Annotated in this window: 57 protein-coding genes (2 of these 57 only partly in view); 33 read left to right on the plus strand and 24 right to left on the minus strand. The window is 33.1% G+C overall.

The window, feature by feature from the left end:
• Positions 1–323, minus strand: partial view of a hypothetical protein gene (locus tag K5I29_RS06940; RefSeq protein WP_264431924.1) — the 5' portion only. 127 nt of this gene lie to the left of the window's left edge; only the first 323 of its 450 coding nucleotides appear in the window; it begins with the start codon at positions 321–323; its stop codon lies off the left edge, out of view.
• A 138-nt stretch (positions 324–461) separates the two neighbouring features.
• Between K5I29_RS06940 and udk the strand changes: the two genes are divergently transcribed.
• The 12 genes from udk to K5I29_RS07000 all read left to right on the plus strand — a co-directional run bounded on the left by udk (position 462) and on the right by K5I29_RS07000 (position 13697).
• Complete coding sequence (gene udk, locus K5I29_RS06945; RefSeq protein ID WP_264431926.1) at positions 462–1067, plus strand: uridine kinase; 606 nt, start codon at positions 462–464, stop codon at positions 1065–1067.
• Positions 1068–1069: 2 nt separating this feature from the next.
• Complete coding sequence (locus tag K5I29_RS06950; RefSeq protein WP_264431927.1) at positions 1070–1396, plus strand: FtsB family cell division protein; 327 nt, start codon at positions 1070–1072, stop codon at positions 1394–1396.
• A gap of 30 nt (positions 1397–1426) precedes the next feature.
• A complete protein-coding gene (locus K5I29_RS06955; RefSeq protein WP_264431928.1) occupies positions 1427–2800 on the plus strand; it encodes a methylmalonyl-CoA mutase subunit beta in 1374 nt (457 codons plus the stop codon).
• Between the two features lie 19 nt (positions 2801–2819).
• Entirely contained in the window at positions 2820–4940 is a 2121-nt protein-coding gene (gene scpA, locus K5I29_RS06960) for a methylmalonyl-CoA mutase (protein ID WP_264431929.1), read from the plus strand.
• Positions 4941–4994: 54 nt separating this feature from the next.
• Positions 4995–5483, plus strand: a complete 489-nt coding sequence (locus K5I29_RS06965; RefSeq protein WP_264431931.1) for a hypothetical protein — start codon at positions 4995–4997, stop codon at positions 5481–5483.
• A gap of 37 nt (positions 5484–5520) precedes the next feature.
• Complete coding sequence (locus K5I29_RS06970) at positions 5521–5955, plus strand: PepSY-like domain-containing protein (protein WP_264431933.1); 435 nt, start codon at positions 5521–5523, stop codon at positions 5953–5955.
• Between the two features lie 164 nt (positions 5956–6119).
• Positions 6120–6656, plus strand: coding sequence for a response regulator transcription factor (locus K5I29_RS06975; RefSeq protein ID WP_264431935.1), 537 nt, complete (start codon positions 6120–6122; stop codon positions 6654–6656).
• A complete protein-coding gene (locus K5I29_RS06980) occupies positions 6653–6796 on the plus strand; it encodes a winged helix-turn-helix domain-containing protein (RefSeq protein WP_264431936.1) in 144 nt (47 codons plus the stop codon). The genes K5I29_RS06975 and K5I29_RS06980 overlap by 4 nt, the downstream gene beginning before the upstream one ends.
• A gap of 4 nt (positions 6797–6800) precedes the next feature.
• On the plus strand, positions 6801–8159 hold the full coding sequence (locus K5I29_RS06985; protein ID WP_264431938.1) for a sensor histidine kinase: 1359 nt from the start codon (positions 6801–6803) through the stop codon (positions 8157–8159).
• Between the two features lie 66 nt (positions 8160–8225).
• Positions 8226–9494: a TolC family protein gene (locus K5I29_RS06990; protein WP_264431940.1), complete on the plus strand. Its 1269-nt coding sequence runs from the start codon at positions 8226–8228 to the stop codon at positions 9492–9494.
• Between the two features lie 3 nt (positions 9495–9497).
• Positions 9498–10595 (plus strand): efflux RND transporter periplasmic adaptor subunit, encoded by a 1098-nt coding sequence (locus K5I29_RS06995; protein WP_264431942.1) that lies wholly within the window; start codon positions 9498–9500, stop codon positions 10593–10595.
• Positions 10596–10598: 3 nt separating this feature from the next.
• On the plus strand, positions 10599–13697 hold the full coding sequence (locus K5I29_RS07000; protein ID WP_264431946.1) for an efflux RND transporter permease subunit: 3099 nt from the start codon (positions 10599–10601) through the stop codon (positions 13695–13697).
• A 55-nt stretch (positions 13698–13752) separates the two neighbouring features.
• On the opposite strand, the gene K5I29_RS07005 is transcribed toward K5I29_RS07000, so the two are convergent.
• The 5 genes from K5I29_RS07005 to aspA form a co-directional block, all read right to left on the minus strand.
• Positions 13753–14940, minus strand: coding sequence for an ABC transporter permease (locus tag K5I29_RS07005; protein WP_264431947.1), 1188 nt, complete (start codon positions 14938–14940; stop codon positions 13753–13755).
• A complete protein-coding gene (locus K5I29_RS07010; protein WP_264431948.1) occupies positions 14933–16099 on the minus strand; it encodes an ABC transporter permease in 1167 nt (388 codons plus the stop codon). Before K5I29_RS07010 ends, K5I29_RS07005 begins: the two co-directional genes overlap by 8 nt.
• Positions 16100–16119: 20 nt before the next feature.
• Positions 16120–17106 carry an HlyD family secretion protein gene (locus tag K5I29_RS07015; protein ID WP_264431949.1) on the minus strand — a complete coding sequence of 329 codons (987 nt, stop codon included), beginning with the start codon at positions 17104–17106 and terminating at the stop codon, positions 16120–16122.
• A 6-nt stretch (positions 17107–17112) separates the two neighbouring features.
• Positions 17113–18501, minus strand: coding sequence for a TolC family protein (locus K5I29_RS07020; RefSeq protein ID WP_264431951.1), 1389 nt, complete (start codon positions 18499–18501; stop codon positions 17113–17115).
• A 141-nt stretch (positions 18502–18642) separates the two neighbouring features.
• Positions 18643–20034, minus strand: coding sequence for an aspartate ammonia-lyase (gene aspA / locus K5I29_RS07025; RefSeq protein ID WP_264431952.1), 1392 nt, complete (start codon positions 20032–20034; stop codon positions 18643–18645).
• A gap of 121 nt (positions 20035–20155) precedes the next feature.
• On the opposite strand from aspA, the gene K5I29_RS07030 reads away from it, so the two are divergent.
• The 8 genes from K5I29_RS07030 (at position 20156) to K5I29_RS07065 (ending at position 27307) form a co-directional block, all read left to right on the plus strand.
• The gene (locus K5I29_RS07030; protein WP_264431953.1) at positions 20156–21037 is read left to right on the plus strand and encodes an SDR family oxidoreductase; all 882 of its coding nucleotides are present in this window, start codon (positions 20156–20158) and stop codon (positions 21035–21037) included.
• 177 nt (positions 21038–21214) lie between these two features.
• Entirely contained in the window at positions 21215–21982 is a 768-nt protein-coding gene (locus K5I29_RS07035; protein ID WP_264431954.1) for a ParA family protein, read from the plus strand.
• Between the two features lie 3 nt (positions 21983–21985).
• Positions 21986–22885 carry a ParB/RepB/Spo0J family partition protein gene (locus K5I29_RS07040; RefSeq protein ID WP_264431957.1) on the plus strand — a complete coding sequence of 300 codons (900 nt, stop codon included), beginning with the start codon at positions 21986–21988 and terminating at the stop codon, positions 22883–22885.
• Positions 22886–22934: 49 nt separating this feature from the next.
• Positions 22935–23456 (plus strand): DUF5683 domain-containing protein, encoded by a 522-nt coding sequence (locus K5I29_RS07045; RefSeq protein WP_264431959.1) that lies wholly within the window; start codon positions 22935–22937, stop codon positions 23454–23456.
• A gap of 4 nt (positions 23457–23460) precedes the next feature.
• Positions 23461–24171: a 4-hydroxy-tetrahydrodipicolinate reductase gene (gene dapB, locus K5I29_RS07050; RefSeq protein WP_264431960.1), complete on the plus strand. Its 711-nt coding sequence runs from the start codon at positions 23461–23463 to the stop codon at positions 24169–24171.
• 17 nt (positions 24172–24188) lie between these two features.
• The gene (gene lepB, locus K5I29_RS07055) at positions 24189–25784 is read left to right on the plus strand and encodes a signal peptidase I (protein WP_264431962.1); all 1596 of its coding nucleotides are present in this window, start codon (positions 24189–24191) and stop codon (positions 25782–25784) included.
• 34 nt (positions 25785–25818) lie between these two features.
• On the plus strand, positions 25819–26439 hold the full coding sequence (locus tag K5I29_RS07060) for a WbqC family protein (RefSeq protein ID WP_264431963.1): 621 nt from the start codon (positions 25819–25821) through the stop codon (positions 26437–26439).
• Positions 26440–26542: 103 nt separating this feature from the next.
• Positions 26543–27307 carry an SDR family NAD(P)-dependent oxidoreductase gene (locus K5I29_RS07065; RefSeq protein ID WP_264431966.1) on the plus strand — a complete coding sequence of 255 codons (765 nt, stop codon included), beginning with the start codon at positions 26543–26545 and terminating at the stop codon, positions 27305–27307.
• A 29-nt stretch (positions 27308–27336) separates the two neighbouring features.
• On the opposite strand, the gene K5I29_RS07070 is transcribed toward K5I29_RS07065, so the two are convergent.
• The 4 genes from K5I29_RS07070 to mutL form a co-directional block, all read right to left on the minus strand.
• Positions 27337–28137, minus strand: coding sequence for an endonuclease/exonuclease/phosphatase family protein (locus K5I29_RS07070; protein ID WP_264431969.1), 801 nt, complete (start codon positions 28135–28137; stop codon positions 27337–27339).
• A gap of 249 nt (positions 28138–28386) precedes the next feature.
• Positions 28387–29250 (minus strand): rhomboid family intramembrane serine protease, encoded by an 864-nt coding sequence (locus tag K5I29_RS07075; protein ID WP_264431970.1) that lies wholly within the window; start codon positions 29248–29250, stop codon positions 28387–28389.
• 1 nt (position 29251) lies between these two features.
• Positions 29252–29995, minus strand: a complete 744-nt coding sequence (locus K5I29_RS07080) for a rhomboid family intramembrane serine protease (protein WP_264431972.1) — start codon at positions 29993–29995, stop codon at positions 29252–29254.
• Positions 29992–32007, minus strand: coding sequence for a DNA mismatch repair endonuclease MutL (gene mutL / locus K5I29_RS07085; RefSeq protein ID WP_264431973.1), 2016 nt, complete (start codon positions 32005–32007; stop codon positions 29992–29994). Before mutL ends, K5I29_RS07080 begins: the two co-directional genes overlap by 4 nt.
• Positions 32008–32250: 243 nt before the next feature.
• On the opposite strand from mutL, the gene pafA reads away from it, so the two are divergent.
• Both pafA and K5I29_RS07095 read left to right on the plus strand, forming a co-directional pair.
• Positions 32251–33726: an alkaline phosphatase PafA gene (pafA, locus tag K5I29_RS07090; RefSeq protein WP_264431975.1), complete on the plus strand. Its 1476-nt coding sequence runs from the start codon at positions 32251–32253 to the stop codon at positions 33724–33726.
• Positions 33677–33886, plus strand: coding sequence for a hypothetical protein (locus K5I29_RS07095; RefSeq protein ID WP_264431976.1), 210 nt, complete (start codon positions 33677–33679; stop codon positions 33884–33886). The genes pafA and K5I29_RS07095 overlap by 50 nt, the downstream gene beginning before the upstream one ends.
• A gap of 53 nt (positions 33887–33939) precedes the next feature.
• Here K5I29_RS07095 and K5I29_RS07100 read toward each other — a convergent pair whose 3' ends face one another.
• Together K5I29_RS07100 and ruvX are read right to left on the minus strand one after the other, a co-directional pair.
• Complete coding sequence (locus K5I29_RS07100; RefSeq protein WP_264431977.1) at positions 33940–35424, minus strand: malate:quinone oxidoreductase; 1485 nt, start codon at positions 35422–35424, stop codon at positions 33940–33942.
• 64 nt (positions 35425–35488) lie between these two features.
• On the minus strand, positions 35489–35899 hold the full coding sequence (ruvX, locus tag K5I29_RS07105; RefSeq protein ID WP_264431980.1) for a Holliday junction resolvase RuvX: 411 nt from the start codon (positions 35897–35899) through the stop codon (positions 35489–35491).
• Between the two features lie 437 nt (positions 35900–36336).
• Here ruvX and K5I29_RS07110 point away from each other — a divergent pair, with 437 nt between their 5' ends.
• The 3 genes from K5I29_RS07110 to K5I29_RS07120 all read left to right on the plus strand — a co-directional run bounded on the left by K5I29_RS07110 (position 36337) and on the right by K5I29_RS07120 (position 39192).
• Positions 36337–37152, plus strand: a complete 816-nt coding sequence (locus K5I29_RS07110) for a 2,3,4,5-tetrahydropyridine-2,6-dicarboxylate N-succinyltransferase (protein ID WP_264431981.1) — start codon at positions 36337–36339, stop codon at positions 37150–37152.
• 188 nt (positions 37153–37340) lie between these two features.
• The gene (locus K5I29_RS07115; RefSeq protein WP_264431983.1) at positions 37341–38402 is read left to right on the plus strand and encodes a glycosyltransferase family 9 protein; all 1062 of its coding nucleotides are present in this window, start codon (positions 37341–37343) and stop codon (positions 38400–38402) included.
• A gap of 13 nt (positions 38403–38415) precedes the next feature.
• Positions 38416–39192 (plus strand): glycosyltransferase family 2 protein, encoded by a 777-nt coding sequence (locus K5I29_RS07120; protein ID WP_264431984.1) that lies wholly within the window; start codon positions 38416–38418, stop codon positions 39190–39192.
• Between the two features lie 16 nt (positions 39193–39208).
• Here K5I29_RS07120 and K5I29_RS07125 read toward each other — a convergent pair whose 3' ends face one another.
• On the minus strand, positions 39209–39970 hold the full coding sequence (locus K5I29_RS07125) for a lipopolysaccharide kinase InaA family protein (protein WP_264431986.1): 762 nt from the start codon (positions 39968–39970) through the stop codon (positions 39209–39211).
• Between the two features lie 20 nt (positions 39971–39990).
• On the minus strand, positions 39991–40935 hold the full coding sequence (locus tag K5I29_RS07130) for a hypothetical protein (RefSeq protein ID WP_264431987.1): 945 nt from the start codon (positions 40933–40935) through the stop codon (positions 39991–39993).
• Between the two features lie 295 nt (positions 40936–41230).
• On the opposite strand from K5I29_RS07130, the gene K5I29_RS07135 reads away from it, so the two are divergent.
• From K5I29_RS07135 to K5I29_RS07145, 3 genes are all read left to right on the plus strand, one after another.
• Entirely contained in the window at positions 41231–41800 is a 570-nt protein-coding gene (locus tag K5I29_RS07135; RefSeq protein WP_264431989.1) for an L-threonylcarbamoyladenylate synthase, read from the plus strand.
• A 26-nt stretch (positions 41801–41826) separates the two neighbouring features.
• Entirely contained in the window at positions 41827–43245 is a 1419-nt protein-coding gene (locus tag K5I29_RS07140) for a CCA tRNA nucleotidyltransferase (protein WP_264431991.1), read from the plus strand.
• 71 nt (positions 43246–43316) lie between these two features.
• On the plus strand, positions 43317–44327 hold the full coding sequence (locus tag K5I29_RS07145; protein ID WP_264431993.1) for a COX15/CtaA family protein: 1011 nt from the start codon (positions 43317–43319) through the stop codon (positions 44325–44327).
• 32 nt (positions 44328–44359) lie between these two features.
• On the opposite strand, the gene K5I29_RS07150 is transcribed toward K5I29_RS07145, so the two are convergent.
• From K5I29_RS07150 to K5I29_RS07160, 3 genes are read right to left on the minus strand one after another with little or no spacing between them, the layout of a single operon-like run.
• Complete coding sequence (locus K5I29_RS07150) at positions 44360–45109, minus strand: LytR/AlgR family response regulator transcription factor (protein WP_264431995.1); 750 nt, start codon at positions 45107–45109, stop codon at positions 44360–44362.
• On the minus strand, positions 45100–45393 hold the full coding sequence (locus K5I29_RS07155) for a 2TM domain-containing protein (protein ID WP_264431997.1): 294 nt from the start codon (positions 45391–45393) through the stop codon (positions 45100–45102). Before K5I29_RS07155 ends, K5I29_RS07150 begins: the two co-directional genes overlap by 10 nt.
• Positions 45383–46729: a sensor histidine kinase gene (locus K5I29_RS07160; RefSeq protein WP_264431999.1), complete on the minus strand. Its 1347-nt coding sequence runs from the start codon at positions 46727–46729 to the stop codon at positions 45383–45385. The genes K5I29_RS07155 and K5I29_RS07160 overlap by 11 nt, the downstream gene beginning before the upstream one ends.
• A 318-nt stretch (positions 46730–47047) precedes the next feature.
• Here K5I29_RS07160 and K5I29_RS07165 point away from each other — a divergent pair, with 318 nt between their 5' ends.
• Both K5I29_RS07165 and K5I29_RS07170 read left to right on the plus strand, forming a co-directional pair.
• Complete coding sequence (locus K5I29_RS07165) at positions 47048–47593, plus strand: plasmid pRiA4b ORF-3 family protein (protein ID WP_264432002.1); 546 nt, start codon at positions 47048–47050, stop codon at positions 47591–47593.
• Positions 47594–47640: 47 nt separating this feature from the next.
• A complete protein-coding gene (locus K5I29_RS07170; protein ID WP_264432004.1) occupies positions 47641–48711 on the plus strand; it encodes a nucleoid-associated protein in 1071 nt (356 codons plus the stop codon).
• A 32-nt stretch (positions 48712–48743) separates the two neighbouring features.
• On the opposite strand, the gene K5I29_RS07175 is transcribed toward K5I29_RS07170, so the two are convergent.
• The 3 genes from K5I29_RS07175 to K5I29_RS07185 are packed head-to-tail and all read right to left on the minus strand — an operon-like array spanning position 48744 to position 52046.
• Positions 48744–49706: a bile acid:sodium symporter family protein gene (locus K5I29_RS07175; RefSeq protein ID WP_264432006.1), complete on the minus strand. Its 963-nt coding sequence runs from the start codon at positions 49704–49706 to the stop codon at positions 48744–48746.
• Positions 49696–51114, minus strand: coding sequence for an FAD-binding oxidoreductase (locus K5I29_RS07180; RefSeq protein WP_394358553.1), 1419 nt, complete (start codon positions 51112–51114; stop codon positions 49696–49698). Before K5I29_RS07180 ends, K5I29_RS07175 begins: the two co-directional genes overlap by 11 nt.
• 14 nt (positions 51115–51128) lie before the next feature.
• Complete coding sequence (locus tag K5I29_RS07185) at positions 51129–52046, minus strand: AEC family transporter (RefSeq protein WP_264432007.1); 918 nt, start codon at positions 52044–52046, stop codon at positions 51129–51131.
• A gap of 95 nt (positions 52047–52141) precedes the next feature.
• Here K5I29_RS07185 and meaB point away from each other — a divergent pair, with 95 nt between their 5' ends.
• Positions 52142–53224 (plus strand): methylmalonyl Co-A mutase-associated GTPase MeaB, encoded by a 1083-nt coding sequence (gene meaB, locus K5I29_RS07190; protein WP_264432009.1) that lies wholly within the window; start codon positions 52142–52144, stop codon positions 53222–53224.
• Between the two features lie 28 nt (positions 53225–53252).
• On the opposite strand, the gene K5I29_RS07195 is transcribed toward meaB, so the two are convergent.
• The 3 genes from K5I29_RS07195 to K5I29_RS07205 all read right to left on the minus strand — a co-directional run bounded on the left by K5I29_RS07195 (position 53253) and on the right by K5I29_RS07205 (position 55850).
• The gene (locus K5I29_RS07195; protein ID WP_264432011.1) at positions 53253–53501 is read right to left on the minus strand and encodes a hypothetical protein; all 249 of its coding nucleotides are present in this window, start codon (positions 53499–53501) and stop codon (positions 53253–53255) included.
• A 10-nt stretch (positions 53502–53511) separates the two neighbouring features.
• Positions 53512–54897: an MATE family efflux transporter gene (locus tag K5I29_RS07200; protein WP_264432012.1), complete on the minus strand. Its 1386-nt coding sequence runs from the start codon at positions 54895–54897 to the stop codon at positions 53512–53514.
• Positions 54898–54971: 74 nt separating this feature from the next.
• Positions 54972–55850, minus strand: a complete 879-nt coding sequence (locus tag K5I29_RS07205; RefSeq protein WP_394358600.1) for a PPK2 family polyphosphate kinase — start codon at positions 55848–55850, stop codon at positions 54972–54974.
• Between the two features lie 71 nt (positions 55851–55921).
• Here K5I29_RS07205 and K5I29_RS07210 point away from each other — a divergent pair, with 71 nt between their 5' ends.
• Together K5I29_RS07210 and K5I29_RS07215 are read left to right on the plus strand one after the other, a co-directional pair.
• On the plus strand, positions 55922–56755 hold the full coding sequence (locus K5I29_RS07210) for a DUF6929 family protein (protein WP_264432017.1): 834 nt from the start codon (positions 55922–55924) through the stop codon (positions 56753–56755).
• Positions 56756–56774: 19 nt separating this feature from the next.
• On the plus strand, positions 56775–57458 hold the full coding sequence (locus K5I29_RS07215) for an SIMPL domain-containing protein (RefSeq protein ID WP_264432020.1): 684 nt from the start codon (positions 56775–56777) through the stop codon (positions 57456–57458).
• Between the two features lie 37 nt (positions 57459–57495).
• On the opposite strand, the gene K5I29_RS07220 is transcribed toward K5I29_RS07215, so the two are convergent.
• On the minus strand, positions 57496–57671 hold the end of the coding sequence (locus K5I29_RS07220) for an ABC-F family ATP-binding cassette domain-containing protein (protein WP_264432022.1). 1456 nt of this gene lie beyond the right edge of the window; 176 of the gene's 1632 nt are visible here — the last part of the coding sequence; the start codon falls outside the window, past its right edge — the gene reads right to left on this strand; its stop codon occupies positions 57496–57498.

Raw genomic sequence — 57671 nt, forward strand, 5'->3', positions numbered from 1 at the left:
TACAATGTTAAGGTATCGTCTACAACCGTATAAGTACCTTTTATTTTAGTTATTTTCCGATCTCCTTTAATATTTTGCTTCACAACCTGAAAGGTATAATCAGGAAATAAAGTCATTTGTACACTATTATAATGATCTTCTGCTCCACTCTTCACAATCCCAACATATGTTCCAGAAACTTCTTTAAAAACAGAAGCGGTTTGTTCAACCAAATTCAAGCTATCTAAATAATTTTCTTGTAATGAAATTGCATCCGCTTGTTGGCTACAATTTGAAAAACATAAAAGGGCCCCAATTCCAAAAATGACTTGACCGTTTGTCATACTCGCATTATTATCTATTCTTAAATAAATAAACCTTATATTTATTTATTCTATATTTATAACGACAAAAATTAGTTTTTAGTATGATTATATCAATCAGTATTTTGCTTATTTTTGTAAAAAAAATATATCTTTACAATGTTAATACTAGGAATTGCTGGAGGAACGGGTAGCGGAAAAACTACTGTTGTTCATCAAATTATGAAAGAACTGGATGAAAATGAAGTTGGAATTATTTCTCAAGATGCTTATTACCGTTCTAACGATCATTTAAGTTATGATGAAAGAGCTCTTATAAATTATGATCATCCACGAGCAATTGATTTTGATTTACTTTATTCTCATTTAAAAGAACTTAAAGACGGAAAAGCGATAGAACAACCCGTTTATTCGTATGTTTACCACAACCGTACAAAAGACGTAGTTTTAACACAACCACGTAAAGTTATGATTGTTGAAGGTATTTTAATTTTAACAGATCTGAAAGTTAGAGATTTGTTTGATATTAAAATATTTGTGCATGCCGATTCTGACGAGCGATTAATTCGTCGTTTAAAGCGTGATATTGCCGAGCGTGGCCGTGATATGGAAGAGGTTTTAACCCGTTACCAAACTACTTTAAAACCGATGCACGATCAGTTTATAGAACCATCAAAACAATTTGCTGATATCATTATTCCGAACGATACGCACAACAGCGTAGCAATTGATATTGTTAGAACCGTTATTTCTGATAAATTATAAAAATGAAAAAAAAGTTTCAGCTTTTAGTTACCAAATATCCTAAGCTTAAAAGCTTGTCTAACAAATACATTATTGCCATTTTTTTATTTGGCATTTGGATGCTATTTTTAGACAACTATTCGGTTTTAGATCATGCCAATTTAAACGCTGAAATAAAAACGCTGCAAACCAACCAAAAATATTATATCAACGAAATTAACAAAGATCAAAAACAAATTGATGAACTTCGAAAAAGCGAAAAGCTTGAAGGTTATGCTCGTGAAAAATATTTTATGAAGCGGCCAAACGAAGATATTTATATTATTGAGTTTGAGAATGAAACTCCTTAATTCAACCAATTAAATTTACGCATCTAAAATATGGATCAAAAGTTATTTAGTGATTTTGAACCGGTTTTATCAAAACAATGGAAAAACTTAATTCAGTACGATTTAAAAGGAGCTGATTATAACGAAACCTTGCTTTGGGAAACGCCAGAAGGTTTTAAAGTGAAACCTTTTTATCACCATGATGAATTTGGTACCGCTCTAACTCCAAATACAAAAGTTACTGAGTTTCGCATCACGCAAGATATTTACGTTCACGATTTTCAAAAATCTGTTTACAAAGCCAATCAAGCCGTTGTTCGAGGAGCCGAAAGTTTAAAGTTTATTATTCCAAACGCACAAGTTGATGCTATTGCTTTATTAACTGCGTTAGAAAATAAAAACCTTACCATTTATCTTGATTTAAAATTTTTAGATACAACCTACATAACTAAACTGGACCAATGGTTAGCTAACCAAAGGTTTCAGGTTTATATTTTAACAGATGTAGTAGGTTATTTAGCCGAAAACGGCGTTTGGTACAACAACCAAGAAACCGATTTTAAAGCAATAATCAACTTATCTCAATCTATAAAAAACTGCAATTTTATTGCAGTAAATGCTAGCTTATATCAAAACGCAGGAGCAACATGCACCCAACAATTGGCATTTGCCTTGGCGCATGTTAACGAATATTTTAATGCAATTTCTACTTTTAATCAAACCGTTGTTATAGAAATAGCAGTTGGCACCAATTATTTTTTTGAAATTGCTAAGCTACGCGCCTTACGTATTTTGTTTGATGCCTTAAATCAAACCTACAACACGCAAGCCAAATTGCATATTTTCGCTTTTCCTACCAAACGCAACAAAACCATTTACGACTACAACACCAACATGTTGCGTACAACTACCGAATGTATGAGCGCTATTATTGGTGGAGCTGATGCAGTTATGAACTTACCTTACGATGCCCTTTTTCATAAAAACAATGAATTTGGCGATCGCATTGCACGCAATCAATTACTAATCTTAAAAAACGAAAGTTATTTAGATAAAGTAAACAATCCGGCAGACGGAGCGTATTATATTGAGTTTTTAACGCAAATCTTAGCCGAAAATGCGTTAGAATTATTCAAAAAAATAGAATCTCATAACGGTTTTATTGCCGGTTTATTAAACGGAGCTATTCAAAAACAAATTACCGAAGCAGCTACTAAAGAACAAGAACTTTTTGATGCAGGTAAGGAAGTTTTGTTGGGTACCAACAAATACCCGAATCCGGCAGATAAAATGTTAAACGATTTAGAACTTTTTCCGTTTAACACCAAACAAACCGGTAAAAAGGTTTGTATGCCCGTTGTAGAAAAACGTTTGGCAGAGAAAGTAGAACAAGAACGTTTAGCACTCGAAAAACAAGAGCAATAAACGATTGTAAATAGTGGTTATGAGAAAAAACATTCAAAATATACAACTTTCAACATCACCAATAACTGCAGCAAACACAACATTGTTTACCACTGCAGAAGGAATTGATGTGAAACAAACTTATACAGCAACCGATTTAGACCAATTAGAACATCTTGGTTTTGCTTCCGGCATTGCACCTAATTTACGTGGGCCTTATTCAACCATGTACGTTCGCAGGCCGTGGACCATTCGTCAATACGCAGGTTTTTCAACGGCAGAAGAATCAAATGCATTTTACCGTCGCAACCTAGCTGCAGGGCAAAAAGGATTATCAGTTGCGTTTGATTTAGCTACGCATCGCGGATATGATTCAGATCATGAACGCGTGGTTGGGGATGTTGGTAAAGCCGGTGTTGCTATTGATTCGGTAGAAGATATGAAAATTCTTTTCGATCAAATTCCCCTAAACGAAATGTCTGTTTCAATGACCATGAACGGTGCTGTTTTACCCATTATGGCTTTTTATATTGTTGCAGCTAAAGAACAAGGCGTTGATAAAAAATTACTTTCTGGAACCATTCAGAACGATATTTTAAAAGAATTTATGGTGCGTAACACCTACATTTACCCACCTACTCCGTCTATGAAAATTATTGCTGATATATTTGAATATACCAGTCAAAATATGCCCAAATTCAACTCAATTTCTATTTCGGGTTACCACATGCAAGAAGCTGGTGCAACAGCCGATATTGAGTTGGCTTACACCTTGGCCGACGGCTTAGAATATATTCGAACTGGTTTAGCTGCCGGAATGAAAATAGATGACTTTGCTCCTCGCCTTTCATTTTTCTGGGCAATTGGAATGAATCATTTTATGGAAATTGCCAAAATGCGTGCAGCACGTATGTTATGGGCTAAGTTGTTAAGACAATTTAATCCTGAAAATGACAAATCTTTAGCTTTACGTACGCATTGCCAAACTTCTGGCTGGAGCTTAACCGAGCAAGATCCGTTTAACAACGTTGCCCGAACAGCTATTGAGGCAGCAGCGGCAGCCTTTGGAGGTACGCAATCGTTGCATACCAATGCTTTAGACGAAGCCATTGCTTTACCAACCGATTTTTCGGCACGTATTGCACGTAACACGCAAATTTACTTACAAGAAGAAACAAAAATTACCAAAACGGTTGATCCGTGGGCTGGTAGTTATTATGTAGAATCTTTAACGCATGAAATTGCACAGAAAGCTTGGGTTTTAATTGAAGAAGTTGAAAGCTTAGGCGGCATGACAAAAGCGATTGAATCTGGCATTCCAAAACTTCGAATTGAAGAAGCTGCAGCCCGCAAACAAGCACGAATTGATTCGGGCCAAGATATTATTGTTGGCGTTAACCAATACCGATTAGAAAAAGAAGATCCGTTACAAATTTTAGAAGTTGACAATCAAATTGTACGACAACAACAAATTGAACGTTTAAACCATATAAAATCGACTCGTAACAACGATAAAGTTCAAGCTAGCTTAACTAAATTAACTGAAGCTGCAAAAACAGGTAATGGCAATTTATTAGAAATTGCGGTTGAAGCTGCTGAGAATCGTGCAACTTTAGGCGAAATTTCTGACGCATTAGAAGTTGTTTACGGACGTTATAAAGCACAAATTAAATCGTTTAGCGGCGTGTACAGCAAAGAAATCAAAAATAACGAAAGCTTTGAAAAAGCGAAGAACTTAGCCAACGAATTTGCAAAATTAGAAGGGCGTCGTCCGCGCATTATGATTGCTAAAATGGGGCAAGACGGTCACGATCGTGGAGCAAAAGTTGTAGCAACCGGTTATGCCGATGTAGGTTTTGACGTAGATATGGGGCCTTTATTTCAAACCCCGGCCGAAGCTGCCAAACAAGCGGCAGAAAACGATGTGCATATATTAGGCGTTTCGTCATTAGCTGCTGGGCATAAAACCTTAGTTCCGCAAGTTATTGAAGAACTTAAAAAGCTAAATCGCGAAGATATTATGGTTATTGTTGGCGGTGTTATTCCGGCGCAAGATTACCAATATTTGTTTGATGCGGGGGCAGTTGCTGTATTTGGACCAGGAACAAAAATTGCTGATGCAGCCATTTCTATTCTAGATATTTTATTAGATACCGAATAATTTTTTAAACAAACCAAGCTACAAATTACTTTGGCAGCTTTTTTGCTATATATTATGAAAAAAACAATCTTTTTATTTTTAATCGTTGGTCTTATCGCTTCGTGTAATTCTAAAAAAGAAGCAGAATTTACAGAAGAATCAACTAATAATGCGGAAACAGAAATTACAACTGGTACTGTATTAGAAAATACTGAAACAGAAAAAGATCAGTTTCTGGTTGATGAAACTAAAACGGCCTGCGAAACCTATTATTTAACCTTGTTAAATTCATCTAAAACATTCAAAAAAGATACCGAAGGTTTAGATGCCAGCATAAAACAAAATGGCGGAACGGGCTTACATGTTGTTGTTAAAAAAGAAGGTGAATTAATTAAATATACGGTTTTAGAAACCTATGCTGACAAAAACACCGTTATAAGCACATATTTTTTTAACATCAAAACACAGCAGTTGTATGAAGAAGATTATATAGGTGCGACACCAGAAATGTTAGATTTTGATAAAAAATTAATAACTAAAAATAATTTAGATTGTGACGTTTAAAAAAATATATTTGCACTAATATTTACCACTAAATTTTATGAGAAAAATTTTATTTGTTTTTTTATTTATTATTTCTCCAATTTGTTTTGCTCAAGACAATATTGAAAGCAGCAAAGGTTTAAATAATGAGAAAAAAATAAAGCATTTGCCCCTAAATGCTCAAATATATATTTTAAATAAATATCCTAACGATACCATTGTAAAAGCAGGATATAAAAAAGTTTTATGGAACAAAACTTTTGAAGTGCATTATGATTTTTGGGTGATTGAATTTGATGAAGATGGTCATTGGCTTAAAAACTACACGCCAGACGGGGTTGCAACTTTAGATTCACTTCCGCCACATATTCGCGAACAAGTAAAAACCAACTACCCAAAACAAAAAATTGTACGTTTAGAACAAAAAGAAGGAAACTTAATTATTTATTTAGACAACAATAAAAACTTAAGTTTTAAAAATAAATTAGAATAAAAAAAGCTTTCGCAATGCGAAAGCTTTTTTTGTTAACAACTAAAATTCTTACAATATTTTAAAAAAAATAAAGTTGTTACTACATTAAAAGTGCATTAAAAAAATAACCTTCACCCCACAGAACGTAAAGAACCAATACCTTTGACTATTAATACCTATTTATTATGCAAATATTAGTTGTAGAAGATGATAAAAGAATTAGTGATTTTTTAACCAAAGGCTTAGAAGAAAACGGAAACTTTGTTACGCTATGCAAATCTGCCGAAGATGTTTTAGATCATTACACCAACATAACCTGGGATTTAATAATTTGTGATGTAATGTTACCCGGAATAGATGGCATTCAGTTGGTACAAACCTTACGTTTTAAAAAAGTTTATAGTCCTATTTTAATGCTTAGCGCTTTAAACTCAGTAAACGATAAAGTTTCTGCCTTAGATTATGGTGCGGATGATTATTTAACCAAACCTTTTCATTTTGATGAATTATTGTCGCGAATAAAAGCATTAACCCGCCGTAATCAGTACCAAAACTACGAGCAAAAATCGGCTGTAACAACCATTGGAGATTTAATTATAGATCAAGATCAGTACAAAGTTTACAAAAACGGAACCGAAGTTGTGCTATCACCCCGAGAATACAAACTATTAAATTATTTAATAGAAAATAAAAACAAAACCGTAACCGCGTACAAATCTTGAACGCCGTTTGGGGTATTACCTTTAACAACCAAACCAATGTGGTAGATGTATATATCTCGTACATTCGTAATAAGGTAGATAATCCGGAGAATCCATATATTATTACCGTAAAAGGCGTTGGTTATATGTTTAAAGCTTAAAACAATGAACTTAAAATACAGATTAGCCAGCTATTCGGCCTTAATTTTTACGCTTTTAATTTTTATAGCATCTGCCATTATTTACGTAATTTTTTACAATTGGATGGAGCATGAAAAGTTAGAAACGCTAGAAAACAAAGCTTTGCTTGCTGCCATTTATTATTTAGAACATGACGAACAATCGGAAGTAGAAAAAAACTTTACAAGTAGTAAATTAAAAGAATCTATTTCTAAATCGCACATTGCGTTGTACAACATGAATAATGTTTTAGAACGTGGAGAAATGAGCGAATCAAACGAAATTGATATTGCTTTTTTAGATGATGTTCGAAGCAATAAAAAACAAAACTTAATTACCGATCATTTTTTTTATTCGGCTGTTTTTTATCAGGACAACGAAGGGGATTTTGTGGTTATTGCGCGCGAAACCAAAAACGAATTTAATGCTAATTCTAAATTACTTTTAGAAGTTTTGTTTTTAGTTAGCCTTGTTGGAATGATTGTAATATTCTTTTCTTCCTTATTTTTAGGCCGTTGGGCATTTAAACCATTAACCAACATCATCAATCAAATAAAAAACAAAAACAACCAAAACTTTACAGAGCCAATTGTAACTACTGACCAATATACCGAAATAACCGATTTAGTTTCGGCATACAATGTTTTTGTGAATCGAATCGATCAAACCTTTCAAGTGCAAAAAAACTTTATTGATTATGTTTCGCACGAAATTAGAACACCAATTACCGCACTTTTAGGCACTTTAGAAGTTACCAATACAAAAGATAGAACTCCAATAGAATATCGAGAAACAATTCACGTTTTAAAACAATATGTAGTTGAATTAGAACATACCATTGATAATATGATGCTGTTATCGGGAGCAAAAACAACGTTTGAATTTAAACCCATTCGTATTGACGAAATTATTTGGGAAGTGGTAGAACAAGCCATTTTATATCATAAAGCAACCATTGAGGTAGCCATAAACGTAACAAACCCCGATGTTTTACAAATTAATGCCAATGCACAATTGCTACATTTAGCCATAAACAACTTGGTTAGTAATGCTATAAAATACAGCAATAATGATCTGGTTATTATTAAGTTAGAAGAAAATGAAAATACCGTAAGCATTTTTATTATTGATCATGGCATTGGCATTCCGGAAAACGATTTAAATAAAATAATGCAAAACTTTTACCGCGGACAAAACACACAAAATTTTGATGGTAAAGGCATCGGTTTATCTATTGCTCAGGTAATTTTAAAACTACATCACATAGCACTAACTATTAAAAACAACACGCCAAAAGGTACTTGCATCGAATTAATAATAGATAAAAAAAGCACTCAAGTTTAATCTATTTCTAATCTTGGATTTAAATCTTACTAATGTTGCATAACTACTTTTGTTAAAACTTTTTTTATGAAAAAACTGAACTATTTACTGGTATTCATTTGCTACAATGCACTTGCTGGTTCGCTTTGGGCGCAGCAGTTTACAGTAAAAGATTTAGAAGCGCAATTTCTAACCACTAATGCAACTTTAATTGCTACCAATCTTGAAATTAGTAAAGCAGATGCCGAAATAATTCAAGAAAAACTTTGGGACAACCCCAACCTAAGTATTGCCGAGGTAAATTTTTGGACCAATTCAACCTTAGAAGAAGATGTAATTCCATTAATCGGTAAGAAAGGTAACCCAAAGCAATTGCACGTAGAATTAGAACAAATGATTGCTACAGCCGGCAAACGTAAAAAACGAGTAACCTTAAAAAAGCTTGAGAAAAACGATGCTTTATATGAATATGAAGAATTGTTGCGCGAACTTAAAAAAGAACTTCGACAAACGTTTAACAGTTTAAACAGCATCACTCAGCAAGAAAATCAGTTACAAAATATTGTTGCTATTTACACACAAATGAGTGAACAATACGAGCGCCAGGCTCAATTAAACAACGTACCTAAAGTAGAATACTTTAGAATTCAGTCGGAATTAATTGATGTTGAAAAAGATTTAATTGAACTACAAAACGAACAATTAGAACATTTACAAACCTTACGTGTTTTAACGCAAAATGCAAAGTTACAATTAAACCAATTGATTTTTAATTCGAATAACCTACAAAAACTTTCTACACAAGTTCCATTAAACATTTTAGAAGTAGCTAAAAATGGTAATATAGAAATCAAGAAACAAACCAACGAAATTCATAAAGCAGAAAAACAATTGCAATTAGAAAATGCCGAACGCATTCCAGATGTTGCCTTGCAAGTTACTTACGATCGTGCGGGTAATATTATGCGCAATTTTGTTGGATTTGGGGTAGCTTTTGATCTGCCGATTTTAAATAGCAACAAAGGAAATCGCAAAGCAGCTAAAATTGCTATTGAACAAGAAAAACTAAATCAATCAGCGGTTGAAATAGAATTAGAAACAACTTTAGACCGATTAACCAATCAGCTAACTTCATTCGAAAACACCTTAGCCAAATGGCCATCTGCAAAGCTTGAAGAACAACAACAAATGATTGCAAATTTTAAAAAACACGTGCTAAATAAAGACGTTACCTTAATAGAATTTATAGATTTTACCCAAGCGTACCGCGATGCACAAAACGCTATTTTAGAATTACAAGTTAACTACTTAAATACTTTTGAAGAACTACAATACATTGTTGGAAAAGATTTTTAGATTATGAAAAAAACAACATATTTACTTGCTTCTGCCCTATTATTTTTAGCAAGTTGCAAAACAGAAAACCACGAAGAACAAACAGATCAAGCACCTCAACCCGAATATTGTTTGTCGGAACAAATGAAAAAAACAACAACATTTACTGCTGTTGCAATGAGACCGATTCAGGAACAATTGGTATTAACGGGCAGAATAGAATACAACCAAAACGATTTAGTTGCTTTTAAAAGCTTACTAACCGGTGTGGTTGACGAAGTAAAGTTTGAGCTAGGTGATGCGGTAAAAAAAGGACAAGTTTTGGCGGTTGTAAAATCAACAGAAATTCAAGATTTAACGCAGGAGCGTCGCGCTTTAGAAGGCCAAGTTGTTTTACTAAAAAAACAATTAACCTCTAAAAAAGAACTTTTAGATGATGGCTTAATTGCAAAATCAGAAGTTTTAGAAACCGAATACGAATTGCAAAACGCATCTTTTGAACTCGAAAAAATTAAAGCCAATTTAAATTTATACCGTGCTGCTGGCGATGGTATGTTTCAAATCTTAGCTCCAAAAAACGGTTACATTGTTCAAAAAAACATTGCAGTTGGGCAAACCATTACCGGAGAAGATGAAAATCCGTTATTTTCTATTTCAAATCTGAAAGAAGTTTGGGTAATGGTAAACATTTATCCTAACGAACTTAAATACGTCAAAACAGGTAATCCGGTAAAAGTAAAAACATTAACCGATCCAGATAAGTTTTACTCTGGTAAAATAGATAAAATTTACAACGTTTTAGACGATGAAGAACATGTTTTAAAAGCGCGCATTGTTTTAGAAAACACCGATTTAAATTTATTACCAGGTTTACGTACTGATATTATTGTTGATAAAGATAATGCGTTGGGCGAAGCAACTGCAATTCCGAACCAAGCCATTATTTTTGAAAACAACAAAAGCTTTGTGGTACTTTATATTGATGATTGTAATTTAAAAACCTTACGTGTAAATCCTATTGGTAAAAATCAGGAATATACTTATATCAAAGAAAATCTTGAACCTAATGAAAAAGTGGTAACACAAAACGCCCTAATTTTATACGAAGAACTAAACAAATAACGAATGAAAAAGTTTGTACAAGCAATCGTAACTTTTTCGTTACGTAACACAACATTTATATTGTTAGCAACTTTGGCGTTATTGTTTGCTGGTGTTTATGCCTTAAAACATACGCCCATTGAAGCTTTTCCTGATGTAACCGACACGCACACGCGCATCATAACGCAATGGCAAGGCCGTAGCGCTGAAGAAGTAGAAAAAATGGTAACCTTACCAATTTCTAAAGCCATGAACGGCATTCCGCACAAAACAACCATTCGTTCTATTTCTCTTTTTGGTTTATCAGTGGTTACCGTACAATTTGATGATACGGTTGACGATTTTTATGCACAACAATATGTAGCAAATAAACTAAATACGATTGATTTACCCGAAGGAACTGATTCTGAAATAGAACCACCATCTGGTGCAACTGGCGAAATTTTTAGATACGTAATTAAAAGCGATTTACCCATTCGCGAAGTTACTACCGTGCAAGATTGGGTAATTGAACGTGAATTATTATCTGTGCCTGGTGTTGCCGATGTAGTTTCATTTGGAGGAGAAGAAAAAATTTATGAGATTCGAATCAATCCTATCGAATTACAAAATTATGATTTATCTCCTTTAGATGTTTACGAGGCGGTATCTAATTCCAACATTAACGTTGGGGGTGATATTATTCAGCAAGGCGAACAAGCATACGTGGTTCGCGGTATTGGTTTATTAGATAAAATAGAAGATATTGGGAATATTACCATTGCTGTAAACGGTTCTACCCCGGTTTTAGTTAAAAACGTAGCCGAAGTTGTGGTTTCAAGCAAACCGCGTTTAGGGCAAGTAACCTACAACGAACACGAAGATATTATTGAAGGTATTGTGCTTTTATTACGCGGCGAAAATCCGTCAGAAGTAATTGCGCGCATTAAAGATAAAATTGAAGAATTAAATACGCGTATTTTACCTGAAAACATTCAGATTGAAAAGTTGGTAGACAGAACCCAATTGGTAAACAACACCATTTATACCGTTTCTAAAAACTTGATAGAAGGTATTTTATTGGTTTCGCTAATTGTTTTTATCTTTTTATACAACTGGAAATCTACATTTATTGTTGCTTCAGTTATTCCGTTGGCATTCTTGTTTGCAATAATCATGTTACGCATTCAAGGGCTACCAGCCAATCTAATTTCTATGGGATCTTTAGATTTTGGCTTGTTACTAGAAGGAACCTTGGTTATTGTAGAAACCGTTTTTGTGGCACTAGCAACCATGTCGCATAAAGTTGGCCCAGAACGATTTGCTAAAATGAGTAAATTAGGAGCCATTAAAAAAAGTGCGGGTAGCGTAGCATCGTACATATTCTTTGCTTTAATTATTTTAATTGTAGCTTTATTACCTATTTTCTCGTTTGAAAAGGTTGAAGGTAAAATGTTTTCTCCGCTTGCGTTTACGTTGGCTTACGCCCTTTTAGGTTCTTTAATTTTAAGCTTAACCTACGTGCCTGCTATGTGTAAATTATTATTTACGAAGAACATAGAAGAAAAAGAAAATTTTATAACACGTTTCTTTCAAAAAAACATTTACAATTTATTTCAATATACATTCAAACATAAAAAAGGAACATTAATTGTTTTTGGAATTATTTTAGTTATTTGTGGTGCTCGTTTTGCAACTTACGGATCTGAATTTTTACCCAAATTAAACGAAGGTGCTATTTATGTACGTGCAACTTTACCAAACAGCATCAACTTAACCGAATCAATGCGTTTAACAAAGGAAATGAAAACATTGATTCAGGAAAATTGTGATGAAATAGATTATATTTTTACACAAACCGGACGCCCGAATGATGGTACCGATCCAACCGGCTTTTTTAATATAGAATTTAACGTGCAGTTAAAAGATGCTAAAGATTGGAAACGTAAAATGTCTAAAGAAGATATTATTCAAGAAATGCGCAGCAAGCTTGAACAATATCCAGGAATAACGTTTGGGTTTAGCCAACCTATTCAAGATAATGTGGAAGAATATGTGGCTGGAGTAAAAAGTGCTTTAGTTGTCAAAATTTTTGGTGATGATTTGTACGAATTAGAAAAATACGGATTTCAGGTTGGTGATGCACTTAAAAAAGTTCGCGGAATTACCGATGTAAACGTATATAAAAACATAGGTTTACCCGAGTTAAGTATTCAACTTCACGATAATTTAATGGCCAAATACGGTATTCCGATGTCTGAAGTTCAGGCAGTGATTGAAATGACCATTGGCGGGCAAGCAGCAACTTCATTTTATGAGGCAGAAAAAATGTTTGATGTAGTTATTCGTTTTGAAGAGCAATACCGTGACACGCCCGAAAAAATAGGCAACATTTTAATACCAACAAGCAACGGTAAAAATGTGCCTTTAAGTGAAATTGCTACCATAAGTTACAAAACCGGTCCTGCTTTTATTTATCGCGAAGATAACAGCCGTTATATTGGTGTAGGTTTTAGCATTGAAGGACGTGATTTAGGCAGTACCATTGAAGAAGCAAAAGCTGTTGTTGCTAAAGAAGTGAAACTTCCTAAAGCAAATAATTTAGAATGGGCTGGTGAATTTGAAAGTAAAGAACGCGCTGCCAAACAATTGGCAATGGTTGTTCCTATTTCATTAGCTTTAATTTTAATGTTACTATATTTTAACTTTGGTAACATGAAAGATACGTGCATTGGTGCATTAACCTTAGCATTTGCTTTTATTGGCGGTTTTTTATCTTTATGGGTAACTAATACCATATTTGGTATTTCTGCAGGAATTGGCTTTATTATATTATTTGGAGTTGCCACCATTGACGGAATTGTTTTAATTGGGGTGATTCGTGATAATTTACAGCAAAAAATGAAGTTGATTGAAGCCATACAACACGGCGTAAAATCGAGAATTAGACCGGTTGTGATGATTGCTTTAATGGGCTCTATGGGCTTATTACCAGCAGCTTTATCTACCGGAATGGGTTCTGAAATTCAGAAACCGTTAGCCATAATGATTGTGGGCGGACTAATATGTTGTTTGTTATTATCGTTCACCGTGATTCCGGTAGTATTTTATTTGGTACACAGAAAAGAATTTAAAAATAAGTAATTAAAAAGGCTGAAACATAATGTTTCAGCCTTTTTTAATTTATATAACTTTATTGTTATTCTTCTCTATATAAAAACTTTCTGTTAGTCCAAACAGCAAGGATAAAATAGAAAATACAAACCATCCACATTTGCATGAATATGTCTTGAATTTCTAACAAACTTGCTCCTGCTTGGCTTAACGCTAAAAAGCCTTTAACAGCAATGGTACTCGGAAAAAATACTGCCACAACTTTAATCCATAAAGGATAAGCTACAACTGGATATGAAACCCCAGCCATCATTAACGAAGGAATTGAAAAAACGGTAACTACCATAATGGTATCTTCGCGATTTCTAAATAAATTCATTAAAACCATGCCTAAAAAAGTAATGGCCAAAACAACAGGAACTAAGAAAACCATAATTTCAAATAAATTACCCCGTTGCGGAATGGTAAATATATGAAAAACAACTTCTATTCCGAGCAATAACATAAGCATGGATATAACCAAATAAGGCAAGCATCGCCCAATAGTCATAAAGAAATAACCAAATTTCACTTTTGCCATTGCAAAGTTAGAAACAAAGGTTTTTCGCTCGCGCAAAGTTCCGTATAAAACACCCATTCCGGTAAGTTGTAACGTTTGCAGTGCAATAATAATTACAACAGGAATAATGAAAATGGCATAACCCTCGTTTAAGTTATACAATGGGGTTGCATTAATGCTAAACGGCGAGCTCGAAGCAACTGCTTCTTTCATAGGCACCCCACTCATCATCGTTTGTTTTAGCTGAATATCGCCCATATACGCTTGTAAAACGTTAGTAACGGCTTCAAAAGTTTTATCGTAATACAACATATAAGATGCGTCACAATAAATACCAATTGATGGCGAAGTTCCACTTTTTTGAAGATCTTGAGAAAAGTTTTTAGGAATTAAGATAACTCCGTTAACCTTACCTTCTTCAAACAAATACTTTGCTTCTAACAAGCTATTAGCTTCGTACGCAATATCTAAAGATTCTGTTGCATTTAACATGCGCTTCAGCTTCAGCGTTTCGGTTGTTTGATCTTCATCTACAAAAGCAATAGGTAATTTTGTAAATATTTCTGGGCTATATACGTAAGTATAAAAGAAATAGATTAGAACAACAAAAAACATGTAAATTTCTACAACTGCCGAATCTTTAAAAATAAGCTGTGTTTCTTTCTTTGCGGTTTCAAAAATTAAAGAAAGATAACTAAATATTTTTTTAAGCATTATATCCTCCTTTCTTTAATCTTCTGTGATATAATGGTATTCCAATTACACCAAACACAGCAAAAACTGCAAAAGCAATTAAATATCCTTTTTGTGCATCATTAAATGTTACACCACGAACTGCATAATCTACAATAAAACGCATGTACGAGGTAAATGGAAAAACGTAACATAAATATTCTATCATTTTGTACATTCCAAATGCCGGAAATGTATAACCTGCAAACGAAAAAGCTAAAGCTGCATAATCGCCACCAATGGTTAAGGCTGCTCTAAAGCTTGTTGCAATTGAGACTATAAATAACGATATACACTGACAAACAATGACAAAAACAAAAAACAATAAGTTTACACCAAAAAAGCTAGCACGTAAAGGCACGCCATTTTTGTAATACAACAAGCTATTCATAAAAAAGCCTAAAACAAAAAACACAATGGTATAAGGCAATATTTTACCTAAAATAACTACGTAAATATTTCCACCGGCTTGATCTAACAAATCATTTCCTTGTTTGTGTTTTAATACCAAACCAAAGGTATAAACTGAGAAAATGATTATCATAATTTGCAATGCCATGGGCATAAAAGCGATATTTAAATAATAGCCATAATTGGTAAATGGATTATACAAAACGTGTATATCCATATTAATTGGCAAAATAGATTCCATAGCTTGACCAGGAGATAATCCCTTTTGCTCTAATTTTTCGAGTACAACCCCAGCCATAAAAGTTTGAGCTACAGTTTGAAAATCTTTTAAGATAATAGCGCCCGATAAAAGATATTGCCCATTATAAAAGCAAGAAACGGTTGAATTGTTTCCTTTTTGAATATTTTTCTGAAAATCTTTCGGAATAATAATAAAGGCATACGCATCGTTTCTGCGAACCAAACTTTCCCCTTCTAACTCATCGTTTACCGTGTAAGCCAAATCAATAGTTGCGGTTGCATTAAGCATTAAACCCAATTGCCTAGAAATTGGCGTATTGTCTTGATCTAAAATAGCTACGGGAAGTTTAGTAGGTACGCCTTGGCTCATTAAGGATGAATAATAAATAAAAACAAAAAATGGAATACCAAATATAAGCGCCAACAAACGTGGCGAAGAGAAAAGCTTAATCCATTCGTTTTTAAATATATTTAAAAAGTTTTTTATCACAACCAGACGTTTAGTTTAAATTATTTTAAATCTGCTTCATTTACTAAAGCACTCATTCCGGGTCTTAATCCATCTATTTTAGTTACAGGATAAGCTTTGATTAAAAACGTTTTCATATCAAAATCTCCTAAAGATTTGGTTGCATTCCAAGTTGCATAATTTCCTTGAGCAGCCACATATTTTACTTCAAATTCAAATACTTGGTTATCTAAGCCTGGAATCATGGCTTTAAACTTTGTACCCATTTTAAATTTAGAAAGTAAAACTTCTTTTACATTAAAATTCACCCAAATATCTTCTAAATCAACTAAGTTGATAATTGGATAACCCATGTTTACAATTTCTCCGCTATTAGGCATAATGGTTAAAACCTCACCTTTACGAGGCGCCTTAACATGGCCTTCACTTTTTAAAATGTTTACGGCATTTACCACATCTTGTGCTTGGCTAACTTGAGCTTTGGCTGCAACTTTATCTTCTGAACGTGCGCCGCTTTTTACCATATCGTAATTAGCATGAGCCGCACTTTCTGCATTTAATGCAACTTGATATTGCGTATATGCCTGATCGCGTTGTTGTGCAGGCACTACTTTTTCTTTATATAAATTTTCGATACGATCGTATGTTTTTTTAGCTAATTCAGAAGCTGCTTTAGCTTGTTGCCAAAGGTTATAGGTAGCTAAAATTTCTTGTGAACGCGCACCTGCATCAACTTTTTTATTTAAAGCTTCCGCAGCAGTACGTACAGCTTCTACTTGAGCTAATTGCGCATCAATTTCTGGCGTACTAATTACAGCCAACAACTGATCGTTTTCTACAACATCACCTTCTTTAACCAAGATTTGTTCAATTCTACCAGGAATTTTAGATGCTACATTAATTTGTGTAGCTTCTACCTGACCTTGTAAATAAGCAACCGAAGGAGCGCTCATGTACCATAATGAAACTCCTAAAATTACAAGAATTACAAAAACGCCTAATAGCGCATTTATTACTTTATTTTTCATCTTTTTTTAGTTTGTATATTTTAAAAACTCATTACTTTGTCCACTTAATTCTAATAATGTTGCTAAAGAAACGGTATAAGCAAATTTTGCATTTAAGATTAATAGTTTAACCCCAGATAAGTTATTTTCGGCATCAACAACATCAGTTGTAGTTGCTAAGCCTTCAATAAAAGCTAAATTACGCACACGTAAAAGTTCAGTAGCCAGTTCTTCTTGCACTTTTAAGTTACTAATTTCATCTTCACTTTTTTGTAGTGCTTGATAAACTTTTTCAACTAACGTTGCTACATCTTTCTTAGCTTTCGCTTCTAAAAAATCAACACTTTCTCGGGTTGCTTTAGCAGCTTTTAATTCATTCTGACCTTTTAAACCGCTAAAAAGATTGTACGTTACGCCAACACCAACCATCCATGGTCGCTGTTTAGAAGAATCTAATAAACCTAAACCAATTGGATCGTTATGCAACAAAGTTGTTTGCCCAAAAGCAACTACATTAGGGTAATAAATAGCTTGTTTAAGTTTTACCCCTTGATCGGCTAAATCTTTTTGTAAAGCGATTTTTTGCAATTCAGGAAAATTTTCAATCGCACTTTTTTTGTAAAAATCTAAAGGTTGCACATCGATAGCTGTAAAAAAATCGGTGGTTAAAGTTTCATCAATCCCATTCATTTCTAAAGTATTTGCTAAAGCAACGCGTGCTAAAGCTTTATCTTTTTCGGCAGCAAGTACTTCACGATTTGCTTCAGAAACGGCAACATTTGCTAAAAGTTTTTCTACCGGAGCAATAATTCCGTTTTCTTCCAATTTAGTTGCATCATACAAATGTTTTTCCATGCCTTTAAGCACTTGTTTTCGTACCAAGAAAGCCTCGTCCGCCAATTTAACCTGAAAATAACGTTCTGCCAATTCGGTAATTAATCGGTTTTGAGTGCCTACTACATCTTTTTCAGCTATTTCACTTTCAATTGCACCAGCTTTAACAGCTGCATTAATCTTACCTCCTGTAAAAATAGGCCACAAGGCATTAAACCCGGCAAAAGCCATTTCTTTTTTGGTAATTGGTACTTGCCAATCTCCTAAAACATCAGGATTAGGTAATTGCAATAAACCAGCTGCTCCGTTACGAATTGGATTTAAATCAAACCCCAAGCTACGGTCGAAAGCTACGCCTAGCGCGTAAGCGTTTATTGAAGGATAACGCAAGCCTTTAAAAGATTTGGCAGTAAACTTAACGGCTTCGTCTTGTTTATGCACGGCTTTTAAAGAACTATTTTCGTTGTACATTTGGTTGTAGGCATCTGTAAACGAAAGGCTTTGCGCGTTTGCATTTGGGGTTAAGGCAAGTGCTGCTATAACTCCAAATCCAAATTTAAAACATGTATTAAAATACGCCATGTTACTTAAAAATGTTTATAAAATGTGAACTTAATTGATAAAAGGTTATTATATAATCAACCAACGCAAAAAAATATTTGAACAGTATTTGTATTGCGTTGGTTAACTTGTTAAATATAATATAAATATTACAATATTAATTTATTCTGAAACACCTAACATATTTTCAGGATTCAAAATATCATCTAACGCTTCTTTAGTTAAGATATTTTTTTCAATAATTAAATCGTAAACGCTTGCGCCAGTTTCTAAAGCTTCTTTCGCAATTTTTGTTGAATTTTTATAACCAATATAAGGATTTAAGGCAGTAACAATTCCGATGCTATTTAAAACCATTGCTTTACAATGTGCTTCGTTTGCTGTAATTCCATTAATACATTTATCAATCAACGTATCAATTCCACGTACTAATAATTGCACCGATTCTACTACAGAATACATTAAAACCGGCTCCATTACATTTAATTGTAATTGTCCAGCTTCGGCAGCTAATGATACCGTTAAATCGTTACCAATAACTTTAAAACAAACCTGATTCATTACTTCTGGAATTACAGGATTTACTTTACCTGGCATAATAGAAGATCCTGGTTGCATAGCTGGTAAATTAATTTCATTAAATCCGCAACGTGGTCCTGAAGAAAGTAAGCGTAAATCATTACAAATTTTAGAAATTTTAATAGCTAAACCTTTTAAGGCCGAAGAATAGAATACGTAAGGGCTTGTATCAGGAGTTGATTCGATTAAATTTGGTGCTTTTACAAAAGCGCGGTTTGTAATTTCGGCCAAGTTTTTAGCACATAAAGTTGCGTAACCAGGTACTGCGTTTAATCCGGTACCAATTGCAGTTGCTCCCATATTAATAGCTAAAAATTGAATTGAATTAGCATCTAAACGTTTTATTTCGTTTTCAATACTAACAGCATAAGCTTCAAATTCTTGGCCTAACGTCATAGGTACTGCATCTTGCAATTGCGTTCTACCCATTTTAATTACTTGCGCAAATTGAGCTGCTTTAGTTCTAAAAGCACTTGCTAATTGTTTTAAATGCCCAATTAAATCTTCATTATAATAAATTAAAGCAAGTTTAATTGACGTAGGATATGCATCGTTTGTAGATTGTGATAAGTTTACATGATCGTTAGGTGAACAAAACTGATTTTCTCCTTTTTTGTGCCCTAATTTTTCTAACGCAATATTAGCAATTACTTCGTTAATGTTCATGTTGGTCGAAGTTCCTGCTCCGCCCTGAATCATATCAATCGGAAATTGGTTATCGTATGTACCAGCAATTACATCTTTACTTGCTTCAATAATTGCATTGGCAATATTTTGATCTAAAACTCCTAATTCAGCATTTGTTTTAGCTGCTGCCCATTTAACATAAGCCAAAGCTTTAATGAAATTGGGATAATTACTTAACTTTTCGTTTGTAATGTTAAAATTATCCATAGCACGCTGAGTCTGAACCCCATAATATGCATCTTCTGGCACTTGTAAATCGCCAATTAGGTCGTTTTCTATTCTATACATAGTTTTTAAGTTTTTTTTTCATAAAAATACATTTTAATAACGAAAATTAATGGTTTATATTACATTTTATATATGCACGCATAGTATTTTTTATTATATTTACTAGGCTAAAAAACAAACTATGAATTATACTCAAAAAATGCTTCGCGACGATGCGTTACAAGGCAAGGTAATTATTATTACTGGTGGCGGTAGCGGGTTAGGAAAATCGATGACTAAATATTTTTTAGAACTTGGTGCTAAAGTTGCCATTACGTCTAGAAATTTAGAAAAATTACAAAAAACAGCACAAGAATTAGAACAAGAAACTGGTGGAACTTGTTTGGCTTTAGCTTGTGATGTTAGGCATTACGATCAGGTTGAAGCCATGATTGCTGAAACCATTAAAACTTTTGGTCCGGTTGATGTTTTATTAAACAATGCAGCAGGTAATTTTATTTCTCCTACTGAAAGATTATCAGCCAATGCGTTTGACACCATTATTGACATTGTTTTAAAAGGATCTAAGAACTGCACCTTAGCATTAGGTAAACATTGGATTGCAAACAAAGAAACCAATAAAGTTGTTTTAAATATTGTAACTACTTATTCCTGGACCGGATCTGCCTACGTTGTACCATCGGCAACTGCAAAGGCAGGCGTATTAGCCATGACACGTAGTTTAGCAGTAGAATGGGCGAAATACGGCATCAGAATGAATGCTATTGCTCCTGGCCCATTTCCTACAGAAGGTGCTTGGGATAGATTATTACCAGGAAATTTAAAAGACAAATTTGATTTAGCTAAAAAAGTTCCGCTTAACCGCGTAGGCGAACATCAGGAACTTGCAAATTTAGCTGCTTACTTAGTTTCTGACTTTTCAGCTTACATGAACGGAGAAGTTATTACTATTGATGGAGGCGAATGGCTAAAAGGCGCTGGCGAATTTAATATGTTAGAAGAAGTTCCTACTGAACTTTGGGACATGCTTGAAACCATGATTAAAGCCAAAGGCAATAAATAATAAAAAAGCACGGATTTTTACCGTGCTTTTTTATTCACCACAAATCACAGTAATTACAAAGCATTCGCAATGAAGCGGTAAAAATAAATTTATTAACAATACTTTTATATCTTATATTTGAGTTTTTATCATACAATAATAAGTTGTATTTTTACGCATCAAACTTGATTAGAACTAATGGGTAAAATCATTGCAATAGCTAACCAAAAAGGCGGCGTTGGTAAAACAACCACCTCTGTAAACTTAGCTGCTTCATTAGGAGCATTAGAAAAAAAGGTTTTATTAATTGATGCTGACCCGCAAGCAAACGCTAGCTCGGGTTTAGGTATTGATGTAGATAATGTTGAAATTGGTACCTACCAAATTTTAGAGCATTCTAACACCCCAGCCGAAGCTATTTTAACATGTTCTGCTCCCAACGTAGCTATCATTCCTGCACATATTGATTTAGTTGCCATAGAAATTGAATTGGTAGATAAAGAAAACAGAGAATACATGCTTAAACAAGCTTTACAAGCTGTTAAAAACGATTACGATTATATTATAATAGATTGTGCGCCATCTTTAGGTTTGTTAACTTTAAATGCATTAACCGCAGCCGATAGCGTTATTATTCCGATTCAGTGCGAATATTTTGCGTTAGAAGGATTAGGTAAACTTTTAAACACCATTAAAAGCGTACAAAAAATACACAATGCACAATTAGATATTGAAGGTTTACTGCTTACCATGTACGATTCGCGTTTGCGCTTATCCAATCAGGTGGTAGAAGAAGTTCAAAAACATTTTAACGAAATGGTTTTTACAACCATCATTCAACGAAACATTAAGCTAAGTGAAGCTCCTAGTTTTGGTGAAAGCATTATTAATTACGATGCAACCAGCAAAGGCGCAATTAATTACTTAAACTTAGCCGAAGAAATTATTAAAAAAAATAGTAACTAAATAATGAACAAAGCTAAAAAACAAGCTTTAGGACGTGGTTTATCTGCCCTTTTAAAAGATACAAGCACCATTAAATCTGCCGACGAACAAGGAGCAGAACAAGTTGTTGGGCGCATTATGGAAATAGATATTAATGCGATTGAAATTAACCCTTTTCAGCCCAGAACCAATTTTAATGCTGAAGCTTTAGAAGAATTAGCCAATTCTATTCGAGAATTAGGTTTAATTCAGCCCATTACTGTTAGAAAACTAGATTATAACAAATACCAATTAATTTCGGGAGAACGCCGTTTGCGTGCCTCAAAACAAATTGGTTTACAAACCATTCCTGCCTACATTCGCTTAGCTAACGATGACGAATCGTTAACCATGGCATTGGTAGAAAATATTCAACGTCAGGATTTAGATCCTATAGAAATTGCTTTATCGTACCAACAATTAATGCAAGAGCTTAATTTAACGCAAGATGAAGTAAGTACGCGCGTAGGCAAACAACGCTCAACCGTTGCAAACTTTATACGTTTATTAAAATTAGATCCATTAATTCAAACCGGAATTCGTGACGAGTTAATTACCATGGGACACGGTAGAGCGTTAATTAGCGTTGAAGATACCGATACGCAAATCGATTTGTATTACACCGTAATTAAAAACAACTTATCGGTACGTGAAACCGAAGCCCTAGTTAAAGCGCATCAAAACAAAACAGCAGATAAACCGGTTACAAATCAGGCTCCTACTTCATTCGAAATCAACGAAAATATTAAAAATAACATAAATAAATATTTTAGTACAAAAGTTGATGTTAAATTAGCCAAAAATGGAAAAGGTAAAATTTCGATTCCATTTCATTCTGAGGAAGATTTTAATCGAATAATGAAAATAATGAACATCAGTGAATAATTGTTTTAAAATAATAGTAAGGCTTTTTTTTATAGGTTGTTGCCAAAATATGGTTGCTCAAACAAACAATGAGCAACCAATTTTAATTATAAAAGACAGCCTGCAAGTAGATCAGCCTTATAATGCGTTAGCCCCTGCTAAAGCAGCTTTTTACTCGGCCGTTTTACCAGGTTTAGGACAAGCATACAATAAAAAATACTGGAAAATTCCTATTATTTATGCCGGAATGGGCGTAAGCTTGTATTTTGTGATTGACAATAACAAAACCTACAACCAGCATCGTGACGAATACAAACGCAGGTTAAATGGCACCAACGATCCGAACGATCCGTTTTATGGTGGCATTTCAAACCAACGCATCATTGATGCGCAACGTTTGGCACAACGAAATCGAGATTTATCTATCGTAATTACCGGTTTAATTTACATTATTAACATTGTTGATGCTAATGTAGATGCGCATTTAATGCAGTTTAACGTGAACGAAAACTTAAGTTTAAAACCCGAATACAAACTAAACCAATTTGATAACACGCACAATTATGGGCTTAGTTTAAATTATAAATTTTAATACAATGAAAATTGCACTTTTAGGATACGGAAAAATGGGTAAAGTAATTGAACGAATTGCTTTAGAACGAGGCCATGAAATTGCATTCATTAAAGCTTCTGCCAACGACAGCTTTAACGGGTTAGAAAAAGTTGATGTAGCCATTGATTTTTCTGTACCAAGCTCGGCGGTAGAAAACATTAGCACGTGCTTTAAAAATAACATTCCCGTAATTTCTGGTACCACAGGTTGGCTAGAACATTATAACGATATGGTTGCTTTAGCCAAACAAACAAACGGTGCCTTTATATATGGGTCTAATTTTAGTTTGGGCGTAAACATCTTTTTTCAGTTAAACGAATATTTAGCGAAAATGATGGCTAACTTAACCCAATATAACGTAGCGATAGAAGAAATTCATCACACCCAAAAATTAGATGCACCATCTGGAACTGCCATTTCATTAGCAGAAGGCATCATGCAACATTCAAAATTTGATGCTTGGACCATGGAAAAACCGAAAAGCAACGAAATAGAAATTGAAGCCAAACGCATCGAAAATGTTCCGGGTACACATATTATTAAATACCAATCTGAAGTTGATACCATTGAAATTGAACACATTGCGCATTCTCGCGAAGGATTTGCTCTAGGAGCTGTAGTTGCTGCTGAGTGGATTTTAGGAAAAAAAGGCGTATTTACAATGAAAGATGTATTAAATTTAAACTCGATCTAAAAAACTTACTATAAATTATGACAATTTTACAATGGTTCATTTTTTTCTTGGTTATCCAATTGTTACATTTTTTGGGAACCTGGAAACTTTACGAAAAAGCAGGCCGTAAACCTTGGGAAGCTGCCGTACCCGTTTACAATGCAGTTGTTTTAATGAAAATTATTGACCGCCCAAAATGGTGGACCATTTTACTTTTCATTCCTATAATTAACTTAATTTTATTCGGTGTTATTTGGGTAGAAATAGCAAAAGCTTTTGGTAAAAAAGAAGTTTCTCAGGCTGTAATTGCAGTTGTAACTTTAGGTTTTTATAATTTTTACTTAAATTATTTTGATAAAAACTTGGTTTACACCCCAGAGAAAAATCACAAATTTAAAGACAATTTTGTAAGTTCTTTATTATTTGCTGTGGTGGTTGCAACCTTTGTACATACGTATTTTATTCAACCATTTACCATTCCAACTTCATCTTTAGAAAAAACATTATTAGTTGGCGATTTTTTATTCGTTTCTAAGTTTCATTACGGTGCTCGTAATCCAATGACAACCGTTGCTGTGCCAATGGTTCATGATACCGTTCCGGTAGTAAACACCAAATCCTACTTAAAATGGCCTTCGTTGCCGTATTTCAGATTACCTGGAATTTCTAAATTAGAACGTAACGATATTGCAGTATTTAACTGGCCGGTAGATACCGTTCGTTATTTTGGTGATACCGAAGCGCACGGCATCATAAAACCGATTGATAAAAAATCGAATTATGTAAAACGTACCGTAGGTATTCCTGGTGATAAATTTGCTATTAAAGATGGTATTGTTTACGTAAATGGCGAAGCTTTACAATATCCAGATCGTACCAAATTACAATATTCATATACAGCAAAAACAGACGGAACAGCTTTAGATGGCGATTATATTGTTAATAAGCTGCATGTTAGTGATCCTGCCGGATATGTAACTAAAGACAGCCTTATTTTTTCTGCTTTAACTCAAGAATCGGTAGAAGCTTTAAAAGCTTTATCAGCTGTAAAATCGGTAGATCGAATTATAAAACGCTATCCAGATCCTCGCGTTTTTCCTTACACAAATGTTTGGAATGACGACCAAATGGATGAATTTTACATTCCAGAAAAAGGTAAAACGGTAGAATTAAATGCTAAAACCATTCCGTATTACCGCCAAATTATTAAAGATTACGAAGGAAACACGTTAACCGAAATTGGTGACGAAATTAGAATTAATGGCGTACCAACAACTAAATATACGTTTAAGCAAGATTATTATTTTATGATGGGTGATAACCGTCATAACTCCGAAGATAGTAGATATTGGGGCTTTGTACCAGAAGATCATATAGTAGGTAAACCTATTTTTATTTGGATGAGCATCGACAGCAATCCTAATTTAAAATTACTCGATAAAATGCGTTGGGATCGCTTTTTTACCACAGTAAGCGGTAGCGGCGAACCAAAATCGTACTTCGGTATTTTTATCATTGCTTTATTAGGTTATTTTACTTTTGATTTTTTTAGAAAAAGAAAGAAAAACGCGCGACGAAAGAAAACGTTACGAATAAAAACAAGAACGACTGCAAACGCAGTCGTTTTTATTTAAATAAAAATGTAATTTTGAACCATAAATAACAACTATGAATTCAATACTATTACATCCTACGTATTTTCCATCTGTTGCACATTATGTAGCAATGGTTCAGGCACAACAGGTGCAATTTGAAGTAGATGATAACTTTCAGAAACAAACCAATCGCAATCGCATGTACATTTATAGTCCAAACGGAATACAAATGTTAAACATTCCTATTAAACACAGCGTTGGTAAGCATCAAAAGTTTAAAGATGTAAAAATTGAAAATGATTTTGATTGGCAAAAAAACCATTTTAAATCGTTAGAAGCTGCCTACCGTACTTCACCTTTTTTTGAATATTTTGAAGACGATTTTAGACCGATTTTTGAAAAGAAAAAGAAATTCATGCTCGATTTAAATTTCGAAATTTTCGATATCATAAACAACTGCTTAGGTGTTAGTTTTGACTTTACTAAAACCGAAGAATATTTTAAAGAAGCTCCTGCAAACGTACACGATTATCGCTATTTAGTAAATGGTAAAAAAGATACTAATGTGTTTGAATCGTACACCCAAGTTTTTGATGACAAACACGGTTTTTTAAACAACTTAAGCATTATAGATTTACTTTGTAATGAAGGACGCCATGCGTTAACCTATTTACAAAATCAAAAATTAAAATAAAATTTTCATACTTAGCTTAAATTCTGTAAATTAATAGAACATAATTTATTGGCTATTCCGTATCAAATAAATTAAATCCAATTACAAATTAAAAGCATAAAGTATGAAAAGATTAGAAAACAAAGTTGCCATTATTACTGGCGCAGCCATGGGTATGGGTCTAGAAACTGCTAAGTTATTTGCCGAAGAAGGAGCCAAAGTTGTAGTTGCTGATTTTAATGAAAAAGCAGGACAAGAAGCTGTTGATGCAATTGTAAAAAATGGCGGAACTGCCGCATTTTGCAAAGTAGATATTTCTGATGCAAAACAGGTGGAAAATATGGTAAAGTTTACGGTTGAAAAATATGGTAGATTAGATTGTGCAGTAAACAACGCAGCTTTAAAACCCGATAACAATAGCTTTGCTGAATTAGACGAAGATTATTGGGACAAATTACAAGCGGTAGATTTAAAAGGTACTGCCTTATGCATGAAATATGAAATTCAGCAATTTTTGACTCAAAAAACTAAAGGAGCCATTGTAAACATTTCATCTATCAATGCGTTTAAACCAACCACCGGAAACCCAGCATACCAAGCCTTTAAACATGGCGTTGTTGGTTTAACCAAAGCTGCAGCGTTTGAATATGGTACGCAAGGTATTCGCATCAATTCAGTTGCTCCTGGAGCAATAAAAACACCAATGCTAACCGAATCTTTAAAAGGTTTGGGCTTAACAGAAGCCGATATCATTCCTTCTATGAGCTTAGTTGGACGTTTGGGTGAACCGCGTGAAGTTGCTTATGGATCGTTATTTTTATGTTCTGACGAAGCAAGTTATGTACACGGAACCGTTTTACACGTGGGCGGTGGTTTTGAATTATTATAATAAAACAATCATAAATAAAAAGAAGACCATTATTGGTCTTCTTTTTTTATTTTAAAACGAGCATAAACAGGATAATGATCTGATTTTTTAAAATCATTAAATGTAGTGAACTCCTTTAGTTGTAAATTTTTGTCTGTTAAAATATAATCGATTCGGAAAGGAAATAATCTGAAATCATACGATTTACCAAATCCTTTGCCTGCCTCAACAAACGCATCGTTTAAATCGCCACGAATGGTATGATATGCGTATGAAAATGCACTGTTATTCATATCACCAGTAATAATAACCGGATGTAAAATGTTTTGCCGGTGGTTTAAAATATTTTCGGCTTGTTCTTGTTGTTCTAAAAAGGCCGTTTGAACTTTTTTAAAGATGCGCTTCGATTTATTTTCGTCCAACTTATCAACTTCCTCATTAATATCATTAGCAATTCCTAAAGATTCTAGATGCATGGTATAAATTCGAATTACCTGATCTTGAACTTTTATATCAGCATAAATGGTATTGTTAAAGGTATTTTTAAAATCTAAATTTCCTTTATTCACAATAGGATGTTTTGAAAAAATTGCCAAACCCGATTCTATATTTTTGCCTTTAGTAACCACGTGCCTGTATTTGTATTGTGGCAAAATATCTTTTTTTAAAGAAGTAAATTCTTGCAAACAAACAACATCAGGGTTTACTTGCTGAATAAATGTTTTTATGGCCTGGCTTACCTCTTTATCCGGCATCCAATCGTACTTGTTAAACAAATGTACATTGTAGCTTAAAATAGAAATATCGCTTTGTTCTGGCAATTCATTTAAATCGCCAAACTTATAAAACAACTTAAAAAAAGGAAGACCAATAAGTAAAATAATAAAAGAAAGACAAACTTGTTTTTTAAGCTGAAAAGCCCAGTAAAAAAAAAAACAAAAAGTTAAGCAACAATAAAATAGGCAAACCTAAGGTTAAAACCGAAAGAATGGGAATTTTTTTAGGTGCAATATAAGGCAGCACAAATCCTACCAACATTATTAATGCAAGTAAGCTGTTTAATACAAATACTAGCTTATTAAATAGGGATAAATTTCGCATTATTCACCGGCCTTAAATAAATAATCTTTTTCTTCGGCAGTTAAGCTATCATAGCCCGAACTACTTATTTTATCTAATATTTCGTTGATGCGTTTCTGCTTATCAAGTTCAACCTTTTTGGCAGTACTTTCTGTTGTTTTATTGTTGTAATAAACCTTTTTAAACGGCGTATTTTTTGTATGTTTTTTACGTTTGTTTTGTTTGATAAAAAAATTAAAAAACAATTCCATTTTTTTAGATAAATCGATGCCTTGCGCTAAAAGCTTAGCATATAAAAAGCCAAAAAATGCACCAGCAAAATGAGCTACATGCCCACCAAAGTTAGAAGATGGAATTTGAATTACAAAAAACAAAATTAAAAAAGCACCAATCATCCAAAGTTTTATACGCCCAATAAGTAACAATTTAACTTCTGCATGCGGATTGTAGGTTAACACGGTAAATAGTACAGCTAAAATTCCGGCCGAAGCACCAACTAAAACCGTAGGTTTACCAAATAAAACCGAAACCAAGCTATAAACCAGCCCAGAAAATATAACACCTAAAAAATAAACCGTTACAAATTGTTTGTCAGTAAATAAAGTATAAAACAAACGAGCTGCAAAAAATAGCATGATTACATTGCTGAGTAAATGAAAAAAATCGGCATGTAAAAAGGCATAGGTTACATAGGTCCAAGGTTTGTAAAGGCTTTGCCAACCGTGGCTTGATAAACTAAACCAATCTATTAAAAATTGATATCCAGGTTTATAATAGGCGTTAAAAATTAAAAAAACAACAGCCAAAGCCACGTTCCAAATTATAATTTTTTGGTACGATTGCTCATGGTTGTAATATGTTTTTAAATCTTGAATAAAACGCATTTTATCTGTCCCAACGGTTTTGGTTAAATTGATTTTTTTTCCAGTACAAAACAATTAAAATACCAACCAATGCACCACCTACGTGAGCAAAATGCGCAATATTATCGCCCATAATAGAACGTCCGGTAACGCCAGAAAATAAATCAATTAATATTAAAATAGGCACAAATATTTTAGCTTTAATAGGAATGGGAATAAACATTAAAGCCAACTCTGCATTTGGAAATAAAAATGCAAACGCTGCCAACAACCCGTAAATGGCTCCTGATGCACCAACCATTGGAGTCCAATAGGCACGTATGAAAGATATATAATCTTCTTGACCTAGAACTTGAAGCCATCTTGAATCAGCTTGTTCAGAAGCCAAGGAATTATATATTTCAGTTTGGTTAAACCCAGCTGAAACTAAAATATCTAGGGCATCGTGAAACTGAAAATAATTAATTCCCATATGGAATAAAAGAGATCCTAAACCACAAGAAATGTAAAAAAACAAAAACTTTTTAGGCCCCCACATATATTCTAAAGTTGAACCAAAAGCATACAAAGCAAACATATTAAAAAATATGTGCCCTAAACTGGCGTGCATAAACATATAGGTTATAGGTTGCCAAAATTTAAATAAAGGGTTTTCAAAATACCAAACTGCTAAATATTCGTTAGCAGCAGGTACAAACATACAGCCAATAAATAAAATAATATTAATGATTAAAAGTTGTTTAACCGTTTCTGTCATTTGCATCATATAGAAAATCTTTTATCTAGTTCGTTAGAATCTATTGTTAATATTGTAGGTTGGTTAAATGGGCTTACATTGGGTTCTTTACACGCAAATAAAGCATTTACCAATCCTTCTTGTTCTTCGGTTGTTAAGGCCGTTCCGGATTTGGTACCTAAACTTTTAGCCATCGATTTTGCAATACGATCGGCTTGACTAAAGCTATTTTCGCTCACAAAACCTTCCTGAAAATCTAAAAGTAAAAGTTCAATAATTTTAGAAACTTCGCTTTCTACCACGTTTACCGGTATGCCGGTAATTAAAACATTATCTTTATTTATTTCATCAAAAAGAAAGCCAATATTTTCTAGCGCTGGCTTTAATTCATTTATTAAATGCATTTCCGGAATTGAATAATACAATTGCAACGGAAATAAAAGTTGTTGGCTTAGCGCTTTATGTACGGTAATGTTTTGCAAAAATTGCTCGTACAAAATACGCTGATGCGCACGTTGTTGATGAATAACCAACAAGCCCGATTTAATGGTAGATAAAATATATTTTTTTTGAATTTGATACGTTAAGTTCGTTTTTTCTTGCACTTCGTTAGCGGCAAATAATTTTCCAGTAACCTCATCGCTTTCAAATTCTATAACTTGTTCTGTTTGTGCTTGCGATTCAATCGTTGTTACCGCATCGTTTAAACCTACATATAAACTTTCCCAACTTGCATTGGCATCTTTTGTTTTGTAATTAGAAGGTTTTGATGTGGTGCTTGTTTTTTCTGACTGAATGGCTTTTTTAATTTTTTTATCCGTAATATCAACCTCAGGTTCTAAATCAAACGGATTATAAACCGGCGTAACGGTTGAGCTACCCGGAAATAAAGGTTTGTATTTAGGTGTATCATCAAAAGTAGAAAATGCATCTTCTTTAAACGGATTAAAATTCGGATCAACCTCAATAAGCGGTTTAATAGCTTGGCGTTTGGTAACATCAACCGGAATATCCATCATCGGATCACGTTCAAAATCAATATTATTTGCTACCGAAAATAAACCTAAGCTGTGTTTTACTGCCGATCGTAAAATAGCAAACAACGATTGCTCGTCATCAAACTTTACTTCGGTTTTAGTTGGGTGAATATTAATATCGATTGATTCTGGCGGAACATCTAAAAATAAAAAATAGCTAGGTAAAGCGCCGTCTTTTAAAATACCATCGTAAGCCAACATAACCGCTTTATGCAAGTACGGATTGCGTATGTAACGATCGTTTATAAAAAAGAATTGCTCGTTTTTAGATTTAATAGCAAATTCGGGCTTGGTAACAAAACCAACAATATTTACAATTTCTGTTTCTTCTGAAACCGGAACTAATTTTTGATTGATGCTTTTACCAAAAATATTTACCACCCGTTGGCGTAAACTTGATATTGGCAACTTAAATATTTCGCTACCGTTGTGAATTAAGGTAAATTCGATATCCGGATGTGCCAAAGCAATACGAATAAATTCGTCCATAATATGTCTAAATTCAGACGTATCTGATTTTAAAAACTTACGGCGCGCCGGAATATTATAGAATAAATTTTTAACTAAAAATGATGTTCCGTTTGGTAAAACGGCCGCATTTTGAGAAAGTACTTTACTACCTTCTAACGTAATATGCGTACCCAATTCATCAGCTGCTTGTTTGGTTTTTAGCTCAACATGTGCAATGGCGGCAATAGATGCTAACGCTTCGCCTCTAAAACCTTTTGTATTTAAGTTAAATAAATCGGTAGCAGCTTTTATTTTAGACGTTGCATGACGTTCAAAACACATTCGGGCATCGGTAACGCTCATGCCTTTACCGTTATCAACAACATGAATTAAAGTTTTACCTGCATCTTTAACTACTAAAGAAATGGTTGTAGCTTTTGCATCGACAGCGTTTTCTATAAGTTCTTTTACAACGGATGCAGGGCGCTGCACCACCTCGCCTGCTGCGATTTGGTTGGCCACATGATCTGGTAAGAGTTGAATAATGCTTGTCATTAAAAGGTTTTATTGGGTGTGATTGTAACTAAACCAACAAATTTAATGATTTTAGTTGATTTTTGGGCAAGATAAGTAAGAAAGGCAATTAAAAATACCTTAAAAAAGCTAAGAAAAATTTTAATCAAATTTTAATTCAATACCTTTTATTAAAAAAAATTAAAAAACTAATTTAGTTGATTAAATACCAGGTAGTTTACCTAAACAAAAAAGAATTTAAGAATTAAATATAATTATCTAAAAATGAGACATAAACTTACAATATCAATTATTGGTTTGTTATTTGGTACCGCATTATTTGCACAACAAAATTTACAAAAACCAAAGTTAGTTGTTGGCATTGTGGTAGACCAAATGCGTTGGGATTACTTATATCGCTTTCAGGACCGTTACGGAAATGATGGTTTTGTTCGCTTATTAAACGACGGTTTTAGTAACGAAAATACATATACCAATTACATTCCGACTTACACCGCAATTGGGCATAGCACCATTTATACCGGATCGGTACCAGCCATTCATGGCATTACCGGAAACGATTTTATTATTCAGGCTACCGGACAAGAAATGTATTGCACCCAAGATGATGCAGTAAATGGTGTGGGAACGACAAGTAAAGCAGGTAAAATGTCGCCAAAAAATTTACTAACCTCAACCGTTACCGATCAATTAAAGTTGGCAACAAATTTTAGATCTAAAGTTTATGGTGTTTCATTAAAAGATCGTGGCGGAATTTTACCAGCAGGTCATTTTGCTAATGCAGCTTTTTGGTTTGATGGAGAATCAGGAAATTGGATTTCGAGCACGTTTTACATGAATGAGTTACCAAAATGGTTGGTTACGTTTAACCAAGCTAAACTAACCGAAAAATATTTAAACAAATGGGAAACTTTATACCCAGTAAATACGTACGTACAAAGCGAACCTAATACCGGTGATTACAAGGTAAATTACAAAGGTTTAAAAACCAGTACATTTCCTTACAACTTAAAAAAAATTGCAAAAGATAATGGTTTAGGTGTAATTCGTTCTACTCCTTTCGGAAATACTTTAACTAAAGATTTGGCTATTGCCTTAATTGAAAACGAAGATTTAGGAAACAATCCAACCAAAGCAACCGATTTTTTAGCTGTTAGTTTTTCATCTACCGATTATATTGGGCATCAATTTGGTACCAATTCAATAGAAATTGAAGATACATATTTACGCTTAGATAAAGACATTGCAGAATTATTAGCTTATTTAGATGCAAAAGTTGGTAAAAATGAATATTTGGTGTTTTTAACAGCTGATCACGGCGGAGCACACAACCCAAAATATTTTCAGGATAAAAAAGGAAATGCAGGATATTTTCAAACTAATGAAATAAAAAATCAGTTAAATACAATTTTAAACGAAAAATTTGGTTCTAAAAACATTGTACGTTCTTTAGCTAATTATCAGGTACATTTAAATTATCAAGAAATTGAAAACCTAGAATTAGATACTGAAGATATAGAAAAACTAATTAAAACGTTTTTACTAAAACAAGATGGAATTGCATTTGTAGCCAGCATGCACGATATGGATGACGCAGTAATTCCTGCAGCAATTAAAGAACGAATGGTTAACGGATACAACCATAAACGCAGCGGCGTAATTACTTACATTTTAGAACCGCAATGGTACGGTGGCAAACCAAACGGGCGGAACCACACACGGAACTTGGGCCCCGTATGATTCTCATATTCCGTTTGTATTAATGGGTTGGAATATTAAACCAGGTAAAAATTACAATCAGATTTATATGACAGATATTGCACCAACAATTGCTGCGCTGTTAAAAATAGAAGAACCAAACGGCAACATTGGTAAACCCGTTGTTGAAGTTTTTAATTAAAAATAAAAGGCGAAAGTAAATTACTTTCGCCTTTTGTTTTATATAATTAGTGCTTAAAAATCTAATTGTAATGCTTTAGATGTTTTTTCTAAAATTTCATTAGATAAAGCCTCGTGATCGCGTAGTTTTAATCCGTAAGACGGAATCATTTCTTTTAATTTATCTTGCGATTGTTGCTCCAATTCTGGGAAACAAGTTTTAATTAGTTTTAACATAATTGAAACCGTTGTTGATGCACCAGGAGAAGCTCCTAATAAACCTGCAATAGATCCGTCAGCGCTAGAAACAACTTCAGTTCCAAATTGTAAAACACCTTTGCCGTTTTTATCTTTTTTAATTACCTGAACGCGTTGTCCAGCAATTTCAATTTTCCAATCTTTTCCGTTTGCATCCGGGAAATATTCTTTTAAAGCTTCTACTTTACCACTGTGTGATTTTAAAACTTCTTTAATTAAATATTTCGTTAAATCCATGTTATCTAATCCAACCTGAATAATTGGACCGATGTTTTTAGCATTGATAGATTTAAACAAATCAGAATACGAACCGTTTTTTAAGAATTTGGTTGAGAAACCTGCAAATGGTCCGAACAATAATGCAGATTTACCATTAATAGTTCGCGTATCTAAATGCGGAACCGACATAGGAGGCGCACCTACAGATGCTTGCCCATAAACTTTTGCATGATGTTTGGCAATAATTTCTGAATTGGTACAACGCAACCATTGTCCACCAACCGGGAATCCTCCAAAACCATCAATTTCTTTAATTTTAGATTTTTGAAGTAAATGTAAAGATCCTCCACCTGCTCCAACAAAAACAAATTTAGAAAGTACGTTTACTTTTTTATTTGGTGTTGCAATTGCAACTTGCCAATTGGTACCTACGCGTGTTAAATCATCAACGCTTGCATTGTATGTAATGCTCACGTTTGGTAATGAAGTTAAGTAGTTTAATAATTCTTTAGTTAAAGCACCAAAATTAACATCGGTTCCTAACTTCATAAAAGTTGCTGCAATAGCTTCTTTTTCGGTTGGTCTACCTTCAATAATTAAAGGAGCCCATTGTTTAATTTGTGCTGCATCTTTAGAGAATTCCATATCTTTAAACATATGAAACTGCTTTAAAGCTTCGAATCTTTTTTCTAAAAACGAAACGTTTTTATCTCCCCAAACAAAGCTCATGTGAGGTACGCTATTAATAAACGATTTAGGATCTTTAATAATTCCTTTGTTTACTAAATACGTCCAAAATTGTCTTGAATTACCAAACGATTCACAAATGTTAATGGCTTTGGTAATATCAATAGTTCCGTCAGCTTTTTCGGGCGTGTAGTTTAATTCACAATACGCCGAATGCCCGGTACCTGCATTGTTCCAAGCAGCAGAACTTTCAACCGCTGGTTGATCTAAACGCTCAAAAATCTGAATTTTTAAATCAGGCTGTAACTCTTTAAGTAATACGCCTAAGGTAGCACTCATAATACCAGCTCCAACTAGTACAACATCTACCTCGTTAATATTTGATGTGCTTGTCATATTATTTATAAATGCCAGTTATAAAACTTTGCATTAAGTATTTTATGTTATTAATTGTGTTATTTTATTTCTGTGCTAAATAATCTTGCAACATAATAGTTGCAGCAATTTCATCTATCAAAGCTTTGTTTTGCCGTTGCTTTTTCTTTAAACCACTATCAATCATAGTTTTAAAAGCAATTTTAGAAGTAAACCGCTCATCTATTCTAACTACTTCAATATGAGGAAATTTAGTTTTAAATTTTTGTAAAAAAGCTTCAATAAGTGGAGCGCTTTGAGAAGCTTCTCCATTTAATTGTTTAGGTTCACCAACAACTACGGTTTGTATATCTTCATCAGAAAGAAGCTTTTGTAAATAAACAAAAATATGAACCGTATCAACAGTTTCTAAGCCCGATGCGATAATTTGAAGAGGATCAGTAATGGCTATTCCCGTACGTTTTAATCCATAATCTATGGCTAAAATTCTACTCATTGCTTAATTTTGATAGAACAATACCTTACATATTCGTTACAGACAAATTTGTAAAAAAAAAAAAATTTACAATAATACGTTATGCTGTATTGCAGTACAAATATCTAAAAAAATAAGCAATTTGCCCATTATTACTAAAGGATTTTTAACTATTTATCAAATATTTAATATTTTAAACGATTTTATTCGCTTTTAAAAACCTCAAGGCTAAATTTCAATCTTTTTCATCTGCATTTTTTTAAAAAGCAAGTTGATTTAAACTTTAGCAAACCTATTCCGTATCATTCATTTATAAAAAAGAAACGTATTAAATAAATAGTACATTTACTTTAAATTAACTTTTAAAAAACATTTGATTTACGTCTAAAATTTTAATTTTTATTAAAGCTCCTGATGTTTTTGATTAAATTAATATATTTGCATAAAAGATTAAAAAAATGACAGATTTACAAACCATTATAGAAAAAGCTTGGGATGACAGAGCACTATTACAAGATGCTGCAACTCAAAAAGCGATTCGTGAAGTAATTGATTTAGTTGATAACGGAAAATTAAGAACTGCAGAACCGGTAGCTGATGGATGGCAAATTAATGAATGGGTAAAAAAAGCCGTTGTTTTATATTTCCCAATTCAAAAAATGGAAACTTTAGAAGCGGGTATTTTTGAATATCATGATAAAATGCCATTAAAAAGAAATTATGCAGAAAAAGGCGTACGTGTAGTTCCGAACGCAGTTGCGCGTCACGGAGCTTACATTTCGGCTGGTGTAATTTTAATGCCATCTTACGTAAATATTGGAGCTTATGTTGATGAAGGTACCATGGTTGATACATGGGCAACAGTTGGATCATGTGCTCAAATCGGTAAAAACGTGCATCTATCTGGTGGTGTTGGTATTGGTGGGGTTTTAGAACCTTTACAAGCTGCTCCTGTTATTATTGAAGATAACGCATTTATTGGCTCACGTTGTATTGTTGTAGAAGGCGTTCGAGTTGGTAAAGAGGCTGTTTTAGGTGCTAATGTTGTTTTAACTGCATCTACAAAAATTATTGATGTTACAGGTGAAAATCCAGTAGAAATGAAAGGTTATGTACCGGAACGTTCTGTAGTAATTCCTGGTTCTTACACTAAAAAATTTCCAGCAGGAGAATTCCAGGTTCCGTGTGCCTTAATTATTGGCAAACGTAAAGAATCTACCGATAAAAAAACATCGTTGAATGATGCGTTACGCGAACACAATGTTGCCGTTTAACTAGATATTTAAATATTAAATATAATAAAACGTCTGATAAATTTCAGACGTTTTTTTATTTAATACTAATATTTATATCTTGCAAAATATATTAATCACAGAATGACAAATAACAAGCTAACATTAGAATAAGTTATGTAATTTTGCAACCATTCCGATTTTTATTTTTAAAAACACCCTAATTTCTAATGAAAAAAATTCTTGTTATTCAGCACAAAATGATTGGTGATGTTTTAATCAGTACTTTGATATGCGAAAACATAAAAATAAATAACCCTGATTATCAAGTACATTACTTGGTAAATGATAATACAATTCCTGTTTTAGAAAACAACCCATATATTGATCGTTTAATAGTTTTTAATTATAACGAAAACAAAAATATTTTTAACTTACTTAAATTTGCTAAATTAGTAAATCAAGAAAAATATGATGTTGTTATTGATGCTTATTCAAAATTACAAAGCTGGGTTATCACCTATTGTAATGATGCTGCTCAAAAAATATCTTTTTACAAAAAAGGTCGTACCTTTTTATACACTGATAATGTAATTAAAAAAGATGTTCCAGCAACAAATTTAGGATTAGCTATTGAAAATCGTTTAGCACTGCTAGCACCGCTTGGAATTGAAGTTGTTAAAAGCAAACCCGAGCTGTATGTTACGGAGGCAGAAAAAAAAGCAACACAAAGTTTATTTAAAAAACATAAATTAAACGAGGCAATTCCAACAATAATGATTAGCTTGCTTGGCAGTGAACCAAGTAAAACCTACCCATTAAACTACATGGCCGAAGTTGTAAATTACGTTGGAACGCATTACAACGTAAATATTTTATTTAATTACTTTCCTAAACAATTAGCAGACGCAAAATTCGTTTATAATTCATGTAGTAAAGAAACACAAAACAAAATATTTTTTGATTTGTACGGAAATAACCTACGCGAATACATTACTATTATGGATCAATGCGATTTAATCATTGGTAATGATGGTGGCGCTATTAACATGGCAAAGGCTTTAAATAAAAAATCTTTTATCATTTTTGCACCTAAAGTTCAGAAAAAAGATTGGGCAACGTTTGAAGATGATATCAATCATGCAGCCGTGCATTTAAATGATTACATGCCTAACTTATTTTTAAATAAAAAAAATAAAGAAGTAGCAAAGCAAAACACCGCATATTACAACCTTTTAAAACCCGAATTATTTCTAAATAAATTAAAAACTTTTTTAGACCTCAACATATAAAAACAAAATTAGAATGAACAACAAAAAACCTATATCGGCATTATTAATTACTTTTAATGAAGAACAACATATTGAAAGATATATTCGTGATGCGGAATATGCGGATGAAATTATTATTGTTGACTCTAATAGCACAGACAAAACCACTGAAATTGCAAGCCAATTTCCGAAAGTTAAAATATTTAAACGCGCTTTTAAAAATTTTTCAGACCAACGAAATTTTGCGCTACAACAAGCACAACACGAATGGGTTACTTTTTTTGATGCGGATGAAGAGTTAACACCAGCCTTACAAAATGAAATTGTTGCAAAAGTAGCCAATCCTGAAGGAATTGATGTTTTTATTGGCTATCATGATTTTTATTTTAAAAATAAAAAAGTTTCTTTTTCTGGGCAGCAAAACGTTAATGCTCCGCGTTTATTCAAAAAAAGCGCTTGCAAATATAACGAATCTTTAAAGGTTCATGAACAATTGGAATTTGTAGGCAAAAGCGGTAAACTAAAAAACAAAATTAAACACCATACCTTTAGCGATGATAAAAAATATTTAGATAAGCTTAACGGCTATTCGTATTTACGTGCTGAAGAATTATATAATAAAAAATTAAAACCAACATTTTATCATTTTTATATTAAGCCTGCTTATCGATTTATTAATTATTATTTGATACGGTTAGGTATTTTAGATGGTAAAGAAGGTTATACGATAGCAAAACTTCATGCCATATCTATTCAAAATAGATACAAATATTTAAACGAATTATATGCAAAAAACAAAGCCATTGATTAATCAATGGCTTTGTTTTTTATTTATTTAAGTACTTCTTTTTAAAAGCTTGTTTTTTATGATATTTAGTCTGAAAACTTGAAGTTTCTTTCCACATTAAATCAAAAATTTCTTGTTCTGTTTTTTCAGTATATAACTTAGCATATTCTTTACTCATGGCAGCTACCATTTCTTGCTTATGCGTTAATCTAGAAAGATTTTTCATGCGTAGTTCAAAACTCATGGTTTCATGAAAACTCATTCTATTTAAATCAACTAAATAAAAATCATACTTATTTTCATCAACTTGCTTTATTAACGTATTACCGGGAGAATGATCTTTAAATTCAATTCCATTTTCATGTAATTGAAAACAAAAGCCAACAAACTGCTTTAAAATTTCTGCATGATTGGGCCATTCGGGTTGTAAAACCAATTCTCTGTATGTTAAATCTGCATCAATATGTTCACAGAAATAATATGAATCTTGTAAACCAATTATGTTTTTGTTTTCTATATAAGCAATAGGATTTGGAGTTCCGATGCCTTTTTTAAGCAAAATAGAAGCATATTCGAAAGATCTCTTAGCTTTACTTGGCCTAAAATACCCGTAAATAATTTTATTAATTAAAATAGGAACTTTAAATGCTTTAACGTTTATTTTATTTCCTAAATAATTAAAAATTTTAATTTTATTGCGTTTGCCATCGGCAAGCATTTGCCCAGAAGCATTAAAGTTTTTAGTAATCGAAATTAAATCGGCCTCACTAATTTGGCATGTTGGGTGAATTACTAAATTCATTTTTTATATAAAAATAAGTATTATAAATTTTGGCATAAGGTCTTAAACCAACCTTTAACAGTGTATTTTTCGTAAATATTTGGAGACAAAGGTACGTAATCTGTTTCGAAAAACTGTTTGTCAATTTCAATCAAATCTTCATTTAGAATCAAACAATTTTGAGGATTATAAAAATCATAATTTACAATATCTTTATTGGTTGTTATTATTTTTTTCTGATATCCCAAACTTTCAAAAATTCTAAAACTTAATCCCATTTGTTTTTCTCTTGCTATATCCAATAAAATTTGTGCCTGTTTTTCAAGTTCTTCAACCTGATCTAGGCTAAGTTTTTTTGTTATAACTTCTATGTTTTTATAACTTTTTCTTTTTTTACTATCAAACACTAATAACTTGTATGGCAATTGCAAAGCTTTAAACTGCGCAGCCAACTTGTCAATAAATTTCACTCTTTTTCCTGCCGAGCAAATGTTAAAAATAACGTATTTGTAGCTTTTAACTTTACACGGCGAAGTATAAATCCAATTAGGGAGAAAATAAAACCCAAATTGCTTACAATCTTCAGGATCAAAAGAAAATGTTACATCAAAACACGTTCCCGCTTTTTTAATTCTTGGACAACGTGTTGCGCTGTCATTAAAAAAACCAACAGAATGTGTTGTATGTTTTTTAAATGCTTTTAAACTTTTACAGTCTATAAAATCACCTTTAATAGTAATTATTAAATCTTGTTTAGGTGCATTACCAAGTTTTTTTAAAATCTGTTTTCCATAAAAAACATGTTTGATATTCTTTTTTAAAAATGTTTTTGCAGCAAAATTATAAACTCTATAAAATATGTTGGGATATTGATAGCGTATTTTATGAAAATCGATATGCTCAACCTGATGTCCTAACTCAGCTAATTCTGAGGCAAGTGTTTGGTTTAGCCCCCAATTATCATAAGATATAATCGTTATTTTCATACTATGTATTTTAACAAATGTAAACCTTTTACAGCACTATTAACCGTATAATTTGTTAGATATTTTATAATTAGCAAATTATTAATAATTTGTTTTAACAAAAGTCAAATTTTAATAAAACATCAACAAATTGGAGCTCTGAAAAAGTTTATTTTTTATTTTCCTTTTTAAAATTATAAGGATAAATATCTGTTTTAAAATTTATACCGTATCTTTGCAAAAGCAATTTTTTATAGCTTATTAATTGGCCTAAAAACCTTGAAAAGCATTGCTTAAAATTAAAACACAATTGTACATGGATGCTATAAATACTGAAGTACATAATGCATACGAAGTAATAAAAAACGGTGGAATTATTTTATATCCTACTGATACCGTTTGGGGAATTGGTTGTGATGCAACAAACCCAGAAGCAGTAAAAAAAATATATGCGTTAAAAAAACGCGAAGAAACTAAAAGTATGATTGCCTTATTAAACGGCGATAGAATGCTTTATAATATTTTTAGAGAAATTCCTGAAACCGCTTTTCAAATCATGGATTTGTCTGAAAAACCTACAACCTTAATTTTAGATCAGCCCAAAAATGTGGCAGCTAATTTAATTGCTCCAGATAATACCTTGGGTGTGCGTTTGGTTAAAGAACCTTTTTGTTACAAATTAATGGAACGTATGAAAAAACCATTAGTTTCTACCTCAGCAAACATTTCAGGGCAACCTACGCCAAAAACATTTGCAGAAATTGATCCTGAAATTATAAGTGGAGTTGATTATGTAGTAAACATACAACGCGATAAAGTATGCAAAAAACCATCAACCATTATTAAACTTACGCTAGACAGCAAAGTAACTATTATACGTAAATAAACATTTACGACAAGGAATACCAAAACATGAATTTAAAACACGAATTACAACATTCTATTTTTAATATTATAGCACAAGCTGCTCAACAACTTAACGTAGAATGTTATGTTATTGGCGGTTTTGTGCGCGATTTACTTTTACAACGCAATCATAAAAAAGATATAGATATTGTTGCAGTTGGCAGTGGAATTGAATTAGCACTAAAAGTTTCTGAACTTATTCCGCATCATCCTAAAGTACAAGTTTTTAAAAACTACGGAACTGCCATGTTACGTTATGACGATATGGATATTGAGTTTGTAGGCGCTCGCAAAGAAAGTTACAGGTTAGAAAGTAGAAACCCAATTGTTGAAGACGGAACTTTACAAGACGATCAAAACAGACGTGATTTTACCATTAATGCATTAGCTTTATCGTTAAATCCACAGAATTTTGGAGATTTACTAGATCCGTTTAATGGTTTAGAAGATTTAAAAAACAAGTGCATTAAAACGCCTTTAGATCCTGCTATAACATATTCAGACGATCCGTTACGTATGTTACGTGCCATCCGATTTGCTACGCAGTTAAATTTTGAAATCGAAGCCAAATCATTACAAGCAATAACCGATAATAATCAGCGTATTAAAATTATTTCGGGAGAACGCATTGTAGAAGAATTAAATAAAATTTTAGCCACTCCTACTCCATCAATCGGATTTTTATTGTTACATCAAACCGGATTGTTAGATATTATTTTACCAGAATTAACCGCTTTAAATCAGGTAGAAGAAATTGAAGGGCACACGCACAAAAACAACTTTTATCACACCTTAGAAGTTGTAGATAATATTAGTAAAAATACAGAAGATGTTTGGTTGCGTTGGGCTGCCTTATTGCACGATATTGGTAAAGCACCTACCAAACGTTTTACTAAAAAACAAGGTTGGACTTTTCATGGGCACGAATTTTTAGGCGGTAAAATGGTTAAAAAAATATTCGAGCGTTTGCATATGCCATTAAATCACAAAATGAAATTTGTGCAAAAAATGGTTATTATGAGCTCGCGCCCAATTGTTTTATCTCAAGATTTGGTTACCGATTCTGCCGTACGTCGTTTGGTTTTTGATGCAGGTGAAGATGTAGAAAATTTAATGATTTTGTGCGAAGCCGACATTACAACCAAAAACCCCAATAAATTTAAAAAATACCATAACAATTTTAAATTGGTACGAAATAAAATTGTTGAAGTTGAAGAACGCGATCAGGTCCGTAATTTTCAGCCGCCAATTAGCGGAGAAGAAATTATGGAGCTTTTCAATCTAAAACCATCACGTGAAATTGGTATTTTAAAAGAAGCAGTTAAAGAAGCAATTTTAGAAGGCGAAATTCCGAACGAATACCAAGCAGCTTACAATTTTGTTTTGCAAAAAGCTGAAAAAATGGGATTGCAAAAACAAAACTAAGCTAATAAAAATCATACTTTATTTAAGAAGCATTTTTTACTATTGTAACTTAATTACCTTTAAACTAAATCATGAAAAAAAACTTTGTAACCCTTGCAAAAACATCATTAATACTTGTTTATTTAGTTATTATTGCTGGTGGTGCTGTTAGAATGACAGGATCTGGAATGGGATGCCCCGATTGGCCTAAATGTTTTGGTTATTATATTCCGCCAACAGATGAAAAAGAATTGTTGTGGGAAGCCAATCATGAATTTAATAAAGGACAAGTAATTATTAAAGACAAACAACTTTGGGTAGCTAAAAGCACTTTTACATCAACAGCAACATACAACCCTAACAATTGGGAATTATATACCAAACACGATTATGCGGTGTTTAACGTTTTTCATACTTGGACAGAATATATAAACCGATTATTTGGTGCATTAGCCGGTTTTGCATGTTTGGCAATGGCCATTGCATCGTTTAGTTATTGGAAAGAAAAAAAGGCAGTAACTTTACTTTCATGGTTGGTTGTTTTTTCAATGGGATTCCAAGCTTGGTTAGGAGCAACAGTTGTTTATTCGGTTTTAAACCCTTTAAAAATTACCACACATATGGTAATGGCTTTAGTAATTGTTGCATTTATTTTGAATCTTATAAAAATTGCTAAAACAAATAAAACAGAAACGGTAGTTTCTACCCAAGTAAAAACCTTATTATGGGTAACTTTAGGGCTTACCTTGGTGCAGGTTATTATGGGAACTCAAGTACGTGAATTGGTAGATCATCAGGTGCGTGACGGCGTAACTAATACAGCAGCTTGGTTAGCAAATCCGAATTGGCAATTTTATTTTCATCGTACTTTCTCCATCGTTGTAGTTGCTTTAAACCTTTGGTTATTTAGCATAAACAAAAAACAAAAACTGGGCTTAACTAAAATAAGCTGGGTAATTGCTTTATTGGTTATCGAAGTTTTATCTGGAATGGCCATGTACTATTTAGATTTCCCTTTTGGTATGCAAACTACGCATTTGGTATTTGCTTCTATTTTATTTGGGGTACAATATTATTTGATATTAGAAACAAAAAATAAATAAACAAAAAACGCAAGGTTTAAACCTTGCGTTTTTTAATTAATCCATTGTTTAAACTCGGAAACCTTTTCTCGGCTCACAATTAAATGTTCTGAAATAAAGTTCTTTAAACTTACTTTTAATCTGGAATTCGAAAATAAATGAATGTCTGCAATTGCTGCACGTTGAATAATAAATTTTCTGTTTATTCTAAAAAAGTTTTTGTTATCCAACTCATTTTCTATCGTTTCTAAACTTCCGTCTAACAAATAATCTCTATTTTCTAACGTTTTTAAATAGGTGGCTTTATTTTCTGAAAAAAAGCACAAAACATCTGCCACAGAAATTATTTTTATTTGTTGTCCAATTTTAACTACAAATCGTTCTTTGTACGTTTTTGATGATTCGTTTACCTGCAACAATTGTTTTAAGCTGGCAATTGAAATTGAATTTGCAATGCTGTTTTGTTTAAACTTTGCAAGTGCAAAACTAAGTTCTTCCGGATCAATAGGTTTTAACAAATAATCAATCGAATTTAATTTAAAAGCTTTAAGTGCATATTCATCGTAAGCGGTAGTAAAAATAATAGCGCTTGTAATTTGTACCTGATCAAAAATTTCGAACGAAAGCCCATCGGACAACTGAATATCTAAAAATATTAAATCAGGATGCGAATTTGTAGTAAACCATGCAACAGCTTCGGCAACCGAATGCAATTGCTTGGTAACCGGATAACCTAAAGCTTCTAATCTCCGGGCTAAATAGCGCGCAGCTGGCTTTTCGTCTTCAACTAAAACTATTTCCATTTGTTTAAAAGCTCTTTTTCTTCTTCAATAAATTGTTTCAGTTTACGCTCTTCCCATTCTTTATTAAAAAACGGATTGAAATTAAAAACTGAAATGCCGTGGCAAATAATCCCAATTCCCCATCCTAATGCAGGCCAATAAAACCACAAATGTTTAGGCGAGGTTAATACATTTAAAATAATTAACCCAGAAATTACTAAAACGTAGGTTAATAAATGGCCATAAAATTCTTTTATATTTTTTACTTTTTTATGCGCGCGCAAGTAAGCTTTATTATTTTCCATGATTTGTATGTTTTTTATTTTGTTGTAAATATTTAGCAATCATTTTTTGTTCCCATTTTTTCATTTTAAAAATCTGAAAATATTGAATTATAATGCTTAACCCAAAAATAAAAAGTACGAAAGGCATCCAAAATAAAATCGGATTAAAAATATTTAAGGCGTTTAAAACACAATAAATCAGTACCAAAAATAAAAAGAAAAAAAGGCTAAGGTAAAACGATTTAAGCTCGAATAAACGGCTTTGTGCGCGAGCTAAAACCTCAGCATCAACCGCATCTAAATCATTTTCGTTTACTTCGGTTATTACGTGCTCGGTTAAAATAGAAATTAAAACTTGGTACGAATTCGGAGTTTGTTTAATAACCAATTCCCGACTGGTAACCAATTGGTAGCGCTCTACAATATGATTCAGACCAAAACCGGTGCTGTTGTTTTTAAGCGTTTCTTTAGGTTGGTAATTATTTTCGACCCTTAAAAAATTATCATCAATCGTAATTAAAATTTTAAGCGGATGCTGCGCATTAATTTTGTTGTGCTTAACCGCATTTTCTAACAGCAGTTGTAAAACTAACGGAACAACCTTACGTTCTGTTTCTGTATCAATTTCTGGTAACGAAATTTCTAACGCATCTTCGTAACGCATTTTAAGCAGTTGTACAAAGGTTTTGGCAAAATGCAATTCATCTTGCAAATCAACCAAATCATTATTACGCTGTTCTAAAACGTAACGGTAGGTTTTAGATAAAGCAATGGTAAATTGCTGAGCTTTATTCGGGTTTTCTTCTATTAAACAACTTAAAACGTTTAAGCTGTTAAACAAAAAATGCGGATCGATTTGGCTTTTTAAACTTGCAAATTTTGCTGTTGCACTTTGGGCTATTATTTTTTGAGCACGTACCTGGGTTTCTTGCTTTTTTTTATAAACCAAAAAAAAGTAAACAACCGTAGTAATAAAAAACACCAATACATATTGCGGAAACATTTGTTTGCGCTTTAATGCAATAAAAGATTCGTAAACCGGTTGATTGTGCCACAAAAACGTAATAAAAAAATCAATTAACATGGCCACAAACAAGGCCGATAAAATTGCCACCCAATAGCCAAATGCATATTTTAAATTTTCATTAAGCAGCTTAGTTTGTTTAAAAAACAAATACACAAAAAAACTATTCGCAATATAAATACTGGTGGTGTACATAAACACGGCAAAAAATGTGTTTGCGTAACTTACCGGTTCTGATGGCGAAGCAAAATAAAAGTTTAAACCTAAAACTAATAGGTAAGCAAACAATAAAGTAAAAACGTAGCGTTTTATATGTTTTCTGAAATCTTTCATATCTAAATTAGGCTAGTAAACTAATAAACAAGGTAAGCAATCAATTGGTTATTATAATGAGTAATTGTAACATAAATAGTAGGTTTTAGGTTAATAATTAAACGGTTGTTTTAATTTTTATATGATAAATGTACAACAGATAGAAACAGATTATAAATTAAAAATACTGAATTGTTGTTTTTTACAGACAAACCGTATTTTATAAAAAAACAAAAAAATTATAGCGATTTTATTTTAAAAAAAATATCAGCAACAAATCCCGAAAGCAAAAAATTATTTTAAAATATTAACTAACTTTGGGGCCTCAATATTTAAGTCATGATTTACAAGTTTAGAGTTATTTTAGATAACGAAGAAGATATTTTACGAGATATAGCAATTGATGAAAATGATAGCTTAGAAGATTTACATAATGTTATTGTAAACGCTTTTGGCTTTGACGGAATGGAAGCTGCATCGTTTTACGAATGTGATAACGAATGGGCACAATCTGAAAAAGAATATCCGTTATTTGACACCGGCGATGTACCTGGTGAAATTGAAACCATGGTTGATGTACCGTTAACATCTGTACTTCATAAAGAGCAAACTAAAATTATTTACGTGTACGATTTTTTAAACATGTGGACATTTTTAGTAGAATTAGCTGCTATTGAAGAGCCTGAAGCAGGTGCAAATTATCCGGATTTATTATTTTCTCACGGAATTATGCCAGCAACAGCTTCTGCTTTAGATTTTAATGCAAACGAAGAAGGTATTTTTGGAGATTATAGCGACGATTACGACGAAGATGATTTAGACATGTTTGAAGGCGATGGCGAATCGTTCGAAGATTTCGGCGGTTACGACGAAAACAATTGGTAATCCAACCACAACCAAAAATATCAAAAACATAAAACTTACCTTACATTATGATTAACTTATTTAGTACACACATTGATTCTTTATCAATTCACCGCGTAGGTAATAAAAGCCGTTTAGAACCCATTTTTTTATCAGAAACTACTTTCGCTATTAACGACGAAATTATGCCTTTGTTAAAAGAGTTCTTTTTTAAACCGTTTCGTGATAAAGAAGAAAACTATTTTAAATTCGCACACGATGTAGATTTAGAATACAATGACATGTACAACTACGCTACCGAAATTTTTAGCAACCCAAGTAGCACACACGAGGTTAGTAAAAAAATTACCAAACATTTATACGAGCAATCAAACCACCCGCATATTAAAAACGGTGAGGTTTATGTAACGTACCTTTCTAATGTTTTAATTGACAACAATAAAGTTGATGCTATTGGTATTTTTAAATCCGAATTAAAAACAGATTTCTTACAGTTTGAAGAAAAAGGTTCAAACCTAGAAATGATTTTACAACAAGGTATTAACTTAACTAAGTTAGATAAAGGTTGTATTATTTTTAATTATGAAAAAGAAGATGGCTATAAAATTTTAACGGTAGATTCTAACCGTTACGATGCGCGTTATTGGTTAGAGCACTTTTTATCGGTGGAAGTTTTTGAAGACGAAAACTTTAAAACTAAAAAGTACTTAAAATTCTGCGAAGATTTTGCTAAAGAAGTTGTTTTACCAGCTGAAGATAAAAAGGAAGAGGTTATGTTTATGAACCGTTCTATGAACTATTTTGCAAAAAATGATGAGTTTGAAGAACAAAACTTTTTAAACGAAGTAATTGACAACCCTGATTTAATGGCCGAATTTAAAAACTACAAAGTAGATAAGGGAGCTAAATACAGCGTTGAAGATTTAACGAACTTTCCTATTGCAAACGCAGCAGTAAGCGATGTACGTAAAAAAATTAAAAACGTAATTAATTTAGATACCAACATTCAAATTAAATTAGATTTTGTGAACCCAGAATCGGCAGAAAAATTTGTAGAAAAAGGTTGGGACGAAGAAAAACAAATGTACTATTACTTAGTTTACTTTAACAAAGAACAAAAAGGAAATAGCAATGCATAAAAAAAGGAGGTTTAAAAACCTCCTTTTTTATTTTATCTGTTCGCAAATTTTTGCGCTATAAAACTAATTATCACAATCTGAAAAGCATGATAAATCATGATGGGTAATAAAATAATACCTAAAACTGCACTCGATCCGAACATAACGCTCGAAAATACCGTACCATGAACCAATGATTTTTTAGAGCCACAAAACAAAGCAGTTATTCTATCTTCTACCGTAAAACCAAGCGTTTTACAAACAAGGTTTAGCACCCCATATAAAATAGCAAACAAAACAACAACGCCAGCAAAAATTTGTGCTAAAATTGCAACAGAAACCGATTCGAATAAACCAATCGAGAATGCGTGTGCAAAGCTTTTATAAATAATAAGCAATATAATAACCTTATCAAAATAGTTTAATTGCTTGTTGTATTTGCTTGACCAATAACCAATATATTTTTGCAAAAACAAACCTAAAACAATCGGAATTATAATTTGCACAATTAAATCGATGTACGTATCGGTAAAATCAAAATCGGTAGTACTGGTTTGTAAAAAAAAGCCCATCCACAGCGGGGTTAATACAATACCAATAATTCCAGAAATGCTGGCGTTAAAAATAGCTCCAGGAATATTTCCTTTGGCTAAAGCAACCATTACAACAGATGATGAAACGGTTGATGGCAAACAAGCCATAAAATAAAAAGCCAACCAAATTTGACCAGCTAATTCTGTTTCTGCAACAAATGGTTTAACAAGCAAAACTAAAAGCGGAAAAAGTAAAAAGGTTGCCAACTGCACCACCAAATGCAATTTCCAATTGCTTAAATCGGTTTTTATTTTGTTCTGATCTAACTTTAATCCGTAAAATAAAAAAATAAAGCCAATTCCATAGTTAGTAATAGTTCCAATATTTATTGGACTTTGATCGGTTCCGAAAAACGGAAATAAATAAGCGAGTAATACAGTTATTAAAATGGTAATAACAAAACCATCTATTTTAAATTTCATCTGGGAAAATTTTACCTGGGTTTAAAATGTTGTTGGGGTCAAAAATGTTTTTAATTTGTTTCATTAACTGCAAATGTAATGCGTTAAATGCAATGGGCATGTAACGTTTTTGTACCCAACCAATACCATGTTCGCCCGACAAAGTTCCTTTTAAAGCAACGGTAGCTTCAAAAATTTCAGTTATTCCTTTTGGCACTTCATTTTGCCATGCTTCGTCGCTCATATTACCTTTAATAATGTTAATGTGTAAATTGCCATCTCCAGCATGTCCGTAGCAAACCGATTGAAAACCGTATTTTTCGCCAGCTTTTTTTACCGCAGTTAATAAATTTGGTAATTCGTAACGTGGCACAACGGCATCTTCTTCTTTGTAAATCGAATTGGCTTTTACGGCTTCTGAAACAGCACGACGCAATTTCCATAAAGCATTTTTTTGCTCGTCGGTATCTGCAAAAAGTACTTCATCAATTTCGTAAGCTTCTAAAACATGCATAATTTTTTCGGCTTCTTGAAATAAAATATCGGGGTAATTGCCATCAACTTCAATCAACAAATGCGCCTGAACGTTATCTCCAATCGGTACGTTTACTTCGCCCAAATAATTTGCGGTCCAAGTTATGGCATCACGTTCCATAAATTCTAACGCACTTGGCGTAATTCCGGCTCTAAAAATGGCAGAAACCGCTTCGCAAGCTTGTTCGGCTTTATAAAAAGGCACCAATAAAAGCACATTAGCGGTTGGTAACGGTAAAAGTTTTAAAACAATTTGGGTTACTATGCCCAACGTACCTTCACTACCTACTAAAAGCTGCGTTAAATTATATCCGGTAGCATTTTTTAATGTATTTGCTCCGGTCCAAATTATTTCGCCGGTAGGCAAAACAACTTCTAAGTTTAAAACATAATCTTTAGTAACGCCATATTTTACGGCACGAGCTCCGCCTGAATTTTCGGCCACGTTACCACCAATAAAACAACTGCCTTGGCTAGAAGGATCTACTGGGTAAAAAAGGCCTTGAGCAGCAACCGCATCACGTAAAACTTCGGTAATTACGCCAGGCTGAGTAGTAACTTGTAAATTTTTAGCATCAATTGCTATAATTTGATTTAATCTTTCGGTAGAAAGAGCAATACCGCCGTAAACCGAAAGCGCACCACCGCTTAATCCGGTACGCCCACCAATTGGAGTTACTGGAATTTGATGCTGATTAGCTAAAGTTACAATTGCCGAAACTTCGGATGTTGATTTTGGTTTTACCACAACCTGAGGCGCAAAGCTTAAATCTTCTGTTTCATCATGACCATAGTCAGATAAAACGTTAGCATCAACAAACAAATAATCGGTTCCAACAATGTTTTGAAGTTCATTTAAAACTTCGTTCGAAATATTTTCAGGAATCATATTCATATTTTTATCATGAATTAATTTATTACATAAGTGATAAATACGTACCAAAATGCCAAGGTGATAAACGAGAGCGGAATACCAACCCCAATCATCATATTACTTAATTTAGGTTTTAGTCCGTAATTGGTTGCCAAAATGCTTGCTGTTACCATGGGCGCCATGGCAGCTTCCATAACAGAAACATCAATATTTAATCCGTCGACCTGAAAAACAACTCGGAATAAAAGTAGAATAAAGGCAGGAAAAAGCATCAACTTAAAAAATAAGCCCAACCATAAAAATTGGTAATACGGACTTTTTTTCTGCACATGCAGTTGCAAGCCAACCGCAACCAAAGCAATGGGCGAAACCGTTGCACCTAAAGTTTTAAAAACTTCTTGCAACGGAACCGGAAAATCAACCTGAAGCAGGTTTACCAGCAATCCTATTAAAAATCCAATAAAGGGCGGAAAAGCAAAAAGTTTTGCAAGCAACGATTCATTCGTACCTTTTTTAACCGAATATTTACTTGCTACCAAAACAGCAACGGTAGAAAGCACCACGAACGATCCAGGTTGATCTACAATTACAGCTGTTTGTAATCCTTCGTCACCATATAATGCCTGAATAACCGGAAAACCAACAAACGAGGTATTTCCTAAACCAGCACATAATATTAAACAGCCAATTAATTTATTAGACCAATTGTATTTTTTACCAATAAAATTAAAAAATAAATAAGCCAATAAAAAGTTTAACCAGGCAACCGAAAAAGGAAATAACAAATCCAACCCCAAACTAACTTTAGGAATGTAATACAAGGCTAATGCAGGCATTGATATATAAATAACAAACTGATTGAGTGCCTTATAAGAATTTTTAGGAAAAGATTTAGAAAACTGCAGCAAATAGCCAACAAGCAAACAAACGGCAATTAAAATAATATTTGACAAGGTACTTTTATGTTTTAAAGTAAAGGTACGTATTTTTGAAATTCAAATCTAATAGATAATATTGTAACTTTAAGCAATTAAATAAAGCTAAAGCAATGGATCAGCAATCATTTTCGGCTTTAAACGAACGAGATGGGGTAAATAAACCTAATCACATCAGCACGCAAGCCAGCAATCAAATAAAAAAAATGCGTCGTAAAATTATTACGGCGGAAGATTTGGTTGCCGGAATTTTAAACCAGGATAAAGTTGCATTAAGCCGTGCCATAACCTTGGTAGAAAGTACCAATAACAACCATACCGAAAAAGCCAACCAAGTTATTCAGGCCTGCATGCCGTACGCCAATCAATCCATTCGCATTGGTATTACAGGCGTTCCGGGCGTGGGTAAAAGTACGTTTATAGAAGCTTTTGGTTCGTATTTAACTACATTAGGTAAAAAAGTTGCTGTTTTAGCTATTGATCCGAGTAGTTCTATTTCGGGCGGAAGTATTTTAGGCGATAAAACCAGAATGGAAGAATTGGTAAAAAATCCAAACGCATATATTCGGCCTTCGGCATCGGGCGAAAGTTTAGGCGGTGTAGCACGTAAAACACGTGAAAGCATTATTTTATGTGAAGCTTGTGGTTTTGATGTAATTATTATTGAAACCGTTGGTGTGGGCCAATCTGAAACCGCCGTGCACAGCATGGTAGATTTTTTTTTATTGCTAAATTTAGCTGGCGCTGGAGATGAATTACAAGGCATAAAACGCGGCATTATGGAAATGGCCGATGCCATTGTTATTAATAAAGCCGATGGGGATAACGTGAAAAGAGCGCGAATAGCGAAATTAGATATTCAGCGGGCGTTACATTTATTTCCTGAAAAAAAATCAGGTTGGGCACCTACCGCAAGTTTATGTTCGGCCCTGGAACAAAAAGGCATGAAGGAATTGTGGCAAATGATTACGGAATTTGAAACATTAACCAAACAAAACGGTTATTTTGAACAACATCGCAAACAACAAACCACGCATTGGATGTTGGAAACCATTAACGAACAATTAAAAAATAATTTTTATGACAATCCAACTATACAAGCCGAGCTAGAAAAGCAAAAAAACAGCGTGAATAATAATGAAATTTCACCTTTTAAAGCTGCACAAAACTTGTTAGATTTATATTTTAAAGCATAAAAAAGTCGGAGCTTGGCTCCGACTTTTTTTATTCGTCATCTTCGTCGTCGTATTCGGCGTAACGTAAACTTTCTCTTTCGTAAAATTCACCTGCTAAAACAACTAAATCTTCCATTTCTTCTTCAATATCAGCAGCATCTTCTTCTTCTAAATCTTCAAGAAATTCAATTTCATCGCTTTCTAAGTTAATTACGAAACGTGGATATTCTAAGTGAATGATAAAAATATCATCCGGGAAATCCGTATTATCGGCAACTACAAATTTTGGTAATTCCATATGTTTATTTTTAAATCGTTTGTGTATTTTCGGTAATGTATTTATTTGTTAAGCGTTTAAAACGTAAATATAATAAAATTGCGGCTACGGTTAAGCCAAAACTTAATCCAATCCATACGCCAACTGCGCCTAAATTGGTATATAATCCTAAATAAACCGAAATCGGGAAACCTATAATCCAATAAGCAATAAAGGCAACCACTGCCGGAACTTTTACATCTTGCAAGCCACGTAAAGCACCTAAAACTACTGCCTGAATACCGTCAGACAATTGAAATAAAGCGGCAACTACTAATAAACTTGATGCGATTTTAAATACCTGTGTATTTTCTGCCAACGTTTCTGGCGCAGCCATATCTAAAAAGATGTAAGGCAACACACCATTCATAAAAATAAAGAAAAGGGCAAAAATAACTTCTAAAATTAATGCTAATAAAAATATAGAACGTGCTACCGTTTTTAAATAATTAAAATCTTCTAATCCTTTCTGATTACCAACACGAATCATAGCCGTAATACTTAATCCTGATGCAAACATATAGGTTGCAGAAACCAGGTTTAAAGCAATTTGATTAGCTGCTTGTTCATTTTTACCAATCATACCACACAACCAAACAGCAGAAACAAATAAGGCAACCTCAAAAAACATTTGTAAAGATGAGGGTAAACCTAAAGCACATATTCTGTTAATTACAGATTTCTGCATCTTTTTAAAGCTAAATTGCTTAAAATAAATACTTAGTTTGTTGTTGTTTTTTAACTGAATGTGCATATAAACAACCATTACTATGCGCGATATTAAGGTTCCGTATGCAGCACCCATTACGCCCATTTCAGGAAAAAACAAAAATCCATTAATTAAAACTAAGTTAATTAAAAAATGGACAATGTTACATATAATAATGGCATACATAGCATATTTTGTAAACGACATTCCGTCTGAAAATTGTTTGTAGCCCTGAAACATAACCACCGGGATTAATGAAAAAGCAACAATATCTAAAAAAGGTTTAGCCATTTCTACTACTTCTTGTGGCTGGCGCATATAATTAATAGCACCTTTACCGAAAAAGATTACCGAAAAAAGTACCAAACCTAAGGTTGCACATAAAACAACACCGTGGTGAAACGTATTTCTAACTCCTTCAATATCATGCTTGGCATCATGTTGCGCTACTAGCGGTGTAATTGCTGTAGAAAAACCAATACCAACGGACAGCGCAATAAAAACAAAGCTATTAGCTAATGAAACGGCTGCCAATTGCGTAGCACCTAAATGCCCCACCATAATATTATCTACCAAGCTAACTAAGTTATGCCCTAACATTCCTAAAACAATAGGATATGCCAACTGAATGTTGCGCTTAAATTCGCGTGTGTAAATACTTAAATTCATTGTGTATTAATTTTGCGCAAATGTAAGCAATAAAATGTCAATTTTAAGCCAATAAAATCAGTATAAATCCTATATTAATCATTGAGTAATGATTTGCGATATCCATTTATTTTTTCTTTTATTTCCGGATCTAATTCGGGCAATGAAAGCTCGGGCAAGTTTTGTAAATGTTCTAAAATAATTTGAGCTACAAGCAAACGTGCAGTTTCTTTATCATCGGCCGGAATTACAAACCAAGGACATTTTTTAGTAGCTGTTTGTTGCAAGGCATCTTGATAACATTCCTGATACGCATTCCAATATTTTCGCTCTTTAATATCCGAAGGTTCAAATTTCCAGTTGTGTTGTGGTTTATCTAAACGGCGTAAAATACGTTCGCGTTGCTCATCATAACTTAAATGCAAATAAAATTTTAAAATTAAGGTTCCGTTTTGTACTAAGTTTTTTTCAAAATTTTTAATTTGTTTAAAACGTTGTTTCCAAAACTTCGGTGTAATAGTTTCAACCGAATCAATATTTGGAATATTTTCGTTCAAAACAATTTCCGGATGTACCCGAGCAATTAAAACATTTTCATAATGCGAGCGATTAAAAACTCCAAAAACACCACGTTCGGGTAATGCAATATAATGACGCCATAAAAAATCGTGCGATAATTCTAATGCTGTTGGGGTTTTAAAATTACTTACTTCTACCCCACGCGGATTAAATGCACTAAAAACTTCGCGAATTAAGCTGTCTTTTCCGGCTGTATCCATACCTTGTAAACAAATTAATACGCTGTATTTGTGTTGGGCATACATAATTTCTTGCAAATCGCTTAACTGATTGCTTATTTTTTTAGGCTGATTGTTTATTTTACGAGTAGATAAGCCCGTTTCTATTCGGGTAGGTAAACTGTTCCAATCGGTAGTTGGAGTAATCTGATAGCTTTCACTTTTAATTTTCATAATTTGTTAGTTATCTCTTAAAAATAAACAAAAACTTTAATTTTTTTATACCTTTAATTTTTCAATTTAAAAACATGAACAAATTATTACTCGAAATATTGCTTCAAATTACGGGCATTACAGCAGCTTCAGGCATTCACTATCAAAACGAAAAATTATATGTTGTTTCTGACGAGAGCGATTATTTATACGAATATCAGCTTACAGCTAATGAACTTAAAAAACATGCTTTAACCGATAACCCACAAGAACTTAGATCTAAACAAACCAAACGCGATTATGAAGCCATTGCAGCCAATGGTACAGATTTGTATTTGTTTGGTTCGGGCTCTAAACCCAATCGCGAATTGGTTACGCAGTTTAATACACAAAACCAAGCAGTACAAAATTTTTCGTTAGATTTATTATATCCGTCAATTGCATCTTTTGCAGAAATAAATCCGGACGAACTAAATATTGAAGGAGCTTTGTTTAGAGGAGATGATTTATTGCTTTTTAATCGCGGTAACGGTGCAAACAATAAAAACTTTATTGTTACCGTTCAGGGTAAAAACTTTACTGAAGAATTTAATATTTTTATTCAAGACATTAAATTGCCACAATTAAATGGCATAAACACCGGATTTTCAGACGCAGTACTTGTTGGAGATAAAATTTATTTTTTAGCAACGGCCGAAGGCGGTAGCTCAACCTACAACGACGGACAAATTGCTGGCACGCTATTTGGATGCATCGATACCAAGCGTTTTAAGGTAAAATACACCGAAGTTTTAAGTAACGATAAAAAGTTAGAAGGGCTTACCGTTTTAAACCAAGACAAAAAAAACATTACCTTTTTATTGTGTGAAGACAGCGATGATAGCACCCAAAACGTAGCAACCATTTATAAACTAAATATTAAAAAATAACAAAAACCAAAAATTGAATATGAAAAAAATAATTTTACTTTTAACCACATTTTTATCTGTAGCCGTTATGCAAGCGCAAAACAACCAACCTACACCGCAAGTAAATGTAACAGGAACAAGCGAAATTAAAATTGTACCTAATTATGCGGTAATTACCATTGGAGTAGAAACTAAAAATGATAAAGCCGAAGTTGCTAAAAACGAAAATGATGCCGTGGTAGCTAAAATGCTAAAAACGATTAAGAAGTTTAAAATTGAAGACAAGCATTTTCAAACCCAACGCGTAAACTTATTTAAAAACAGAGATTACGAGAAAAAAAGAGATTTTTACCAAGCCAACCAAACCGTTAAAATTGAGTTGTACAACTTAGATAAATATGATGAATTGGTAGGTGCTTTAATTGCTGATGGTGCTAATTCAATTCAAGGCGTAGAATACAAATCTACTGAAACTGAAAAATACCAAGCAGAATTACGTAAAAAAGCAGCTTTAAATGCTAAAGCAAAAGCAGAAGATTTTGCCTCTGCATTTGGGCAAAAAGTTGGAAAAGCATTGGTTATTTCTGACAATTCATCAACCAACTTTAATCCGCCAATGTACGCTAAAATGAATTTAGAAATGGCAGATGCATCAGGTTCTACCTTAGCAGTTGGAGAAATTACTTTAAATGCGAACGTGAGCATTAGTTTTGAGTTATTATAAAACAAAAACGCCTTTTGAAATTTCAAAAGGCGTTTTTTTATTTTTCTATGTCGTGTAAACTTTCCATTTTTTTAGTTGCTAAGAAACCTTTAATATCTTCAAAATGTTCCTTAACGCGTTTGTTACCAAACTCAAAAACTTTTTCGGCCAAACCATCTAAAAAATCACGGTCGTGAGAAACTAATATTAAAGTTCCTTCAAATTCTTTTAAAG

Origin of the sequence: Flavobacterium agricola (assembly GCF_025919725.1) — a bacterium.
GTDB classification, from domain to species: domain Bacteria; phylum Bacteroidota; class Bacteroidia; order Flavobacteriales; family Flavobacteriaceae; genus Flavobacterium; species Flavobacterium agricola.

Excerpts from the sequence above, each read along its gene's own strand:
- K5I29_RS07135 (WP_264431989.1), top strand. The coding sequence starts at position 41,231 with ATGGATGCTATAAATACTGAAGTACATAATGCATACGAAGTAATAAAA.
- K5I29_RS07120 (WP_264431984.1), top strand. The coding sequence starts at position 38,416 with ATGAACAACAAAAAACCTATATCGGCATTATTAATTACTTTTAATGAA.
- K5I29_RS07170 (WP_264432004.1), top strand. The coding sequence starts at position 47,641 with ATGATTAACTTATTTAGTACACACATTGATTCTTTATCAATTCACCGC.
- K5I29_RS07210 (WP_264432017.1), top strand. The coding sequence starts at position 55,922 with ATGAACAAATTATTACTCGAAATATTGCTTCAAATTACGGGCATTACA.
- K5I29_RS07075 (WP_264431970.1), bottom strand. The coding sequence starts at position 29,250 with ATGCGTTTTATTCAAGATTTAAAAACATATTACAACCATGAGCAATCG.
- K5I29_RS07125 (WP_264431986.1), bottom strand. The coding sequence starts at position 39,970 with ATGAATTTAGTAATTCACCCAACATGCCAAATTAGTGAGGCCGATTTA.
- K5I29_RS07065 (WP_264431966.1), top strand. The coding sequence starts at position 26,543 with ATGAAAAGATTAGAAAACAAAGTTGCCATTATTACTGGCGCAGCCATG.
- K5I29_RS07155 (WP_264431997.1), bottom strand. The coding sequence starts at position 45,393 with ATGGAAAATAATAAAGCTTACTTGCGCGCGCATAAAAAAGTAAAAAAT.
- K5I29_RS07195 (WP_264432011.1), bottom strand. The coding sequence starts at position 53,501 with ATGGAATTACCAAAATTTGTAGTTGCCGATAATACGGATTTCCCGGAT.
- K5I29_RS07045 (WP_264431959.1), top strand. The coding sequence starts at position 22,935 with ATGGTTGCTCAAACAAACAATGAGCAACCAATTTTAATTATAAAAGAC.
- K5I29_RS07145 (WP_264431993.1), top strand. The coding sequence starts at position 43,317 with ATGAAAAAAAACTTTGTAACCCTTGCAAAAACATCATTAATACTTGTT.
- lepB (WP_264431962.1), top strand. The coding sequence starts at position 24,189 with ATGACAATTTTACAATGGTTCATTTTTTTCTTGGTTATCCAATTGTTA.
- K5I29_RS07100 (WP_264431977.1), bottom strand. The coding sequence starts at position 35,424 with ATGACAAGCACATCAAATATTAACGAGGTAGATGTTGTACTAGTTGGA.
- udk (WP_264431926.1), top strand. The coding sequence starts at position 462 with ATGTTAATACTAGGAATTGCTGGAGGAACGGGTAGCGGAAAAACTACT.
- K5I29_RS06970 (WP_264431933.1), top strand. The coding sequence starts at position 5,521 with ATGAGAAAAATTTTATTTGTTTTTTTATTTATTATTTCTCCAATTTGT.
- meaB (WP_264432009.1), top strand. The coding sequence starts at position 52,142 with ATGGATCAGCAATCATTTTCGGCTTTAAACGAACGAGATGGGGTAAAT.
- K5I29_RS07150 (WP_264431995.1), bottom strand. The coding sequence starts at position 45,109 with ATGGAAATAGTTTTAGTTGAAGACGAAAAGCCAGCTGCGCGCTATTTA.
- pafA (WP_264431975.1), top strand. The coding sequence starts at position 32,251 with ATGAGACATAAACTTACAATATCAATTATTGGTTTGTTATTTGGTACC.
- K5I29_RS07040 (WP_264431957.1), top strand. The coding sequence starts at position 21,986 with ATGAACAAAGCTAAAAAACAAGCTTTAGGACGTGGTTTATCTGCCCTT.
- K5I29_RS06985 (WP_264431938.1), top strand. The coding sequence starts at position 6,801 with ATGAACTTAAAATACAGATTAGCCAGCTATTCGGCCTTAATTTTTACG.
- K5I29_RS07015 (WP_264431949.1), bottom strand. The coding sequence starts at position 17,106 with ATGAAAAATAAAGTAATAAATGCGCTATTAGGCGTTTTTGTAATTCTT.
- K5I29_RS07140 (WP_264431991.1), top strand. The coding sequence starts at position 41,827 with ATGAATTTAAAACACGAATTACAACATTCTATTTTTAATATTATAGCA.
- K5I29_RS07215 (WP_264432020.1), top strand. The coding sequence starts at position 56,775 with ATGAAAAAAATAATTTTACTTTTAACCACATTTTTATCTGTAGCCGTT.
- mutL (WP_264431973.1), bottom strand. The coding sequence starts at position 32,007 with ATGACAAGCATTATTCAACTCTTACCAGATCATGTGGCCAACCAAATC.
- scpA (WP_264431929.1), top strand. The coding sequence starts at position 2,820 with ATGAGAAAAAACATTCAAAATATACAACTTTCAACATCACCAATAACT.
- dapB (WP_264431960.1), top strand. The coding sequence starts at position 23,461 with ATGAAAATTGCACTTTTAGGATACGGAAAAATGGGTAAAGTAATTGAA.
- K5I29_RS07175 (WP_264432006.1), bottom strand. The coding sequence starts at position 49,706 with ATGAAATTTAAAATAGATGGTTTTGTTATTACCATTTTAATAACTGTA.
- K5I29_RS07060 (WP_264431963.1), top strand. The coding sequence starts at position 25,819 with ATGAATTCAATACTATTACATCCTACGTATTTTCCATCTGTTGCACAT.
- K5I29_RS07160 (WP_264431999.1), bottom strand. The coding sequence starts at position 46,729 with ATGAAAGATTTCAGAAAACATATAAAACGCTACGTTTTTACTTTATTG.
- K5I29_RS07020 (WP_264431951.1), bottom strand. The coding sequence starts at position 18,501 with ATGGCGTATTTTAATACATGTTTTAAATTTGGATTTGGAGTTATAGCA.
- aspA (WP_264431952.1), bottom strand. The coding sequence starts at position 20,034 with ATGTATAGAATAGAAAACGACCTAATTGGCGATTTACAAGTGCCAGAA.
- K5I29_RS06955 (WP_264431928.1), top strand. The coding sequence starts at position 1,427 with ATGGATCAAAAGTTATTTAGTGATTTTGAACCGGTTTTATCAAAACAA.
- K5I29_RS07000 (WP_264431946.1), top strand. The coding sequence starts at position 10,599 with ATGAAAAAGTTTGTACAAGCAATCGTAACTTTTTCGTTACGTAACACA.
- K5I29_RS06990 (WP_264431940.1), top strand. The coding sequence starts at position 8,226 with ATGAAAAAACTGAACTATTTACTGGTATTCATTTGCTACAATGCACTT.
- K5I29_RS07035 (WP_264431954.1), top strand. The coding sequence starts at position 21,215 with ATGGGTAAAATCATTGCAATAGCTAACCAAAAAGGCGGCGTTGGTAAA.
- K5I29_RS07115 (WP_264431983.1), top strand. The coding sequence starts at position 37,341 with ATGAAAAAAATTCTTGTTATTCAGCACAAAATGATTGGTGATGTTTTA.
- K5I29_RS06950 (WP_264431927.1), top strand. The coding sequence starts at position 1,070 with ATGAAAAAAAAGTTTCAGCTTTTAGTTACCAAATATCCTAAGCTTAAA.
- K5I29_RS06965 (WP_264431931.1), top strand. The coding sequence starts at position 4,995 with ATGAAAAAAACAATCTTTTTATTTTTAATCGTTGGTCTTATCGCTTCG.
- K5I29_RS07200 (WP_264432012.1), bottom strand. The coding sequence starts at position 54,897 with ATGAATTTAAGTATTTACACACGCGAATTTAAGCGCAACATTCAGTTG.
- K5I29_RS06975 (WP_264431935.1), top strand. The coding sequence starts at position 6,120 with ATGCAAATATTAGTTGTAGAAGATGATAAAAGAATTAGTGATTTTTTA.
- ruvX (WP_264431980.1), bottom strand. The coding sequence starts at position 35,899 with ATGAGTAGAATTTTAGCCATAGATTATGGATTAAAACGTACGGGAATA.
- K5I29_RS07165 (WP_264432002.1), top strand. The coding sequence starts at position 47,048 with ATGATTTACAAGTTTAGAGTTATTTTAGATAACGAAGAAGATATTTTA.
- K5I29_RS07180 (WP_394358553.1), bottom strand. The coding sequence starts at position 51,114 with ATGAATATGATTCCTGAAAATATTTCGAACGAAGTTTTAAATGAACTT.
- K5I29_RS07130 (WP_264431987.1), bottom strand. The coding sequence starts at position 40,935 with ATGAAAATAACGATTATATCTTATGATAATTGGGGGCTAAACCAAACA.
- K5I29_RS07005 (WP_264431947.1), bottom strand. The coding sequence starts at position 14,940 with ATGCTTAAAAAAATATTTAGTTATCTTTCTTTAATTTTTGAAACCGCA.
- K5I29_RS07030 (WP_264431953.1), top strand. The coding sequence starts at position 20,156 with ATGAATTATACTCAAAAAATGCTTCGCGACGATGCGTTACAAGGCAAG.
- K5I29_RS07080 (WP_264431972.1), bottom strand. The coding sequence starts at position 29,995 with ATGATGCAAATGACAGAAACGGTTAAACAACTTTTAATCATTAATATT.
- K5I29_RS06995 (WP_264431942.1), top strand. The coding sequence starts at position 9,498 with ATGAAAAAAACAACATATTTACTTGCTTCTGCCCTATTATTTTTAGCA.
- K5I29_RS07110 (WP_264431981.1), top strand. The coding sequence starts at position 36,337 with ATGACAGATTTACAAACCATTATAGAAAAAGCTTGGGATGACAGAGCA.